Genomic DNA, 56,350 nt, shown 5'->3' on the forward strand with positions numbered 1-56,350 from the left:
CACCAACGCCAACCAGAGGCAGGACGACTGGCACTTCACCACCGACGAAGCCCGCAACCGCCTCCACCCCCTATACCCCAAACGTTAGAAGCAACAATCTACTAGACGAGGGATCCGCCGATCTTGGCGTGCCCCTTGAGCAGGTTGCGCGCGATGGTGCGGCGCTGGATCTCGTCGGTGCCCTCGTAGATGCGCAGCAGCCGAAGCTCCCGGTACCACCGCTCGATCGGCAGTTCCCTGGTGTAACCCATGCCGCCGTGGATCTGGAGCACCCGGTCCACGATCTCGTTCGCCTTGACCCCGCCGTACAGCTTGGCGATGGACTGCGCCTGCCGGGAGTCCATGCCCTGGTCGACCTGCCAGGCGGCGTGCAGCACCAACCACCGCAGCGCCTCGATCTCCACCGCGGAGTCGGCGATCATCCACTGGATGGCCTGCCGTTCCGCCAGCAGCTCGCCGAAGGTCACCCTGGTCCGCGCCTGCTCGATGGCCATCTCCACCAGCCGCTCGCACGAGCCGATCGCGCGCGCGGGCAACAGGTAGCGGCCCTGGCCGATCCACTGCATGGCCAGCTGGAAGCCCTTGCCGACCTCGCCGAGCACGCTCTCCTTCGGCACCCGCACGTCCTCGAAGACCAGCGCGGCCGGACCCCATTCGCCCATCGTGTCGATGGGCTCGGACTTCCAGCCCATGTCCCGGTCGACCAGGAAGCAGGTGACGCCGCCGTCGGCGCCCTTCTCCTTGTCGGTGACCGCGAAGACCATCGTGAAGTCGGCGTCGTTGCCCTGGGTGATGAAGGTCTTCTCGCCGTTGATGATCCAGTCCGAGCCGTCCTGGCGCGCCGAGGTGCGGATGGCCTTCGCGTCGGAGCCTGCGCCCGGCTCGGTGATCGCGAAGCACGAGATGCGCTCGCCGGAGATGGTCGGCAGCAGGTAGCGCTCCTTCTGCTCCTCGTTGCCGTGGAACAGGATGTTGTCCGCATAGCCGCCGAACCGGAACGGCACGAACGACCGGCCAAGCTCCGACTCGAGCAGCGCCGTCATCACCGCGCCAAGGCCCATGCCGCCGTACTCCTGCGGGGTGAGCACCCCGAAGAAACCGGCCTCCTTGGCCTTGAGCTGGAGCTCGCGCAGCTCGTCCCTGGTCAGCCCAGGCCGGCCGTTTCGTTCCCTGCGAAGCACTTCCGGCTCGAGCGGCGTGATCTCGCGGCGCACGAAGGTGCGCACCCAGTCGCGGATCTCGCGCTGGTCCTCATCCAGTGTGAAGTCCACTGTCCCCGTCCCCTCTCCGCGTTCAGCCGAACGCGTTCACACCGGTCAACGCGCGGCCGATGAGCAGTTTCTGGATCTGACTCGTGCCTTCGTAGAGCGTGGTGACTCTGGTGTCGCGCAGGTACTTGCCGACCGGGTACTCGTCGATGTAGCCGTACCCGCCGAAGACCTGGATGGCGTTGTTGGCCGCGCGCACGGCGGCCTCGCTGGCGTAGAGCTTGGCCATGGACGCCTCGGTGCCGAAGGGCTCGCCCCGGTCGGCGAGGTCGGCGACCCGCCAGGTGAGCAGCCGCGCGGCGTCGGTCTCCACGGCCATCTCGGCCAGAAGTTCCTGCACCAGCTGGAAACCGGCGATCGGCTTGCCGAACTGCTCGCGCTCCTTGGCGTACCGCAGGCTCGCCTCGAGCGCGCCGCGCGCGGCGCCGACGCAGCCGGCCGCGACGGACATCCGTCCCCGGTCGAGCGCGGCCATCGCGAGCCGGAAGCCCTGGCCCTGTTCACCGATGCGGGCCGAGTCGGGCACTCGCACACCGTCCAGGACCAGCTCGGCGGTGGCCTGGCCGCGCATGCCGAGCTTGCCGTGGATCTCCGTGGCCTCGAAGCCCGCGCTCGCGGTCGGCACCAGGAACGCGGTGATGCCCTTGGGGCCGGGACCGCCGGTGCGCGCGAAGATCAGCGCCACCTCGGCCCAGGTTCCGTTGGTGATGAAGATCTTCCGGCCGGTGATCACCCAGTCCGAGCCGACCCGTTCGGCCCGCGTGGCCAGCGAGGCCGCGTCCGAGCCGGTGCCGGGTTCGGTGAGCCCGAAGCAGGCCAGCGCCTCGCCAGCGCACAGCCGGGGCAGCCATTCCTTCTTCTGCTCCTCGGTGCCGTGCTTGGCGATCGTCTTGCCGACCAGGCCGAGCGACACCGAGATGATGCCGCGCACCGCGGAGTCGCCCTTGGCGATCTCCTCCAACACCAGGCAGTAGGCCAGGTTGTCGCCGCCGGAGCCGCCGTACTCCTCCGGCACGGTCAGCCCGAGGAAGCCCACCTCGCCGAGCGCGGGCACCAGCGATCTGTCGATCGCCTCGACCCGGTCCCATTCGGCCGCGTGCGGCACGATCCGGTCCTCGGTGAACCGGTTGGCCAGCTCGCGCAGCTGTCGGTGCTCGTCGGAGATGCGCAGGTCCACGCGCTCAACCCCTTGTGCGGTAGGGATGGGAAACCGAACGCCGTTAGGTTTTAATCTAGGCACGCCGCCGATCGCTGACAAGACCTCTCGATCGCCGACACCGCCGCCGAGCAGGGGAGGGGACGTGCCACGGCCGAGCACCCCGATCCTGAACGGGGCCCGCATCAGGGCCGCAGCGCTGGCCATCGTCGACCGCGACGGGCTGGACGGCCTGTCCATGCGCAAGCTCGCCGCCGAGCTCGGCGTGCGGGCGCCCTCGCTGTACGGGCATGTCGCGACGAAGGACGAACTGCTCGACGCGCTGGCCAACGACATCATGAGCCAGGTCGACGTGACCGGTTTCGAGGCGGGTGACTGGCGGCACGGGCTCGTCACCTGGGCGCGGTCCTACCGCGCCGCGCTCGCCGCGCACCCCAACATCGTGCCGTTCCTGGCCTACGGCCCGGCCAGGCGAGAGGCCTCCCTGCGGCGCGCGGACGCGGTGCACGGCGGCCTGGTCGGCGCGGGCTGGCCGCCGCGCTACGCGACGATGATCGGGGCGTCCACCAAGTACCTGGTGGTCGGGGCGGCGATGAGCTCGTTCTCCGGCGGGTTCGAGGACGACGTGCAGGTGTACGTGGACCGGTACCCGAACCTCAGCCAGGCGCACCGGTTGCGGCAGCACGCCGAGGAGATCGACCGGGACAGCTTCGAACTGGCCGTGCGGGCGTTCGTGGACGGGTTGACCAACCTGTACGACGACGTGATCGTCGGCGGCGCGAACGGGGCAGGGCGGAACACCTAGGCTGATCTCCGTGGCCGAGCATCTGGAACTCACCGTTCCCGGACCGCACGGGGATCGCACCGTGCGCGTGTCGAGTCCTGGCAAGATCTACTTCCCGGAGCGGGGCATCACCAAGCGGCAGGTGGTGGAGTACTACCTGGCGGTGGCGACGCCGCTGCTCGCCGTGCTGCGGGACCGCCCGACGACGCTGAAGCGCTTTCCGGACGGGGTAGCCGGCGAGCCGTTCTACGCCAAGCGGGTGCCCAAGGGCGCGCCCGAGTGGGTGGAGTCCGTGCGTATCACGTTTCCCTCGGGGCGCGCCGCGGACGAGGTCTGTCCGACCGAGCCCGCCGTGCTTGCGTGGGCGGCGAATCTCGGCACGTTCGACTTCCACCCGTGGCCGGTGCGGCGGCCAGACGTGGACCACCCCGACGAGCTGCGGGTGGACCTGGATCCCCAGCCGGGCACGGGATTCGGCGACGCGGTGCGGGTGGCCGGTGTGCTCCGCGAGGTGCTGGCCGAGGCCGGGCTGACCGGATATCCGAAGACCTCCGGCGGGCGCGGCGTGCACGTGCTGGTCCGGATCCGTCAGGAGTGGGACTTCGTGCAGGTGCGGCACGCCGTGATCGCGCTGGCCCGCGAGGTGGAGCGCCGCGCGCCGACCGAGGCGACCACGGCGTGGTGGAAGGAGGAACGCGGCGAGCGGGTCTTCCTCGACTTCAACCAGGCCGCGCGGGACCGGACCGTCGCGTCGGCGTGGTCGGTGCGCGGCACGCCGAGGGCGACCGTGTCGACCCCGGTCACCTGGGACCAACTGTCCACTGTGGACCCGGACGACTTCGACGTGCTGACCGTGCCGGACTGGCTGGCCGAACACGGCGACGCGCACGCGGAGATCGACGCGGAGGCGTTCGGGCTCGAGCGGCTGCTGGAGTGGTACGAGCGCGACGAGCGCGACCGGGGGCTGGGGGAGATGCCGTACCCGCCCGACTATCCGAAGATGCCTGGCGAGCCGCCGCGCGTCCAGCCGTCCAGGGCGAAGCAGGCCGACTGAGGCTACCTGGTGACCGAGAGACCGCGTGCCTCGACGGCCTGCGCGAGTTGGTCATCGAAGGTCATGATCGAGCTGGCCGTCACCTTGTCTGCGGCCAGCAGAACGCAGCAGTCGGGCATGCGAAGCCTCGTCTCGGCGCGGATGAGGGCGAGAGTGACCGCATCGGGGCCGAGGATCGGGACCACCAGGACGTCCAGGTCATGAGCGATGATCTGAATTGCCTGCTTGGATGTGCCGTTCATGGCGGGCCGTACCAGCACCTCTGACAGGTTCAGCGCGCTGACCGCGAAGTCGTTGTCGGCAGCCGCCGACAACATGTTCACCGAGCTGATGTGGTGCTGATCCTGCTTGTCCAGATAGGCGATCAGGACGTTGGCGTCCAGAACGATCACGCGAGCCACTCCGCGCGCAGTGCCTCCAGGTAGCCCGGCTCGTAGGTGCCGGTGAGGGCGCCGGCATTCGCGGCGATGACGGCACGTCGGTTCTCAACGTTGTGGTGCAGGGCCCGACGCCCCTCGATGATCAACAGGGCGAGGAGGCGGGTGGGCGGCTGATCCGGCCACCGGAGCGCCGCCTCATGCAGCGCTGCGGCGATCTCGTCCGTCTCTGTGATCGTGTGACGTGGCCGAGTGGTGGGCATGACCCAAGTGTTGCACATTATTTCGTAGGTGCAACACCGGGGGTGACGGTGGAGCAGTTGAGTAGTGTCGGTCACCTCGCGTCGGTATCCGGTTGGGTGAATCGGGCGACTCACCCATACTGGCTCTCGGCCTCGAACAGACCACGGCTCGCGCGCGCCCCATCGGGCTGCTGCGGCGACCGCACCAGCAGCCAGGAGCGTCAGCGTTGAACCCGGAGAACCCCGGCACCCCCGAGCAGCCCGGCACCCCAGCGGGCCAGGCCGGCCCGGAGGTGCACGCGAACCCCGGCGGTCCGGACAGTGGCGTTCCGGACGACCTCGCGCCCGTGGCCGTTCCGCAGGACCTCGCGCCCGTGATTCCCATCGACGAGATCCCCGGCGCGCAGATCCCGGTCACCGGGATTCCCGTCGCCGAGCTGCCCGCCGTCACCTCCTGGCCGCAGGCGCCCGGCCCGCAGGCGGCGGGGCAGCAGACGACGGGGCAGTTCCCGTCGTTCCAGCCGGCGCCCGACCAGACTGGGGTTGTCCCGCACGCGCCCGTGCCGGAATCCAGGTCCAACCGGAATCTGTGGATCGGGCTCGGCGCGGCCGGGCTGGTGGTCGTGCTGCTCTTCGTGGTGATCGCCGTCAGCCTCGCCAATCCGCCCAAGAACGAGAACCGGGCGGCCCCGGTGCGGCCGTCGCCGAGTTTCCTCCCGCCGGTGGCGACGAGGACGCCGGCCTTCACCACGCCCAGGATCGAGGAGCCGAAGACCGTCCCGGTCGGTCAGCAGGTGTCGCTGCGGACCGCCCTCGGCGACACCTACACGCTCAGCGTGTCCCCGCTCCAGCTGGACCTCCAGCGCACCTCCCCGTACGCGCCGCGCGCCAAGAACGGCTCGTACGCGTCGACGAGCATCCAGATGGTGGCCACGCAGACCAAGGCGACCAGCGTGATGGCCAACTCGATCAGCTTCAAGATCGTCTACGCCGACGGGACGGCCGTGCCGAGCACGCCCGGCCTCGACATGCCCGGCACGCCGCTGGTCACCGTCAGCCTCAGCGAGGGGCAGAAGGCCGCTGGCGACGTGTACTTCGACGTGGATCCCGCCCGGCTGGCCGGCGCGAAGATCGAGTTCGAGTACCTCGGCCGCGTCGCGGCGTTCTGGACCCTGTAGCCGACCCGCGCGGTCAGGCCGTGTGTTCGGCGCCGCCGATGCGGGGGAAGGGCGTGGTGGAGAAGACGACCTCCACCGCGACCTCGAAGTACTCCGCGATCCGCAGGGAGAGGAACAGGCTGGGGCTGTACTCGCCCCGCTCCAGGTAGCCCACCGTCTGGTAGTGCACCCCGAGCGCCTCGGCGAGTTGTCTCCGGGAGATCCCCCGTTCCGCACGCAACATCGCGATGCGGTTGTAGATCACCTCGCTCATGCTTACCGGATACCCTTTCTCCGACAGTGGTTTTCGCTGCGACCGCGCCGCGTCAGGTGACGCGCTGCATGGCCTTCTCGCGGCGCGCTGCCACGCTCGAACCTGACTCGCGACGGGCCATCCTACGCAACACGATCGGCGCGACGGTCAGGCCGAACGCGGCCCAGAGTCCCAGCACCCCCAGCGTTTCCAGGTGCCGCCACGAGTGGCCGATCTCGACGGCGGACAGGCCGTCGGGCAGCAGCGCCGACCGCATGCCGAGGCCGAGCCAGTAGATCGGCAACACCTGCGCGATCCCCTGCAACCACTCCGGCAGCGCGCTGGTCGGGTAGAAGATCCCCGAAATGCCGACCGCTCCCATGATCGGGAACATGATCAGCCCCATCATCCTGGGGTTGGAGAACATCGACCCGAGGATCGCGCCGAGCGGCAGGCACGCGGCCAGCCCGAGCGCGAGGACCCACGCGAAGGTCAGCCACGAGCCGACGCCGCCGGTCGCGATGCCGCTGAACAGGAACAGGCCGGGGATCAGCAGCGCGGCGATGTTCACCAGGGTCAGCCCGGACACCAGGACGACCTTGCCGACGAGGTAGCCGAGCATCCCGTCCGGCACGGCCTTGGCCCGCAGCAGCGTGCCGTCCTCCCGCTCGACGGTGAGCATCTGGGTCAGGTTCGTCAGCCCGCCCGACGCGATGCTCATGCCGAGGATGCTCGGCAGCGTCATGGAGCCGAGCGAGAAGCTCGTGCCCTCCACGGTCGAGCCCCGCATGAAGATCGTGACGGCCAGCAGGATCGCCGTGAAGAAGAAGAACGTCCACAGGTCCTGCGGGGTGCTGAGCATGTGCCGCAGCTCGATGATCCCGCGCGACCAGCCGGCCCGCATCGCGTTCGCCTTGCCGCTTCTCACCTGGTCGCTCCCTCGAACTTGCGCACGGCGGCCGTGCCCCGGCCCGCCTCGTGCTCGCGCACCATCGCCACGTAGGTGTCCTCCAACGAAGCCCGCCGCACCTCGAGATCGCCGATCGCCTCGCCGTACTGCCTGAACAGGTCGTGCACGAACTTGGTCGAGTCGAGCGTGGAGTGCACGAAGCGCTGCCCGTCGCGGGTCCACTTGATCTCGGCCTCGGTGGACATCCGGCGCGACAGCTCGTCGGCCGAGCCGTCCGCGATGATCGCCCCGCCCGCCAGGATCACGATGCGGTCGGCCAGCTTCTCCGCCTCGTCGAGGTCGTGCGTGGTGAGCAGGATGGTGGTGTCCTCGTCATCGGACAGCCGGTGCACCAGGTCGTGGAACTCGCGTCGCGCCTCGGGGTCGAACCCCACCGTCGGCTCGTCGAGGAACAGCAGTTCGGGACGGCCGACGATGCCGATCGCCACGTCGAGCCGCCGCCGCTGGCCGCCGGAGAGCCGCCCAACCCGCTTGTGCGCGTGCTCGGTCAGCCCGACGGCGGAGACCAGCTCGTCGGGGTCCCACGGACCCCTGGCCCCGCCCGTCGCGTAGGGCGTGTAGTAGGTGCCGAGGTGCGCGAGCAGCTCCCTGACCCGCCATTTTCCGTGGTCGCGCCAGGACTGGAGCACGACGCCGAGCCGGGCGCGCCACGCCTCGTCGCCCTGCGCCGGGTCGATGCCGAGCACGCTGACCTCGCCGGCCGAGCGCATCCGAAACCCTTCGAGGATCTCGATCGTGGTGGTCTTGCCTGCGCCGTTCGGGCCGAGCAGCCCGAGCACCTCGCCGCGCCGCGCCGCGAAGGTGACCCCGGTGAGCACGTCGGTGCTGCCGTACCGCATCTGGAGGTCGCGCACGTCGAGCACGGTGTCGTCCTCGGGCGGCCGAATGCGCCGGGTGGCGCTGTCCGGCTCCTCTATCACTGTCACAGAACTCTCTCCCCCTGTCGAAGCGTCGCGTCGAAAGATAGCAGATGTACTACATAACGCAACAGAGCTGCGGTGAGCGCCGACGGCCCGATCCTGTTTGTCCACTGTGGACTGTTTCGGTGCGGTGAAACGGATGGCAGGTCTTGGTGTCGAGGCAGATCTTCGCCTTACTATTGGGGAGGTCTGTCCACGGGCGGGAGCGGAGGACGCGATGTCGCATGGCTATCACGTGCGGTTCGTCGGCGGCCCGCTCGACGGGCGGGTCGAGTCGCGGCCGCAGCCACAGCCCGAGCCGATGCCCACGGTGACCCACGTGCACCTGCACGGCGGCCCCAAGATCGTGCATCACTACGATCTTCACTACGCGGTCGAGTACGGCTGCGAGTACCGGCTGCGCGACGAGGGCTGACCCTCGGGGTCGCGCGCGAACTCGTGTCCGCCCGCGAGATCCACTGTTCGAACGTCTGTGCTATTTTGGCTCGGTCGTGGCGGGCGACGGAACTGTCCATTGAGGACGGTTGGGTGTGGTGGTTTCGGGAGGGCAGATGGCGCAGCAACGTTCGTCGAAGCACAACTCGTTGTCACCACAGGATCTTGACCACTTGCGCGCGGAGCTCGCCGCCGGCCGCCCCTGCACCGTCTGGTTCACCCCCGCCGCCGTCGGGGTCGAGGCCGGCCGCTCGGCCAAGGTGGTCGCCTTCGACGAACCGGCCGAAGGGGACTTCATCCAGTTACGCCCGACCGGTTCGAAGGACGTGCTGTCGTTCTCGCCGGCCGAGCTGACGGTCGCCAAGCCGCCGCGCAAGCCCGCGACCAAGCCCGCCGCGCGCGCCGCCAAGCCAGAGGCCGCCAAGCCCGAGGTGGCCGAGGCCGCCGCACCGACCGTGGAGCCGTGGATGCCGGAGGTCGCGCCGACCGAGAGCAGGCCGGCCCGCGCGGCGAAGCCGGCCGAGCCGACGAGGCCAGCCGAGGCGAGGCCCACCGAGCCAAGGTCGGCGGAGCCCAAGTCGGGGGAGCAGGACGGCGCAAGGCGTCCGGCCCGCGCCGCCGCCGGCCGCAGGCCGAGGGTCGCCGAGGTGACGGTGACGCTGACCTCGACCGCCGAGGGGGAGTGGACCGCGGACGTGGTCTCCGGCAAGAAGCGGACGGTCCGCGCGGTGCCGGTCCCCGCTTCCGCCGTCGCCCAGGCGGCCAAGGCGTTGCACCCCGAGGTCGCCGAGGCGATTGAGACCGTGCTGGACGCGGCGCGGGAGCAGCACGCCGCGCGGGTCGCGCAGCTGCGTGCCGAGCTGGAGGCCGCGCAGCGGGCCCTTGACGAGCTGACGAGCTGACGAGCCGGCTGGACGTGCCGCTGGTCCTGAGGCGTGGTCTGGCTCTGGGGTGTGGTTGACGCGGTGCCCGAACTGCCCGGGTGGGACTCAATCACCTGTTGCTACCAGTAAATACGACCTGGTCAACGACCGGGTGACGCCGTTCCCCCGCGTAGCGGTATAGCGGGGAGTGCGGCGGGTCCTACCGTCAGTGGTTGTTGCTTGCTCCTAGCTCGGGAGGCTGCCATGTCGGTGGAGAGGTCCGTAGAGAGGTCCGTGGAGAACGTCCAAGCCGGCGGGTGCGGTTGCTGCTCGACCTGCACCGGTCCCGGATGTGGATGCTGTAGCGGCTGCTGACATAGCAGGCCGAGGGGCTCGGCGCTCGACGAGCGCCGAGCCTTGTTGTCACGGCGGGCAGACGGTCCCGTTCGTCGGCGACTTGCCGTCGATGAGGAAGTGCTGCGCGGCGGCCGTGGCGCAGCTGGACTGGCCGAGCGCGCCGTGTCCGCCGCCCTGCCAGCCAACGAGCACGCCGGCCGACAGCTGCTGCGCCGCGCGCTCGGTGCCCGACTGCGGGGTCACCGGGTCGCCCGCGGTGCTCACCACCAGCATCGGCGGGGTGTTGACTCCGGACGGCACCTGTGGCGGATTCGGCACCGACCACGGCCCGCACAGCAGCAGGCGTTGCGCGAACAGGCCGCCGAACAGCGGGTGCCGGTTCCGCCAGTCCTGCGCCAGCGCGGCCACCTGCTGCGGGGTGATCCTGGTCGCGTCGTCGTTGCAGCCTGTCACCAGGTCGGCGTCCAGCCTCGGCGGGTTCTGGTCGCCGTCGCCGAACAGCGGCTGCACCAGCGTCGCGAGCCCGGTGCCGTCCCCGGTCGCCGCCTTGGCGATCGCGTCGCCGAGCGCGGGCCAGCTGGCCCGGTCGCCGAGCCCGACCAGCACGGCGTTCAGCGCGGTGCCCGCGGTGAGCTGGGTGCCGTCCGAGGTCCGCAACGGCGCGCCGCGCAACTGGTCCAGCAGGGCGAGCAGCTTCTGCTTGGGGTCCGCGCCGAGCGGGCAGCCCCGTGCGGCGCAGTCGGTCGCGAACGCCTGGAACGCCGCTTCGGCGCCGACCGCGCGCGCCTCTGCCCTGCCCGAGGTGTCCAGGGTCGGATCGGGCGCGCCGTCCAGCACCATCCGGCCGACCTGGCCGGGGAACCGGCTCGCGTAGGTGGTCAGCACCTTGGCGCCGTCGCCCCTGCCGATCGCGTTGATGCGGCTCGCGCCGAGCCCGGTGCGCAGGTCCTCCAGGTCGGAGGAGGCCCGCCAGGTGTCCAGCGCGCCGAGCCGGATGTCGAGGTCGAGCACGCACTCCCGGCTCGCTTCTCCTGCCGCGGACTGGATGCCGTCGGTGTTGGCCTGGGCAGGGTCGAAGCCGATGATGGCGGTCCGCGACCTGCCGGGCACGCACTGCACGGCGTCGGACCCGCCGGTGCCCCTGCGGTCGATCCCGATCAGCGAGAACGTGTTGAGCACCTCGGGCGGCAACTTGGCCGCGAGCCGCGCCGCGTAGGTGGAGCCTGGCTCGCCGCCCGCGTCGTTGACGACCACCAGCGGGGTCGGGCCGCTGCCCACCTTGAGCACGCTGATCCTGGCGTGGCCACGGCCGGGCATGTTGGGCGCGTCCAGCGCCACCGACATGCGGGCGCACTCCAGCTTCACCGAGGCGGGCGGGGCGAGGTCGCCGAGGCGCGCACGGGTCGCGTCCGCGCAGTTCGACCAGGACATCTTGCCGCCCTGCGGGGTCTCCAGCGGGGGCAGCGGCAGCGGTCCCGTCGACGTCGTCGGGCTGCCGTAGCCCTGCCCGGTGCCGCTGAACGCGATCACCGGGCGGTTGGACGCCCCGGCGCTGCACGCGGTGACCAACCCCAACAGGAGCACCGGCAAGAGCAGCAGGTGGCGCCTACCGGCGACCCCGGAGTCGTGGGCGACCGGACGGCGCGGCACGGCTGTTCCCCGCTTTCTCGTCGGGAGCGCTCGCGCCGAGTGGGCAAGCTCTCCGCAGTGTCCAGGAAGAGTGTTCCGGAAGCCTCGCACGGCCAAGGTGAGGCCCCGGTGAGCGGGGATTTCGGTGGGTGGGACACCTCGGAAACGGGTGTGCGTTCCGGCGGGTGCGCGGGTGAGGATGGGCGAGGCCGCCTGGCGGGGACTCCGGGTGGCCTGGCCGAACGCGAGAGACGAGGTCGCTGATCGTGGTGATGGCGCACGTCGACAGGGTGCCCGGCGCGGTGCCGAGGGCGCGGCTGGCCGCGCTGGCCGGCAGGACGCTCGGCGCGATGCCGCCGCCCGCGTTGGTGCTGTTCGGCATCGTCAGCCTCCAGGTCGGCGCGGCGGTCGCCAAGCAGCTGTTCTCGCTGGCCGGCGCGGCCGGCACGGTCACGCTGCGGCTGGTCGGCGCGGCCGTGGTGCTGGTGCTGGTCTGGCGGCCTTCGCTCCGGCTGGACCGGCGGACCCTGCTGGTGGTGCTCGGCTTCGGCGCGGTGCTCGGCTGCATGAACCTCGCCTTCTACCAGGCGCTCGCGCGCATTCCGCTCGGCGCGGCCGTCACCATCGAGTTCCTCGGGCCGCTGGCCGTCGCCGTCGCGGGCTCGCGCCGCTGGCTGGACGGGCTGTGGGCGTTGCTGGCCGGCGGCGGAGTGGTGCTGCTGACCAGGTCGGACGGCGGGCTGGCATGGTCCGGCGTGCTGTTCGCGCTGGTCGCGGCCGTGTGCTGGGCCTGCTACATCATGCTCGGCGCGGCGCTGGGCAGCCGGACCGACGATGGCAAGGGGCTCGCGCTGTCGGCGGTGCTGGCCGGCCTGCTGGTGCTCCCGTTCGGCATCGCCGACGCCGGCACGACGCTGTTGCAGCCCGCCGTGCTGATCGCCGGCCTCGGCGTCGCGCTGCTGTCCTCGGTGATCCCGTACTCCTTGGAACTCGAGGCGTTGCGGCGGATCCCGCCGAGGGTGTTCGGCGTGCTGATGAGCCTGGAGCCCGCGGTGGCCGCGGTCGCCGGGCTGCTGGTGCTCGGCGAGTCGCTTCGGCCGGTGCAGTGGGTCGCGGTGTGCTGCGTGGTGATCGCGTCGGCCGGCGCGACCCGTGCCGCCCGGCCGGATGTCTGATGTCTGGTGCGGTGTCCAGCGCCGCGCGGCCACACATCGCGAACTACCGGGTCGGCCGCACCGGGTAGCGGATGATGGTGCGCATCTTCTCCGGTGCGGTGCGGTTGGGGTTGGACAGGTAGATCTCGTGGTGGCGGCCGGCGATGACCATCGCGTTGTCGGCGATGAAGGCGTGCAGCCGGTCGATCGTCGCGGGCTCCGTGCGGAAGGGGCCGACGTGCAGGATCTGGCTGCACCGGCCCTCCGCGTGGTTCGCCAGGCGCACGCCTTCGACCGGGAGTCCCGGCTTCTTGCTGGCCACGGCGGCGATGGTGTCCGCGACGAGCTCCGGCGTGACCTGCGGCGGTTGCATGATCATCATGGTCCAGCGCCAGTCGGCCCGGTCACCGTCCTGGGTGTAGCCGTGCGGCTCGGCCGTCCACCACAGGCCCTGGGACGGCATCACCGGGTACTCCAGGATGCCCGAGTTCTTGAGGGCGAACCGGATCCCGTAGGCCGCGCCGTAGAGCGCCTCGACCGCGGCCCGGTAGCCGTCGCTGTTCGGGTCGCCTGCGCCGTCGATCATCAGGAACGGCAGCTCGGGCACGTCGACCATGGCCGGTTCCGTCGTGGCCGAGTACACCGACCGGTGCACCTTCTTGAGGTCCTGCTTCGGCGCGGTCACACCGTCTCCTTCGGGAGGTCTGCGATCGGGATGCTGATCCTGGTCATCAGCTCGTCGGCGTCGGCCTCGCCGGGCGACACCAGGTACTCCTCGCGCACCGGGGGCACGGGACGCAGGCCGCGTTCGTGCACCCAGGCGAACAAGGCGTTGTAGGCCAACGGAAGTTCCGCGTATGGTCCGATGTGGACGGTCGCGACGACTGGCCCCTCGCCGAGGATCTCCACCGAGGTCTCCTCGGGCGGCGGCCCCGCGCCTATGTCGATGCCGACGGCGACGCTCATGCCGTCGGCGAGGTCCAGCGGGAACAGGCCGCGCAGCGGCGGCGTCCACGGGGTTCGGGCGCGGCCGGCGGCGGCCAGCAGCCTGCCGACGAGATCACCGGTGCGCGCGCCGAGGTCGGCGGGACCACACGTGGCCCGCAGCACCGCGAGGCGCAGCGCGGGCTCCCGCGCCAGCTCGACCTCGTGCCGGTGCTGGCGGTCGTCGGCGAGCCGGTCGAGCAGCCCGAGCCGGACCCGGTCGCGCTCGATCCTGGCGGCCAGCCGATCCCGCTCGCCGCGCAGGATGTCGGCCCGCTCCGCCCCCTGCGCGGCCAGCACGTCGGCGATCACCGGCAACGGAAGGTCGAGATCCCGCAGCAGCGCCACCGTGAGCGCGTCCCGCGCCTGGGTCCGCGCGTAGTGCCGGTAGCCCGTTGCCGGGTCGACGCGCGCCGGCCGCAGCAGGCCCGTCTCGTCGTAGTGGCGCAGCTGCTTCACGCTCAGCCGGCACAGCCGCGCGAAGCGGCCGATGGTCAGTAGTTCGTCCAGCACGGGTCCATCCTGGACCCTCCCACTGTCGGAGGGTCCAGGACAGGATCACCTGACGCGCTGCACCCTGGTCTCGTCCCACACCGGTTCGTCCACTTCGGACACCTCGCCGGTGGAGCGGAACAATAGGTAACGGTCGAACGACCTGGCGAACCAGCGGTCGTGCGTCACCGCGACCACCGTGCCGGTGAACTCCGACAGCGCGTCCTGGAGCGCCTCCGCCGAGGCGAGGTCGAGGTTGTCGGTCGGCTCGTCGAGCAGCAGCAGCGTCGCCCCGGACAGTTCGAGTAGCGCGATCTGGAACCGCGCCTGCTGCCCGCCGGACAGCGTCTCGAACCGCTGGTCGCCGCTGGCGGCAAGGCCGTACCGGCTCAGCACCGACATGGCCCGGCCGCGATCCATGCCGGACCGGTCGCCCTCGCCGTGCCACAGCACGTCGACCAGCGTCCTGCCGACCCACTCGGGATGCTGGTGCGTCTGCGCGAAAAGCCCCGGCACGACCCGCGAACCGAGCCGACAGACGCCGGTGTGCGACACGGTCGCCGCGTCCGGATCGCCGAGCAGCCGCAGGAAGTGGCTCTTGCCGGACCCGTTCGAGCCGAGCACGCACACCCGGTCGCCGAAGAAGATCTCCGTGTCGAACGGCCGCATCAGCCCGGTGAGCTCCAGCCGCTCGCAGGTGATCGCGCGGACCGCGGTCCGGCCGCCGCGCAGCCTCGGCCGCACCTCCTCGTCGCGCGGCATCTCCGGCGGCGGACCGGCCTCCTCGAACTTGAGCAGCCTGGTCTGCATCGCGCGGTACTTGGCCGCCATGACCTCGCTGATCGACGCCTGGATCTGGAGGGTGCGCACGAGCTCCCGCAGCCGGTTGTGCTCGTCGTCCCAGCGGCGGTGCAGCTCGGCCAGCCGAGCCAGCCTCGCCGCCCGCGCCGCGTGCCAGGTGCGGAAGCTGCCGCCGTGCAGCCACGCGGTGTGCGCCTCGACCGTCACCACCTGGGTGGCGGCCTCGGCGAGCAGCTCGCGGTCGTGGCTGACCAGCAGCACGGCCTTGCCGGTCTCGGACAGCCGCTGCTCGAGCCAGCGTTTGCCAGGCACGTCGAGGTAGTTGTCCGGCTCGTCCAGCAGCAGCACCTGTTCGCCGCCGCGCAGCAACGCCTCCAGCACCAGCCGTTTCTGCTCGCCGCCGGACATCGTGCGCACCTCGCGGTACTTCGCCCGGTCGAACGGCACACCGAGCGACGCGACGGTGACGGTGTCCCACAACACTTCCGCGGTGTAGCCGCCGGCCTCGCCCCAGGTCGCCAGCGCCTCGGCGTAACGCATCTGGGTCTTCTCGTCGTCGGACTCCATCAGCGCCAGCTCGACCGCGTCCAGCTCGGCGGCCGCGTCCCGCAGCGGCGCAGGAGCCACCGACAGCAGCAGGTCGCGCACCGTGCGGTCGTCCCGCACCGAGCCGACGAACTGCGGCATGACGCCGAGGCCGCCCTGCACGGACACGCTGCCGAGCGCGGGGGTCAGCTCGCCCGCCAGCAGGCGAAGCAGCGTCGTCTTGCCGGCGCCGTTCGCTCCGACCAGCGCGACGACGCCGTTGCCGCCGACGCGGAACGACACATCTCGGAACAGTTCGCGGCCGTCGGGCAGCACGTAGCTCAGCCCGTTCGCCTCAAGGAAGCCCACGAGCGCCGATGCTCCCTGGTCCGGCTCCAGGAAGCGAACCGATTACCCGATGGACGCGGCCCGGCAATCCGAGAGAGGCCGTTCGGCCGCCAGAAAAGGGACGAGGGGGCTACGTCAGGGTGCGGGCGTAGCGCACCTCGTGCAGCGTCATGACCGGGCTCTCGTCGACCTTGCTCGCGCCGTCGGCCGCCCAGCCCTGGCGCTCGTAGAACCGCCTGGCCCGCTCGTTGGAATCCAGCACCCACAGCGTGGCGCGGCGGAACCCCGCCCCGGCCAGCGCGGCGGCCCCGCCCGCGTCCAGCAGCGTGCCGAGCCCGCGCGCCGCCCAGTCCGGGTCGAGGTAGATCGCGTACAGCTCGCCGGTGCTCTCCTCGGCGTCCGCGTCGCGGCACGGCCCGACCGCGGCGAACCCCCGCACCTGGCCGGCCGCCTCGGCCACCAGGACGTGCTGCGTTGGCTCGGTGATCCGCTGCTCCCAGGAGGGCACGCGGCGGTCGACCGACAGCCCGGCGAGGTAGTCGTCCGGGACGGCGCCCCGGTAGGTGACCCGCCAGGACGCCACGTGGATGGTGGCGATGGCGCGGGCGTCCTCGGTCCGCGCGGCGCGCACCAGGGTCGAGAATTCGCCCGCCGCAACGGGATCTGTGCTCATCCGGGCAGACTAGCGGCGAATTTCCTTAGCTGCCAACGGAATTCGCGGACTGCCGGGACAGCGCCACGAGTCGGGACACCGCGCGCAGGTACTTCTTGCGGTAGCCGCCGCGCAGCATCTCCTCGGTGAACAGCTCCGAGAGCGGCCGGCCGGACACCGCGACCGGCACCGCCCGGTCGTACAGCCGGTCGCCGAACGCCACCAGCCGCAGCGCCACGTCCTGGTCCGGCGCGGCGTGCACGCCCCGCAGGTGCACCGAGGACACGCCGTCGACGAGCCGGCCGTAGCGGGACGGGTGCAGCGTGGCCAGGTGCGCGCACAGCTCGTCGAAGTCGTCCAGCGTGCTGCCGGGGAGCGCCGCGGCGCTGGCCGCCAGCTCCTCGTCCGTCATAGGGTCGGGGGCGTCGGGCAGCCCCCGGTGCCGGTAGTCGGGGCCGTCGACCCTGACCACGCCGAACTTCGCCGACAGCGACTGGATCTCGCGCAGGAAGCTGTCCGCCGCGAACCGGCCCTCGCCGAGCTTGTCCGGCAACGTGTTCGACGTCGCCGTCACGAACACGCCTGCCGCGGTCAGCTCGGACAGCAGCCGGGTCACCAGCATGGTGTCGCCGGGGTCGTCCAGCTCGAACTCGTCGATGGCCAGCAGCCGGTGGCCGGACAGCCTGGCGACCGTGTCGTGGAAGCCGAGCGCGCCGACCAGGTGGGTCAGCTCGACGAACGTCCCGTACGCCTTGGGGCCGGGCACCGCGTGCCAGATCGAGGCGAGCAGGTGCGTCTTGCCGACGCCGAAGCCGCCGTCCAGGTACAGGCCGGGCAGGTCGTGCGCGACCGGCTCGCCGCTGCTGAACAGGGACCGCAGCCAGCTCTTGCCGGCCATCGGCGCGGCGACCCGCTTGGCGAACTCCTGGCACGCGACCACGGCGGCGGCCTGGCTCGGCTCGTCGGGGCTTGGCACGTAGGTGTCGAACCGGACGCCGTCGAACATCGGCGGCGGCACCATCGCGTCGACCAGCTCATCGGCCCCGATCCGGGGATCGCGATCGACCAGGCGCGGGGCGGACATGAACGCAGCCTAACCGCGTGTTGGGATGTCACCGTGCACAGGTTGTGGCCGCAGGACCTCAATGAGACGACCGACACGTCCCTCGGCGATGCCGAGCTGGAACGCGCCTACGACTATCCGGCCGACCTCGACCGGCCGTGGGTCCAGGTGAACTTCGTGTCCAGCGCGGACGGCGCGGTCACGGTCGGCGGACGCTCGCAGGGACTGTCCAGCCCGGCGGACAAGAAGGTGTTCGCGCTCGGCCGCGACCTCGCCGACGTCGTGCTGGTCGGCGCCGGCACGGCCCAGCTGGAGGGCTATCGGGGCGTCAAGGCCAACGAGGTCCGTGCGGAGCGGCGGGCCAGGCTCGGGTTGGCGCCGGTGCCGCCGATCGCGGTGGTCACCGCGCGCGCCACCGTGAGTCCCGACTCGCCGTTGCTCACGGACACGCTGGTGCCGCCGATCATCCTGACCTGCGCGGCCGCGCCTCGGCAGCGCCGCGACGAGCTTGCCGAGGCGGGCGCCGAGGTCGTTGTCGTCGGCGACGAGGCGGTGGACCTGCGCGCGGCGCTCGCCGAGCTGAACCGGCGCGGGCTGCGCAGGGTCAACTGCGAGGGCGGCCCGACGCTGTTCGGCGGCCTGATCGCCGAGGATCTCGTCGACGAGCTGTGCCTGACCGTGGCACCGCTGCTGGCCGGCGGCGACGCCGGACGCATCGCCACGGGTCCGTTGCCGCCGGCGGCGCGGGAGCTGGTGCTCGCGTCGGTGCTGCACGCCGAGGGTTCGCTGCTGCTGCGCTACCGGCGGGCCGCCCGCTGACCGGCGGGCCTCAACCGCGCGACAGCGTGGCCCGCACCGGTTCGATGATCTCGTCGACGAGCCAGCGGGTGACACCGGGCGGGTAGGGGCTGCGCAGGCTCAGGACGATGTGCGTCATGCCGACCCTGGCGAGGTCGAGGACCGCCTGACGCGATCCTGGCGCGTCGTCTTGGGACACGATGACCTGCACCGAGCGGGTGATCTCCGCAGGGTCGCGGCCGATGGCCGCGCAGTGTCCGTCGAGCACGCGGCTGCGGTCGGCGACGCGTTGCACGTCGTTGTGCGGCGGCCCCGGGATGTTCCAGATGTCCGCGTGCTCGGCGACCAGCCGCAGCATCCTGGTGCCCCAGCCGCCGATCAGCAGCGGCGGCCCAGGGCGCTGCACCGGCTTCGGCTCGTTGCGGGTGCCCCGCAGGCGGTAGTAGCGGCCGTCGAAGTCGAACACGTCCTCGGTCCACATGCGCCGGAGGATGGTGATCGTCTCGGCCAGCCGCGCGATGCCCTCGGCCGGCGGCACCAGGGTCAGGCCGTACGCCTCGTACTCCTCGACGGCCGGGTTCGGGCCGGCGATGCCACCGGCGCCGGCCGGCTGGTGGGTGCCGCCGACGCCGAGGCCCATGACCAGCCGCCCGTCCGAGACGACGTCGACGGTGTTCGCGATCTTGCCGAGGACGGCAGGCTCGCGGATCCGGTTGCTGGTCACCAGCAGGCCGAGCCGCAGCCGCGTGGTCTGCGCGGCGAGTGCGCTGAGCAGCGTCCAGCCCTCGTGGATCTGGCCGTTTTTCGGTCCGGCCAACGGCATGAGGTGGTCCCACAGCCATGCGTCGTCGATCTCCGGCTCGGCGTCGGCCTCCTGCCACACCCGCAGGATGTCCTGGTAGCCGACGTGCATCGGCGTGGTCTTGATCCCGAAGCGGATCTGGTTGCTCATGGTCTCTGCACCTCTCGATCGAATATCGTCAGCATAGCTGACGATCTGAAGAGCTGATCATTAGTTCTGGGTACAGTCGTCGGCATGGCAGGGGAGACGCACGCGTCGCCGGGGCTGCTCGAGGCCCGGCTCGGCTACCTGCTCAAGCACGCCCATCTGCGGCTGGGCGAGGCCTCCGCGAAGGCGCTGGCGCCCTTCGGCATCGAGGGCCACCAACTCGCGGTCCTGGTCGTGCTCGCCGATGGGCACCCGTTGTCGCAGCTGGAGGCGGCCGGGCGGCTCGGCGTGGACCGCACGACGATGGTCGCGCTCGTGGACACGCTGGAGGACCGCGGCCTTGTCGAGCGGCGCCGCAGCGCGACGGACCGACGCAGGAACATCGTCGAGCTGACCGAGGCCGGCCGGGACTGCCTGCGCCGCGCGGAGGACGCGCGCCGGGACATGGAGCGCCGCTTCCTCGCCCCACTCGGCGAACACGAGGCCGAGCAGTTCGTGCGCGCCCTCCAGACCCTCGTCGCCGCGCCGGAGAACGACGGCGAATAAGAGCTCTAAGCCGCGCGCGGCGGGGCGCAACGAGGCAGGATGGCGCCGTGGCACTCCCGCTGACTCCGCCCGTGCAGCCAATGCTGGCCAACTCGGTCGACCGCATCCCGGCCGACAAGGACCTCGTCTTCGAACCGAAGTGGGACGGCTTCCGCTGCCTGGTCTTCCGCGACGGCGACGAGGTCGTGCTCCAGTCGCGCAGCGGAAAGCCGCTGAACCGCTACTTTCCCGAGGTCGTCGAGACGATGCGCGCCGCGCTGCCCGACCGGGTCGTGCTCGACGGCGAACTGGTGGTGGCCAAGGCGGGCCGCCTCGACTTCGACACCCTCTCCGACCGCATCCACCCCGCCGCCAGCCGGGTGGCGCTGCTGGCCGAGCAGACCCCGGCGAGCTACGTGGCCTTCGACCTGCTCGCGACCGGCGACCGGGCGCTGCTCGGCGAGCCGGCTGTCGCCCGCCGCGCCGCCCTGCTCGACCTGCTCACCGGCGTCGAGGACGTGCGGATCACGCCGGCCACGACCGATGTCGACCTGGCTATGGAGTGGTTCGAGCTGTTCGAGGGCGCCGGACTGGACGGCGTGATGGGCAAGCCCGCCAACGGCGTCTACACGCCGGGCAAGCGCACGATGATCAAGGTGAAGCACGCGCGTACCGCCGACTGCGTGGTCGCTGGCCTGCGCTGGCACCTCAACACCGAGCCGGGCACGACCGTCGGCTCGCTGCTGCTCGGCCTGCACGACGACGCCGGGGTGCTGCACCACGTCGGTGTGGTCGGCTCGTTCCCCACCGCGCGGCGCAGGGCGCTGGCCACCGAGCTGGCCCCGCTGATCGAGCAGGACCCCGAGGACCACCCCTGGCTCGGCGAGCACGCGCAGGACGGCCGCAGGCTGCCTGGCTCGGTGAACCGCTGGCGCGCGGGCGAACAGCCATGGGTGCCGCTGCGGTGCGAGCGCGTCGTCGAGGTCGCCTACACGCAGACCGAGGGGCAGGCCCCGGCCCGTTTCCGGCACAACCCGCAGTTCGGTCGGTGGCGGCCGGACCGCGAGCCCGAGTCGTGCCGCTATGACCAGCTCGACCAGCCCGCCCGCTACGACCTGGCGGCCGTGCTGCGCGGCGAGGTCCGGCCGGCGACCTGACCTCGCGGGCGGAAAGTGCCTGTGTCGAACCACTTTCCGCCCGCGACGGGGTCAGTTGGCGACGACCTCGGCGATCGCGTCGACGCCCTTGTCGATCTCCTCGCGGGTGATCACCAGCGGCGGGGCCACCCGCAGCGTGCTGTCCTGCGTCTCCTTGCAGAGCACGCCGCGCCGGGCCAGCGCCTCCGACGCGACCCGGCCGGCCGGGCCGCCGGGGGTGATCTCCACGCCAGCCCACAGCCCCCGTCCGCGCACCTCGGCCACGCCCCGGCCGATCAGCTCGCCGAGCCTGCCGTGCAGGTAGCCGCCGAGCTCGCGGGACCGCTCCTGGAACTCGCCGGTGGCCAGCAGCCGGACGACGGCCCTGCCGACCGCGCAGGCCAGCGGGTTTCCGCCGAAGGTCGAGCCGTGCTCGCCCGGCCGCAGCACGCCGAGCACGGCCTGGCTGCCGACCACGGCGGACACCGGCAGGATGCCGCCGCCGAGCGCCTTGCCCAGCGTGTACAGGTCCGCGCGCACGCCGTCGTGGTCCAGCGCGAGCAGGTCGCCGGTGCGGGCCAGCCCGGACTGGATCTCGTCGGCGATCAGCAGCACGTTGTTCTCGTCGCAGATCCGCCGCACCTCGGCCAGGTAGCCGGCCGGCGGGACGACCACGCCCGCCTCGCCCTGGATCGGCTCGATCAGCACCGCGGCGGTGCGGTCGGTGATCGCGCCGGCCAGCGCCTCGGCGTCGCCGAACTTCACCACGGCGAAGCCGGGCGTGAACGGCCCGAAGTCCGCGCGCGCCGACTCGTCGGTGGAGAACGAGACGATCGTGGTGGTGCGGCCGTGGAAGTTGGAGCCGGCCACGACGATCTCGGCCGTGCCCTCCGGCACGCCCTTGACCTGGTAGGCCCACTTGCGGGCGACCTTGATCGCGGACTCGACCGCCTCGGCGCCCGAGTTCATCGGCAGCACCATCTCGGTGCCGGTCAGCTCGGCCAGCTCGCGGCAGAACAGCCCGAGCTGGTCGTGGTGGAAGGCCCGGCTGGTCAGCGTGACCCTGCCGAGCTGCGCGACGGCGGCGGCGACCAGGTCGGGGTGGCGGTGGCCGAAGTTCAGCGCGGAGTACCCGGCGAGAAAGTCCAGGTAGCTGCGCCCCTCGACGTCGGTGACCCAGGCGCCCTCGGCATGCGCGATCACCACGGGCAGCGGGTGGTAGTTGTGCGTGCTCCACTGCTCGTCGAGCGCGACGAATCCCGCCGAGGCGGCGGGGCCGCCGCCTGCGCTGGTGCTGGCGGGGTGATCTGCGATGGCGGTCATACGCCAAGGCTAAGGGGCAGGTGACGACGATTTCATCCGTGACCCGTTGCGTAGAGTCGCAGTTTGTTGCGTGATTCACGCTTTGATCGGTCTTTTGTTGCGTAGAAGGCGGATCAGATCAACTGTGGTTACCCTCCGGTGATGGCGAAGAAGGCTGCCGAGGCCGGATCCGTGCGTGATGTGCTGCTCGCGCGCCTCGATGGAGTGGAACTCGACACGATCGACCCAGCCGGCACGCCGGTCGGCCCGACCTCCAAGGAGGAGGCGGCGGCCGATCTAGCGGTGCTCGCGCCCCGGCTCGACGAGCTCCAGGAGCGGCTGTACGCCGAGGCGGTCGGCGGCGGCCGGCGCCGCGTGCTGCTGGTGTTGCAGGGCATGGACACCTCGGGCAAGGGCGGCGTCATCAGGCACGTCGCCGGGCTGGTCAATCCGCAGGGCCTGCACATCGCGGCGTTCAAGAAGCCGACCGCCGCCGAGCTGCGGCACGACTTCCTGTGGCGGATCCGCCGGCAGGCGCCGGGGCCAGGGCTGATCGGGGTGTTCGACCGCTCGCACTACGAGGACGTGCTGGTCGCCAGGGTCGACCGGCTGGTGCCGGCGGCCGAGTGGCGGCGTCGGTACAAGCAGATCAACGAGTTCGAGGCCGAGCTGGCCGAGCAGGGCACGACGGTGATCAAGTGCTTTCTGCACATCTCGCCGGACCGGCAGGCGCGGCGGCTGCGGGAGCGGTTGGAGAACCCGGCCAAGCGGTGGAAGTACAACCCGGGCGACCTGAACGTGCGGGCGAAGTGGTCGAAGTACCAGCAGGCGTACGGCGACGCGCTGCGCACGTGTTCGGATCCCGTGTCACCGTGGTACGTCGTGCCGGCGGATCGCAAGTGGTACCGGAACTGGGCGGTGGCACGGTTGTTGTTGGAGGCGCTCGAGGAGATCGCGCCGCAGTTCCCTGAGCCCGACTACGACCCGAGGGGCGAGTTGGTGCGGCTGGTGGAGCGTGATCCGCTGAGCTGAACCCGAGTCGGGCCCGCGTGCCGGATGCCGGTTTGTGTTGCGCCGCATGCAATCTTTGTTGCGCCTCTTGTCAGGTGGCGATGGTCTAGGCCACTGTGACGGCAGGGGCGGTCGACAGCGGAGGTGCGTTCGGTGGGTGCCAGCGACGGTGTGGACCGGCGGCGGTTTCTCGGCCTGGTCGGTGCGGGTGTCGGAGCGGGGTTGTTGATGGGCGAGGGCATCGGGGCCGCCGAGAGCGGGAGTCTGCGGACGGGTGGTCACCGCGTCTACCTGGGCACCTACACCTCGGGAGCCGGCGCGGGCACCGGGGTCGGGCTCGCGAGCTACCAGCCGGCGACGGGGCAGCTGCGCTCGACCGGCGTGCTCGCCGGGGTGGCCAATCCCTCGTTCCTGACCCTCTCCGCCGACGGCCGGACGCTCTACGCCGTCGACGAGCAGACCGACGGGAGCGTCACGGCGCTCGCCGTGGACGCAGCGGGCGGGCTTCGCGTGCTGGGCACGCAGAGCAGCGGCGGGGCCGACCCCTGCCACCTCGCGGTGCACGCCGACGGGCGGCACCTGCTCAGCGCGAACTACTCCTCAGGGAGCGTCGCGGTGCACCCGATCCACCCGGACGGCAGCCTCGGCGCGCGGACGGATCTGGTGCAGCACAAGGGATCCGGGCCCGATCCCGACCGGCAGGCCGGGCCGCACGCGCACATGGTGTGCCCCGATCCCGGCGGCCGGTTCGTGCTCGCCGTCGACCTCGGCACCGACACCGTCTACAGCTACCGGCTCGACCCGTCGACCGGTCGGCTGAAGCCGAGGTCCACGGCCGCGCTGCGGCCGGGCGCCGGACCGCGTCACCTCGCCTTCCACACCTCCGGCCGGTTCGCCTACGTGGTCAATGAGCTGGACTCGACGATCGTGGTCTGCGCGTACGACCCGGCGACGGGCGTGCTGCGTCCCGGCAAGCCCCAGGCCACCGTGCCGGCCGGCGCGCCGGCGTCGCCGCGCAACTACCCGGCCGAGGTGCTGGTCGCCGGGGACGGGCGGTTCGTCTACGTGTCCAACCGGGGGCACGACAGCGTCGCGGTGTTCGCGGTGGAGGCGGGCGGCGGCACGCTGCGGCTGCTCGGCGCGACGCCGGTCGGCGGCAGCTTCCCGAGGCACATCAGCGTCGATCCGACCGGGCGGATCCTGTTCGCCGCCAACCAGAAGTCGAACACCGTGACGAGTTTCCTGGTTGACCGGCAGAGCGGCGCGCTGACCCCGTCCGGCACGCCGCTGTCGACGCCGATCCCGGTGTGCGTGCTGCCGGCCAAGGTCTGACGGTGTCGGGCTGACGGCGAAGGACTGGCAGTGCAGGGCTGGCGGCGAAGGCGCGACGGCAGGGGATGAAGGCGGCGGTCGCGTCGACACGGGTGGGTTAACCGCGCCGCGAACCCTGTCCGGCGATCGTCCACAGTGGTACTCAGGACTGTGGTTCCGCCACTGCGCCGGAGGTTGCCATGCCGTTCTGCCGTGCCGTTGTCGGTGTGCTCGCCGTGTTGGCCGTCCAGTTCGCCTGCGCGGTCGCGCCGGCTTCGGCGGCGCCGATCGCGCCGGAGTACGTCGCGCTCGGCGACTCCTACGCCGCGGGGCTCGGGGCCGGCGCCTACGATCCGGCCAGCGGGTCCTGCAAGCGCAGCGCGACGGCCCACCCGCAGCTGTGGGCCAGGGCGCACGGGATTCCCTCGTTCCGGTTCGCGGCCTGCACCGGGGCGTCCACAATGGACGTCGTGGCCGATCAGGTCGGCCAGCTGAGCCTGGAGACCGGGCTGGTCACGATCACCGTCGGCGGCACGGACGCCGGCTTCTCCGACGTGCTGGTCACCTGCACGCTCGGCGGCGACCAGCAGTGCGCCGACCGGGCGGCGACGGCGGTCTCGTTCGTCCGCACCGAGTTGCCCGGTCGGTTCGACCGGACCTACGCCGCCATCCGGGCGCGCGCGCCGCAGGCGAAGGTCGTGGTGCTCGGCTATCCACGGCTGTTCTCCTTCACGCCGTGCCTGCTCGGCCTGAGCCAGGCCAAGCGGAAGGTGCTCAACGACGGCGCGAACGTGCTGGCCGAGGTGACCTCGGACCGGGCGCGGGCCGCCGGGTTCACCTTCGTCGACGTGCGCGACGCCTTCGCCGGTCATGGCGTGTGTGCGCCGAATCCCTGGCTGCACGGCCTGTCCGTGCCGGTGAACGAGAGCTACCACCCCACCGCGAGCGGCCAGGTCGACGGCTACCTGCCGCTGCTGACGGCGGCGGCCTGGCCGTGAGCCGGGCCTGACGGGACACCCTGCCGGGCGGACGCGGCCGGACGCGGTGATCGTGCTCGGATCCGGGTTGATCGGGGATCGGGTGCCGCCGCTGCTGGCGAGTCGGCTCGACCGCGCGGTGCAGTGTGAGCGGCGCGCCGCCGCCGAGGGGCGCGATCTCGTCCTCGTCGTGTCCGGCGGGCAGGGCGCCGACGAGGACACCTCCGAGGCGGCGGCGATGCGCGCCTACCTGCTGGACAGGGGCGTGCCGGCGGAGCGGATCCTCTTGGAGGACAAGGCAACCACGACGGAGCAGAACCTCCGCTACGGCATGGACGTGCTGACCGGGCACGGTGTCGCCGGCCGCGTCCTCGCGGTCACCAACAACTACCACGTCTTCCGCACCGCCGTGCTGTCCCGGCGGCTTGGCCTGCGGCTCAACGTGATCGGCGCGCGCACCGCAGCCTACTTCGTGCCGAGCGCGTTCCTGCGCGAGTTCGTCGCGCTGCTCGCCCAGTACTGGCGCACCAACCTGGCCGTGTGCGTCCTCGTGGCGGCCGGCCCGCTGCTGCTCGCCGCCGCTTCCTGAGCGCGCACGCCCGGGCTAACGTGCGGTGGTGGCGGCCGTGTAGCGCTGGAACTCCCACGGGTCGTGTGCGGAGAACACCTCGACCTCGTCGCCGTGCCGAGCGACCAGCTCGCGCAGCCGCGCGTGGTTGGCCTGCCGCAGCGGGCGCTGCACCTCGGTCAGTTCCTCCAGGGCCTCCAGCCCGGTGATGGACCACCGGTCGACCGGGCCGAGCTGGCCGTGGTGGTAGTAGGCGTCCCCGGCGTGCAGCAGCCAGCGGTCGGTGTCGCGGACCGCGACGGCGCTGTGTCCGCTGGTGTGGCCGCCGAGCGGGACGAGCAGGATTTCTGGTGGCAGGCCGTCGAGTTCGATCGCGTCGAAGCCGAACCACGAGTCGTCCCTGCGGGTTTCGTAGGTCACCCAGTGCGGCCGGTGCGCCCACTGCGCCGGCCGGTACCGCGTGCGGTCCTCGGGGTGCGCGCCGGGGGCGGCCATCGCCGCCCGGTACTCCGCCGCGTGCACGTGCACGCGGGCGTTGGGGAAGTCCGGCAGGCCGCCGATGTGGTCGAGGTCGAGATGCGTGACCACGATGTCCGTGACGTCGTCGGGGGAGTGGCCGAGCGCGGCGATCTGGTGCGCCGCCGTCTCCTCGGCCGTCAGCACCGGTTGCGCGCGGCCGAGGAACGTCTCGCCGAGTGTCTCGTGTGGACGGTCGACGTCGTTGCGGCCAAGGCCGGTGTCGACCAGCACCAGGCCGCCGTCGGTCTCCAGGAGCAGGCAGTGGCAGACGGCGCGGGCGGGGGCCAGCGCGACGGGCGCGCCCTCGTCGGGTGCGACGTGCCGCAGCGAGCCGCAGTTGAGGTGGTGGATTCGCATATCTGGAAAACTAGACCGACCGGTCTATAGAGTCAACTGGACCGGTCGACATATTTTCGCGGAAGGCCGACGGCCCGAAACGTTCGCGGGCCGTCGGCGTCGCGCCAGGCGGATCAGCGGAGGCTGATCAGCGCAGGGCTGATCAGCGCAGGGCGGACCTGGCCTGCCAGGACGGCCAGTCGAAGGCCCAGTCGCAGCGCGCGTCGTCCTTGGCGGACAGCGCCACGCCGGACCCGGTCACCTCAACCGGATCGCCCACCTGCGCCTCGTCGAAGTACTGCTTCGCGTCGTCCGGCGACAGGGCGATCGCGCCGTGCGTGACGTTGCGCCTGCCCAGCTCCGCGGTGATCGCCGCGTTGCCGTACACCAGTCCGCCGTCGTCCGACATCCGGACGGCCCACGGCACCGACACGTTCCGGTAGCCGTACTTCGGGTCCGACAGCACCGCCGTGGCCTGCTTCTCCGTGACCACGAGCACGCCGCTCCTGGTCATCTGGCCGGGCTCGCCGTCGACGCCGAAGCTCGCCGGGAAGTCGTAGACCTGACGGCCGTCCCTGATCACCTCGAACCGGTGGGTCGACGCGTCGGCCCGCACGCTCGCCGCGCGGCCGATCGTGAACGTCGACGTGAGGTCGAGCGCCCCGAGCGCGCCGCCGCCAAGAGGCACGCGGTACAGCCGAGCCGTCACCGTCACCGTCATCCCCGGCTGCCAGTATTCGCGGGGCCGCCAGTGCACCTCGCGGTCGTCGAGCCAGGCCCACCCGCCCTCGGTTGGCGTGGACGTCCGCACGCTCAGTGCGCGTTCGGCCGCGGCCCGGTCCAGCACCGGCGCGCTGAAGCGCACGGCGATCGGCATCGCGACCCCGTAGGTGGCGCTGTCGACCACGTTGAACGAGGCGGTCACCGGGCCTGCGGCCGTCCGCACGGCGGGGGAGGAGGCGGCTGACGGGGTCGGCGGTGGCGTGCCCGTGGTGCCGAGGACGGCCGGAGTCGTCCGCGCGGCGTCGCGGCCCGGCAGGATCGATAGCTCGACCACCAGCACGGCCACGGTGCCGGCCGCCGCCAGCCCGATCACCCTGGCCTTGGGCCACCGGGCGGACCGCGCGTTCGGCGCGGCGTCCAGCAGCGTGCGCAGCGCGTCCGGCGACGGGGTCACGTCGTCGACGAGTCCGGTGAGCGCCTGCCGCAGCGCCCGCACGTCCCGCGTCTCGTCGGCTCGGTTCATCACTGGCTCGCCTTTCGAAGCAGCTGCGCAAGGGCGGCGACGCCCCGCGAACAGTTGGACTTGACGGCTCCGACGCTGATCTCCATGACCTCGGCGGTCTGCTCCTGGCTGAGGTCGGCGTAGTAGCGGAGCACCACGGCCTCGCGCTGCCGCAGCGGCAGGCCGGCCAACGCCTCGGCCAACATCTCGCGGTCGTCGGCGAACCCCGTGCGATCCGCCTCGACGGTCGGCGCGACCAGGCGGTGCTGGTGCTTCATCGCGACCACCCTGCGCCTGCCGACGGAACGCGCCTGGTTGACCACGGCCCTGCGCAAGGTATGCGAGGGTTGCGTCGGGCGAGCGGAGCCTCGACCTGGCGCCGAACACCGAGAGGAACGCGCTCTGCACGATGTCCTCGGCCGTCGTGCGGTCCCGGACGCACAGCACGGCCAGCCGCAGCAGTCCCTGGTAGTGCGCCAGGTACAGCTCGGTCAGGTACTCCTCGTCTTCCGTCGAGTCGTCCTCAGTCGAGCGCGCCTCGTCTCTTCGTCGTGCCCCGGGTTTCACCCGGCCAGCATCAAGGACCCCGCTTGTCACCGTCACACCACCCCGACGCGGAGCTGCCGCCCGGCGTTGCTTTCGCCGCCGCACCCGGTGCGCGGCCGGAGTCGGCGGGCGGCGAGAATGGCCGGGTGGAATCCAATGGCGGGTCGGTGAGCGCGCGGGCGATGATGCGCGCGTGCGATCCAGCGAGGCAGACGTGCTGAGAACAGTCACCGCCACCCGTTACGTCACACCACTTCGCGAGGGCGGCTCGCTGCCCGGCCTGGTGGAGGCCGACGACCTCGGCATGTACGTGCTGAAGTTCCACGGCGCGGGGCAGGGGCGCAAGGCCCTGGTCGCGGAGGTCGTCGTCGGCGAGCTGGCCAGGCGGCTCGGCTTCCGGGTGCCCGAGCTGGTGCTCGTCGAGGTCGACCCCGAGATGGGCAAGGCAGAGCCGGACGAGGAGGTCCAGGACCTGCTGTACCGCAGCGCCGGCCGCAACCTCGGGCTCGACTACCTGCCCGGTTCGCTCGGGTTCGACCCGCTGGCGCTGGACCCCGGCCCCGACCTGGCCGCGCGGCTGATGTGGCTGGACGCGTTGACGCTCAACGTCGACCGGAGCTGGCGCAACCCGAACCTGTTGGTGTGGCACGGGGATGTCTGGCTCATCGACCACGGCGCCGCGCTGTACTTCCACCACTCGTGGGGCGGCGGGCCCGCCAAGGCCGCGACGCACGGCTACGACGCGAGCGACCACGTGATGCTGCCGTTCGCCGGCGAGTTCGAGTCGGTGGACCGGGAGCTGACCGCGCTGGTCGGCCCGGACCTGCTGGCCGAGGTGCTCTGCCTGGTGCCGGACGAATGGCTCGCCGACGAGCCCGGCTTCGCCACGCCGGACGACGTGCGCGCGGCCTATGCCGAGTACTTCACCGCGCGGCTGGCCGCGCCGAGGCCGTGGGTTCGAGCGCTGGAGGAGACCCGTGCCGCACGTGTTTGAGTACGCCGTGCTGCGGGTGATCCCGAGGATCGAACGCGGCGAGTGCGTGAACGTCGGGGTGCTCGTCTACAGCGCGCCGCTGAACTTCCTGAAGGCCGCCGTGCACCTCGACGAGGCGCGGTTGCGCGCGCTCGACCCGACCGTCGACCTCGCCGCGGTCGAGGCCCAGCTGAGTTCGCTGCGCGCCGTCTGCGCGGGCGGCCCGGCGGCCGGCGCCGCGGGGACGACCACGATCGGGCGGCGTTTCCGCTGGTTGACCGCGCCGCGCAGCACCATCATCCAGGCGGCCCCCGCGCACACCGGCCTCACCGACGATCCCGAGCGCGAGCTGGCGCACCTGCTGCGCGTCCTGGTGCTGCCGCCCGGCGAGGTCGCCCGTCGGCCGTGAACCACCGGCCGGCCGGTGTCGTTCCGCCGTCGTCCGGTCGCCCTGCGTAAGGTGGTGTCCGGAAACTGGCCGATGGCCGGGCAACCCCACCCCGGCGCGGGACGTCCTGGGTGCAGAGGGTTGTTCGGCGTTGTTCGACGGACGAGTCCGCTGTGGACGGAGACGCCACGCGGGTGATCGGGGGTCGGAATGAATCGGAGCGTTGCCCCGGGGGCTGGCTACCAGCCGGGACCGGCGGGCGCTCGGCCTGCGCCGAGGCGCAGGAAAAGGCGGACCGGCAAGATCATCCTGGCCGTGCTCGTGGTGCTGCTGTTGCTGGTGGTCGGCGGCTGGATCTACCTGGACGCCAACCTCAAGCGCGTGTCGGCGCTCAACGACTATCCGGGTCGGCCTGCCGAGACGCCGGGCACGACCTGGCTGATGGTCGGCTCGGACGCGCGGGACGACCTGACCGAGGAGCAGAAGAAGCAACTGTCCACAGGGGACGCAGCCGGTGCCCGCACCGACACGATCATGTTGCTGCACATCCCTTCCGGGTCGGGCAAGGCCGAGCTGATCAGCGTGCCGCGCGACTCCTACGTGGCGATTCCCGGCAACGGCAAGAACAAGGTCAACGCGGCCTTCGCGTTCGGCGGTCCCACCCTGCTCGTGCAGACCGTCGAGCAGGCGACCGGCCTGCGGGTCGACCACTACGCGGAGATCGGCTTCGGCGGCTTCGCCGGGGTGGTCGACGCGATCGGCGGCGTGAACATGTGCCTCGACCAGCCGATGCAGGACGACAAGGCCGGGATTGACCTCAAGGCGGGCTGCCAGGACCTCGACGGCGCGCAGGCACTGGGCTTCGTGCGGTCGCGGAACTTCGCCAGGTCGGACTTCCAGCGGGTGGAGAACCAGCGGAAGTTCCTGTCGGCGCTGATGGACAAGGCCACCAGCTTCAGCGTGCTGGCCAACCCGTTCCGGGCGATCCCGCTGGTGTTCAAGGGAACCGGCACGATCACGGTCGCGGACGGTGACCACCTGCACAACCTGGCCGGCCTGGCGTTCGCGCTCGGCGGCGGGGTGGCGACGGCGACGGTGCCGGTCGGCGGCACGCCGACGCTGAACGTCGGTTCGGTGGTGGTGTGGGACGACGCCAAGGCGAAGCGGATGTTCGACGCCATTCGCCAGGACCAACCGATTCCGGCCGAGCTGCTCCAGCAGGGCGGCTGATCCGACTGGGCTATTCCAGCAGGGTGGCTCCGGCAGGGCGGCTGTTCCAGCAGGGCGGCTGATCCGCTGATCCGGCTGGTCGCCGGCCCGCCGCACGAAAGGTCCACAGTGGACTGATCGCGCGAAGGGCCGGCCCGCGCGGTCAGTCGCCGGCCGGGGCGCTCTCGTCGTCGGTCGACTCAGCTGCCGCGTCCGTGTCGTGGTTCAGCAGCAGGTCGGCCTCGAGCTCGCGCAGCAGGTCGTCGTAAATCGGTGTCGGTGTCACGTGTTTCCCCCATGTGGTGATGCGGGTCGTGTGGTTCGCTGCCGAGTACCCCCGTGCCGGGCAACCGAGCCAGCTTACAGCGAGCCACCCGAATGGCTTACTGGATTCGATCAACGGCCCGAAATGTCACTGAGAGTTGCCCGTGCGTGACATGTGGATGATCACCGCAGCTGGTCGGAAGACTATGTGTCGCAGCCACATGGGCCTGGCGCGCCGCCGCTCCTAGCGTGTGCGGCCATGGAAAGTGTTGTCCCTCACAGCGGTCCGGAGGACGTCGGTCTCGCCGGCAGAACCGCGCTGGTCACCGGCGCTGCCAGCGGCATCGGGCGAGCGTGCGCGATCGCGCTTGCCGACGCCGGCGCGAAGGTGCACGTCGTCGATCGGGACGCGGCCGGGGCCGTCGAGGTGGCGAAGCTGGTCGGCGGCACGCCGCACGTCGTCGACCTCGCCGACGCCGACCTCGTCGACTCGCTGCCGCGCGACGTCGACGTGCTGGTCAACAACGCGGGACTCCAGCACGTCGCGCCGATCGACGAGTTCCCGCCGGAGCGCTTCGCGCTGATCCAGCAGGTCATGGTCACCGCGCCGTTTCTGCTGATGCGGCACTGCCTGCCGCACATGTACGCCGCCGGCTGGGGTCGGCTGGTCAACATCTCCAGCGTGCACGGCCTGCGCGCCAGCCCGTACAAGGCCGCCTACGTCGCCGCCAAGCACGCGCTGGAGGGCCTCAGCAAGGTCGCCGCCATCGAGGGCGCGCCGCACGGCGTGACCAGCAACTGCGTCTGCCCTGGCTACGTGCGAACCCCGTTGGTCGAGGCCCAGGTCGCCGACCAGGCCGAGGCGCACGGCATCGGCCTCGCCCAGGTCGTCGACGAGGTCTTTCTGCGCCGCACGGCCATAAAACGGCTCATCGAGCCCGACGAGGTCGCCGCCACGGTCCGCTGGCTCTGCGGCGACCACTCCGGCTACGTCACCGGGGCCTCGCTCCCGATCGACGGCGGCTGGACCGCGCAGTGACCCAGCACCTCCCGAACGTTCGGCCCAACCCGTTAATCCCAGCGAAGTGGTGACTGTCATGTCGAAGGACAACAACACGGCCAGGTCGGAGAACCCCGCCAGAGGCAACGGATCGGGCCCGCCTGGCCGGACGATCCTGCGGGTGGTCGGCGCGAGCCTGATCGGCACGACCATCGAGTGGTACGACTTCTTCCTGTACACCTCGGCGGCGGCCCTGGTGTTCAACAAGCTGTTCTTTCCCAACGCCGATCCGCTCACCGGCACGCTGCTGTCCTTCGCCACCTACGCGATCGGCTTCCTGGCCCGGCCGCTCGGCGGGTTGGTGTTCGGCCACTTCGGCGACCGCGTCGGCCGCAAGAAGCTGCTGGTGTTCAGCCTGCTGCTGATGGGCGGCTCGACGTTCGCGATGGGCCTGCTGCCCACCTACGCCACCGCGGGTGTCGCGGCGCCGTTGCTGCTCACGGCCCTGCGACTGGTGCAGGGCTTCGCGCTCGGCGGCGAGTGGGGCGGCGCGGTGCTGATCGTCTCCGAACACGGTGACCCGGCGCGGCGCGGATTCTGGGCGTCCTGGCCGCAGTGCGGCGCGCCGGGCGGGAACCTGCTGGCCACGGCGGTGCTCGCGGTGCTGTCCGGAGTGCAGTCCGACGCGACCTTCTTCTCCTGGGGCTGGCGGATTCCGTTCCTGCTGTCCGGCCTGCTGGTCGCCGTCGGGCTGTGGATCCGGCTGGCCGTCTCGGAGTCGCCGGTGTTCCTCGCGGCGGCGCGCGGTGCGGAGCGCTCCGGGGAACGCGCGCCGATCGTCCGCGTGCTGCGCGACCACTGGCGCGAGGTGCTGGTCGCGATGGGCGCGCGGATGGCGGAGAACGTCTCCTACTACGTGATCACCGCGTTCATCCTGGTGTACCTCACCGGCCCGCTGCACCTGGCCAAGTCCGTTGGCCTGCAAGCGGTGCTGATCGGCTCGGCGGTGCACTTCGTGACGATCCCGTTGTGGGGCGCGCTGTCCGACCGGCTGGGCAGGCGCGTGGTCTACCTGTTCGGCGCGGTCGGCGTCGGCGTCTGGGGCTTCGTGTTCTTCCAGCTGCTGAACACGAAGTCCTACTGGCTGATCGTGCTCGCGGCGACCGTCGGTCTGGTGCTGCACGGCGCGATGTACGGGCCGCAGGCGGCGTTCTTCTCCGAGCTGTTCGGCACCAGGGTGCGGTACTCCGGGGCGTCCATCGGCTACCAGCTCGCGTCGATCCTGGCTGGCGGGCTCGCGCCGCTCATCGCCACCGCGCTGCTCAAGGCGTACGGCGGCACCCTGCCGGTTTCCCTGTACGTGGCCGGCATGTGCGTGCTGACGGTGGTCGCCGTGTCGCTGTCGCGGGAGACCAGGGGCACCTCGCTGACCGAGACGCGGGTTCCGGCACCGGCGCAGCCGACCACGGTCTGACCGGCCGCGACACGCGCATCGCCTCGCCGATGACGAACGCATCGGCGAGGCGATGACCCCCAGTAATCTCGGTGGCACTCAGGACATCGTCAGTTCGCGGCCCAGTGGTCGCGCAGCAGGGCGGCAAGCTCGCCGCCGTGCTCCTCGGGGAAGAACAGCTTCCCTCCCTCGATCTCGATGACCTTCGTGACGCCGGGAATCGTGTCGCGCAACCAGTAGGCCCAGTCCAGCGCGAAGAAATCGTCGGCGGTGCCCCACACGACGAGCGTCGGCACGGCCAGTTCGCGCAGCGCGGGCTCGGCGGCGAGCAGGTCCTCGGCCGTTACCGAGATGAGGAACCGCTCGAAGTGCCGGGCCCGCTCCGGCGTGCCGAGCACCGGTTCGAGGTAGCCGGTGATCGTCTCGTCGCTGACCAGCTCGGGGTGTTCGTAGGTGTTGGCGAAGATGGTCGCCCGTGCGGCCGCCGGCTTGACCAGCGTGGACGCGCGGGCCGAGATGTCGCCTCGCTGCGCGGCGGCGAGGGTCGGCTTGAACTCCTCCGGCGGCAGGTTGTCGTGGGTGTCGCAGTTGGTCAGCGCGAAGGTGCGCAGCCGCTCGGGGTGTCGTGCGGCGAAGACCTGCGCGACGGCGCCGCCGGTGTCGTTGGCGACCAGATCGATGTCGTGCAGGTCGAGAGCGGCGCAGAAGTCCTCGATCGCCTCGGCGAGCGCGGGCAGCGAGTAGTCCTCGCGCGGCGGGGAACCGCCGTGCAGGGGCAGGTCGAGCGCGATGCTGTGGCCGTCCAGCTCGGCGATGACGTTGCGCCACAACCCGCCGTTGACGCCGACGCCGTGCACGAACAGGGCGGTGCGGCCGGTCTCGGTGCCCGCCGAGGTGTAGGCGATCTCGCCGGACCTGGTGGTGACCGTGTGCCGCATACAGGCTCCCTCGAATACATACCGACTGACGGTCTACAATCTGTGCGGACCCTATAATGTGTACCGACAGTCGGTATGTCAACACCTCGCTCACCCGACCGACGTGAACACCGACAGTCGGTATGTCATCCGACTCGCATCGCCCCACCTCGCCTAGATTGCTGCCCATGAACAAGAAGGCCGAGCGCGGCCGGCTCACCCGCGACCAGCTCGTGGCGACCGCCACCGAGCTGTTCGCCGAGCGCGGTTACGAGGACACCTCCATCGAGGCCGTCCTGCACGAGGCCAACGTGAGCCGAGGCGCGCTCTACCACCACTTCGCCGGCAAGGAGGGCCTGTTCGAGGCGGTCCTCGAGGCGGTCGAGACGCGGGTGGACAGCCAGCTCGTCGCCGCCGTCGCCGGCCAATCCGACCCCGTCGAGGCGCTGCGCGGCGGCTGCCTCGCCTGGATCGGGTTCGTCGGCGACCATGTGGTCCGCCAGATCGTGCTCATCGACGCGCCGGCCGTGCTGGGCTGGGAGCGCTGGCGCGAGGTCGACCAGCAGCACGGGCTCGGCATGATCAGGGCGGCCCTGCGGGCCACCCGGCGGCTGCCGGCCGAACTCGTCGACCCCTTCGCGCACATGCTGCTCGCCTCGCTCGGCGAGATCGCGCTGCTCATCGCGAGGTCCCCGGACCCCGACGCGGCGCTCGACAACGGCGTGGCCGCCATCGAGGAACTGCTGCGCCGCGTGCTGCGCTGAGGCGCAGAGCCCCTGCTGCGCGCGCTGAGGTTCAGCTCCTGCGGTGACTCGGCTCCTGCGGTGACTCGGCTCCCTCCGGCGATTCAGCCCTTGCGGCGCGTCACCAGGAGCCTGGTGGTCAGGACGAGGACCACGCAGCAGAAGACCAGCGCGGCGTTGCTGCCGAGCAGACTGGCGCGATCGCCCGCGTACCACTTCGGGTCGAGCAGGCCGGCGACCGCGATGGCGGCGAACAGGACGGCGATGGCCACCAGGGACAGCGTCGAGGACCCGCGCAGCCGCCGAGGCGTCAGCCGGTCGAGCACCGTTCCGCCATAGCCGAGGAAGGACGTCGCGGCCGGCGAACGCGTGCCGGGCCTTCGGGTCGCGGCAGCGGCCCTGCGCCGTCGTCGCAGCGACCACCAGCGCAGGGCGAGGACAACGACCAGCGCGAGCACGACCACGCCGTCGCCGGCGATGTCGAGCTGGAGCGACCGGTGCCCGGTCGCGAAGTTGACGATCCCGCTGAGTGCGGCGCAGCCGACCAGATAGGGCAGCATCGCCAGTCCCCAGGGCAGCTGGAAGAGCCTGCGACCGCCGGTCGGCGCCTGAGGCGGCCGGGGCGGCTGGGTGACGCCGTACGGATACGGCGCGGGCTGGACGGGTGCGGGGTTGCCGACATGGAAGTGCACGCCGCCGTTGATCGTCCCCGCCTGCACGGTGGGACCGTTGACCGTGCCGGACACGTCGTTGTGCACGCCGCCGGCCGGTCCACGCCGACCGGCCGCGCGCTGCGGACTCGGTGAGTCAGGCTGTCCCACTGGCTGCCCCCTGCGGCCTTGGTGAGCAGTGATCATAACGACGCGGGGGGCGCGTGCTGCCAGGTTCGCTGCTGGTTTCCGCTGCTGGTTCCCTGGGCGTGATGACAGCATGACCGAATGGACCAGGCGACCGGCGCGCTCCGTCAACTGCTCGAACTGCTGGCGCGCGACGCGGCGGGCGACCAGCTCGCGGAGGTGGCCTCGGCGGCCGGCGCAGCGGGAGCGGACGCGCGGGACCTCGCCGAGATCGACGCGGCGACCGCGCTCGCGCTGCGCATCAGGAGAACGCTGACCGCGCACCGGCGCAGGGAGGCCGAGCTGACCGCGCTGTTCGACACCGCGGGCGACCTGGCCGGCCTGCGTGACCCGGACGCGGTGCTGCGCTCGATCGTGCACCGGGCCAGGATGCTGCTCGGCGTCGCGGTGGCCTACCTGAGCCTCAACGACGAGACCGAGGGCGACACGTACATGCGGGTCACCGACGGCTCGACCTCCGCGCTGTTCCAGCAGCTGCGGCTGGGCATGGGCGAGGGGCTCGGCGGGCTCGTCGCGCAGACCGCGCGGCCCTACTCCAGCGCGGACTACCTGACCGACCCGAGGTTCCGGCACACCGGGCCCATCGACACGGCCGTCCTCGACGAGGGCCTGGTCGGCATTCTCGGCGTCCCGCTCACGCTCGGGAACCGGGTGATCGGCGTGCTCTACGCGGCGGACCGCTCGCCCCGCGAGTTCTCGCCGGACGAGGTGGCGCTGCTGGCGTCGCTCGCCGACCACGCGGCCATCGCCATCGACACCGCGCACCTGCTCGAGGAGACCCGCCGCGCGCTGCTGGAACGCAACGCGGCCACCGAGACGATCCGCGCGCACAACGACGCCATGCGCCGCGCCGAGGAGGCGCACGACCGGCTCACCGACCTGGTGCTGCGCGGCGGCGACGTGCCCGAGGTGGCCGCCGCCGTCGCCCAGGTGCTCGGCGGCGGGATCCTGGTGCACGACAACGAGGGCGCCGAGCTGGCCAGCAGCGGGTGCGAGTCGGTGGTTCCGCCGGCGGAGGCGGTGGCCGCGTCGCGGGCGACCGGCCGGGCGGTCTCCTCCAGCGGGCACTGGGTGTGCGCGGTGCTGGCGGGCCCCGAGCTGCTCGGCAGCATCGTGCTGGTCGCCCGGCCCGAGCTGGCCGACGCCGACCGCAGGCTGTTCGAGCGGGCGAGCGTGGTGACCGCGCTGCTGCTGCTGTTACGCAGGTCGGTCGCCGAGGCCGAGAACAAGGTGCGCGGCGAGCTCGTCACCGACCTGCTGGCCGCCCCGGACCGCGACCTTGCCGGGCTGGTGGTGCGGGGCAGGCGGCTCGGCGTCGACCTGGCTGCCGCGCACGCGGTGCTGGTCGCCGACGGCGACGGCGCGCCGAGGGACCGGGTCGCCGCGGTCGCCGCGCGGCACGCCTCGGCGGTCGGCGGGCTCTCCGGCGGGCACCGCGAGCACGTCGTTCTGCTGGTGCCCGGCGCGGACGCTGGCGCGGCGGCCAGGGAGGCCGCGCGGGTGCTCCGCGACGGCGTTGGCAGGCCCGTGACGGTCGGCGCGGCCGGGCCGGCGGCCGGGCCGACCGGGCTCGCCGCCGCGCACGGCGAGGCGCTGCGCTGCCTGCGCGCGCTGCGGGAGCTGGACCGGCGCGGCTCCGCCGGCACGCTCGCCGACCTCGGCTTCGTCGGCGTGCTGCTCGGCGACCGGGCGGACCTGGCGGGCTACGTCGGCGCGACGCTCGGGCCGGTGCTCGACTACGACCGGCGGCGGGGCACCGAGCTGGTCGCCACGCTCGCCGCGTACTTCGAGTGCGGCACGAACCTGAGCCGTACCAAGGACATCCTGCACGTGCACGTGAACACCGTGGTGCAGCGCCTCGACCGGATCGGCACGCTGCTCGGGCCAGGTTGGGCGGACCCGGGCCGCGCGCTGGAGATCCAGCTCGCGCTGCGGTTGCACCGCGTCGCCGATCCGGCCGGCGTCGCGGGGCAGGAGCACCGGGACGGCCCGTGACGGCGTGGCGCCGGAGCTCGGATCAGGAGCGCCAAGTCGTTGCTGATCAAGGGAAGTAGCCGTAGTTGATCGCGGATGGCACCCCGACGTGTGATTTTGTCGTCGGCCGGGTCGGTTGGGCCACGTGACGGAGGCGGTTACCGCTCCGCCTTACCCCGGATGGGTGATATGGTCCCGCTGCCCGGAGGCGGTCGCGTCGGCCGGGACGGTGTCGGCACGCGGTTCGACGCCGGGCAGTCGGCTCGACGGGGGACCTGTGTACCACTGGGATGACGAGGTGACTGGGGCTGACCTGCCCGTCCTCGGTGACCCGGCGCAGGTCGGTTGCGCACGCCTGGCCAGCATGTCATCCGGCCGAGTGAAGCGCGCGGTGCCGCCGTTGACGGCCAAGCCGTTCAGCTCGACCCTGCGTCCGCTCAGCGCGCGCTCGACGGCGCGGCCGAGCCGGCGCTGAGCATCACTCTGTGTGGCCTGGGTCACAAAGTTCGCCCTGGTAGGGGATGGACTGGTCTGGCAACGCAGGTGACGCTTTCCGCGTGACGCCGCAGCCAAGCATCGTCGCTCCCGACGCGGAGCTTGCCTTCTACCAACGCATACGGCACCTGGCGCAACGAGCGGAACGCACGGCACACGATCGCTTCAACATCGTGGGCCCGCCGCCCTCCCAGGAGCACCTGGACATCCTCGCGGAGATGAGGACCCTGACCGAGGGCCATCTCGCCGCGATGGAGAGAATTCCGGGCCACCAACCGAGCCAGCCGCGCGACGCGTTGCCCCAGCCGCGCCGCGACGCCGACTGTCGATCGAGATGAGCCCGCCGGACACTCGGTGACCGGCCGGTCCCGCCCAGCCCTCAGTTGGTGTTGAAGAAGATCATCGGATTGTCGCTGCCGGTGTGAATCGGGGTGACAAGGCCGAGAGACTCCTTGTGCCGAGCCAGTTCCCGGTTGACGTCGGGGGACCTCGGCGCCGACGCGGTGAAGTAGCCGATGCCTCGGTCGCGCAGCCATCGGGTCACCACCGCGCCCTCGTGGAACGGCAGCGCGATGGCGTGGTGGAACACGTCGTGCACGCTCACCGGCGTGCCCGGCGCGAGCGTCGGCATGATCGCGGACAGGTACCAGCGCGCGAAGCCCGCGGTGTGCGCCGCGTCCATGAACAGGTAGTCGATGTCGGGCGGCAGCCTCGCGCCATCGCGCACGTCGCCGTGCACGAACGTCCACCGCCCCTCGGCGAGCTCGGCCGGCACGTTGTGCCGCGCGTGGTCCACCAGGTCGTAGGAGTGGAGCTGCCCGACACCGTTGTCCCGCAACGCGCGCAGGATCCACGTCGTCGACCACCCGTGCAGCGCGCCGATCTCGACGACGGTCCCTGGCCGGTACTCCCGCAGCAGCAGGTAGGTGACCTCCGCCTCGATGTCGTCGAGCTGCGCGCGCATGCCCTGGTCGTGCAGCGCGAGCTGTTCCGCTCTGACCTGGAGCAGGTCGGTGCGGTACTTGTCGTACAACTCACGAATGAACTCCGTGGTGAGGTCCTGCACGTGAACTCCCCTTGCGCGGCGACGAACCGTGCGCCGGTGCGCGGCGGACGGCGGTCGCGGAACGTTGGTGTCGGCCGTTTTTCTCGACACCGTGCGGGAATCACGTTATTGATCACGCCGCGCGGGCACGTCCCGCTGCGGAGCCATTGTCGGTGCGGTACCCGGGTAGCCGTCGGGGCATACCGAGGTACCGCGACGGTGGCCGGGGGATACCCCGGTAGCACGAGTGCCCCGCGCCGGGCAGGCGCGGGGCACTCGGTTCGCCGGCAGGCTCAGTCGTCGTCCTTGGGCTGCTGCGCGGTCTGGCCTGGGTCACCGGCGTTTCCCGAGGAGCGCAGGGAATGCCGCGCGGCCGGCATCGGCGAGTCAGCGCCGCGGACGCTCGCCCAGATCGCCCGGTTGAACGTCTGCTCGTCGATCGCGTCCTCGACGGTGAGGTTCTGCGCCGCCGACAGCGCGGCCAGCGGCGAGGCCGCCGTGTTCCGCTCGTTCAACGGGGTCGACGGCGTCCGCGCCGTGTACGGCCTGGTGTCCGGCCGCCAGGTGAACGGCCGGGCCAACGGCGCGGCGTAGGCGTCGAACTGCGTCATCGGCCCGATCCCGACCAGCAGCTCGATCGTGCGCAGCATCGAGGCCGTGCTGTAGAAGGTCGAGTCGACCCGCCCGGTGCGGGTGTACGGGCTGATCACCTCGGCGAGCGTGCGGTGCGCGTCGACGTGGTCCGCGCCGTTCTGCGCGTCGTCCTCGGTGACGAAGATGGCCGTGCTCGACCAGAACGCCGAGTGCGAGACGGCGTCGACCAGCCGGCCGAGTGCCAGGTCGTTGTCCGCGACGTACGCCGTCGGCGTCGGCGCGCCCTTGTACGTGCCGGCCGTGTGGTCGTTGGGCAGCCGCAGGAACTCCACCGAGGGCAAGTTCCCGTTGTCCTGGTAGCCCTGGAACTCCTTCAGCCACTCGTCGATCCTCGGCGTGCCGCAGCTCGCCACCGCGGTGAACGTACCGGCGCTGTCCGGGCAGTTCAGGTCGAAGCCCCGGTAAGCGTGGTCGGTGTTCGCGTCGAGCAGCGGATCCGCCGCCGTGTAACCGTTCGCGCCGCCGTTGACGTAGAAACCGTAGTTGCGGAAGGAGATGCCCGCGCCTGCGAGGCGGTCCCAGATGTAGGCGTTGGCCGGGTCGCGGTTCGGTGCGATGGCCGGTTCGCCGCTCTCCGAGGGGTACGGGTGGTTGCGGCCGGAGTAGTTGGCCGGCCAACCCTGTTCGGCGTACGGGTTGGAGTTGGCCGCCACCGACCAGTTCCAGCCCTGCGCGCTGACCTCGGCGTCGGCGTAGAAGTTGTCCAGCGTCACGTACTGCCGCGCCAGCGCCCGCGCGTTGGGCGCCGACTCGTCGCCGAACAGGTTCAGCGCAGGGCTGCCGTCGCCCCTGCCGAGGGAACCGAACTCCTGGTCGTAGGTGCGGTTCTCCTTGACCACGTAGATGACGTGCCTGATCGGGCTGGACTGGCCGGGATGCTGGGGTACCACCGCGGACGCGTCCTGCGCCGCGTGCCGCTCGCCGTGCTCGTCGAAGCCGTCGTTGTCGCGGACCTGGTCGGTCCAGTCCCTCAGCCGCGCCCGGTCGTCGGGACGCGGGATCACCGACAGCGTGCCGACCATCATCGAACCGACGTACTGGCTCGGCGAGGTCGGTGCAGGACTCTCCGGGTTCGGGTGGCCGGGGCCGTCGTTGGGGCCGGCGCCGAGGCCCTTGGCGTTGGTGACGAACAACAACGCGCCGACCGGGACGACGGCGGTCGGGTACCAGGCGGTCGGCACCAGGCCGCGCACGGACCCGGAGTCGATGTCGACGACGGCGATGTCGTTGTTGCCGGAGTTCGCCACGTACAGGGTGCGCTGGTCGGTCGACAGCGCCACCGCGTCCGGGTTGCTGCCGACGGGCGCACCACGGTATGGCGCAAGGGAAATCGTGCGCACCACCCGGCCTGCCGCAGTGTCCAGCACGCTGACCTCGTCGCTGTCGCCGTTCGCGACGTAGAGGCGCCTGCCCGCGCCGTCCAGCACCGCCCTGTTGGGATGGGTGCCGACGGTGACCTGCCCGACGGGCCTGAGCGAGCCGCCGCCGATGTCCAGCACGCTCACCGTGTTCGAGCCCTGCTCGGTCACCCACGCCCTCGTGCCGTCGGGGCTCGGCACCACCGAGTAGGGCGCGTGCCCAACGCCGGTGGTCTGCTGCTGGCCGCTGCGCAGGTCGATCGACGTCACGGCGTCCGCGAGCCGGTCGGCGACCAGCAGCCGCCCGCCGTCCGGAGTCAGCGCGATGCCCGCAGGGTAGGGGTTGAGCGCCTTGCCGGACTCCGACCTGGTCGGCAGCGGGATGGGCGCCGTCTCGGTGAGTCCAGCGTCGCCGACCGCGTAGGTGCGGATCTTGTTGTTGCCGCCGGCACTCGCGTACAGCGTCCGGCCGTCGCGGCTGAACGCGAGGCCGACGAACAGGGCCTGCGGGCTGGCGTACTGGATGGTCTGGACTACCGCGCCGGAGCCGGTGTCCACCAGTTGCAGCGCCTGCGTGCCCTGGCCGTCGTTGGTGACGGCCAGCCAGCGGCCGTCCGGCGAGGCGACCGCGTTCAGCGGCAGGTCGCTCAGGTTGGTCTGGTGGCCGGCCGGGGTCACCCGGAAGCCGATCGGGGTGATCGCGCCGTCGTCGGGCAGCGGCCCTGCCTCGGTTCTCTGCCCCGCCGACGCCATTCCCGCTGTGCCGAGCGCGAGCGTCAGCACCGTTGTCATCAGAACACGTCGGCTGCGAAACCGGATCCTCACGAGGTTCCTCCTCGGCTTGGGCACGTCGTGTCAGCACAGCATCACCGCCCAAGGTGAATCCCCGATGTCCGCCAGACGAGCACTGTCCGGCGCGTTCGCTCAGCCGACCGGCGCCACCGCAAGCAACTCGCGGATCTCGCGCACCGCGGCCCTGCCGGCGCGGCTCGCGCCGATCGTGCTGGCCGACGGCCCGTACCCGACCAGGTGCAGCCTCGGCTCGTTCGCCGCGCGGGTGCCGATGACGCGGATTCCGCCGCCGGGCTCGCGCAGGCCGAGCGGGGCCAGATGGTCGACGGCGGCCCGGAACCCCGTGCACCACAGGATCACGTCGGCGGAGACCGTTCGGCCGTCGTCCCACGCGACGCCGTCGGGGGTGATGCGGTCGAACATCGGCAGCCGCGCCAACACGCCGCGCGCCATCGCGTCCCGCACCTCGGGGGTCAGCTGAAGTCCGGTCACGCTGACCACGCTCGCCGGCGGCTTGCCCTCCCGAACCCGCCGCTCCACCATCGCGACGGCGGCGCGGCCGATCTCGTGGCTGAACGGGCCTTCGCGGAACACCGGCGGCCTGCGGGTGACCCAGGTCGTGTCGGCCACCTCGGCGATCTCGGTGAGCAGCTGCACGGCGGACGTGCCGCCGCCGACCACCACGACCCGTCGCCCGGCGAACTCCTCGGGCCCCCGGTAGTCGGCGGTGTGCAGCTGCCGGCCGCGAAATCCGGCCATGCCTGGGTAGTAGGGCCAGAACGGGCGCGTCCACGTGCCGGTCGCGTTGACGACCGCCCTGGCGGACCACGTGCCGGCCGAACTCTCCACGACGAGCCTGCCGTCGCCGCCGTCGCGAACCGCCGTGACGGCGGCCGGCCGGTGCACCGGCAGCTCGAACTCCCGTTCGTAGGCGGCGAAGTAGGCGCTCACCACGTCGGAAGCCGACCTGGACACGTCGGTGACGCCGAGCGGCCGGCCGGGCAGCTCGTTGAGGCCGTGCACCTTGCTCAGCGTCAGCGAGGGCCAGCGGTGCCGCCACGCCCCGCCGGGGCCGTCGTCGCCGTCCAGCACGACATAGCCGGACCCGGCCGCGAAGCCCGCGCGGCGCAGGAAGTACGCGCTGGACAGGCCGGCCTGGCCCGCCCCGATGACCACGACGTCGGTGCTGTCCACACCGAATGGAACCACGGTGTCCGGTTCGGGCTTCCGCTGGGTGACGACCGTCTCCTACCGGTCATCACCACGCCGGTGCAGGGCGCAGGTCGTGTCGCAGTGCGCATGATGAAACCCCGCCCCGGTCGGTGACCGGGACGGGGTTTCGGGGGTGTTGACCTAGGTGTTGACCGACTAGCCGCGCGAGGCCGCGCGGCGGCGGGCGACGAACACCGCGCCGCCGCCGAGCACGACGAGCGCGCCGGCGACGAGCGCGACGACCTGCACGTTGGCGCCGGTGTTGGCGAGCTGGTCACCGTTGCCGCTGGCGGTCGCCGTCCCGGTGGTCGACGGGGTCGCGCCGCTCGACGGGGTCGCGCTGGAGGACGGGGTGGTCGGCGTGGGCTGGCCGGTCACCTTGTCCAGGATCAGCGTCGCGTTGTTCGGGTGCTCGAAGTCGAACATGTTGTCCAACTTGCCTGCGAGCTCGTCGAACGAGTGGTCGCCGATGTCGCCGGTCTTCCAGTTGTCCTCGATGAAGCGCAGCGTCGAGGTCTGGTCGGTGACGGTGTGGTCGACGAAGTTGCTCTTCGCGTAGGGCGAGATCACCAGCAGCGGCAGGCGCGGGCCGTAGCCGCACCGGTCCAGGTAGCCGCCGGCCTCCTTGCCGTCGCCGCAGACACCCGGCGCGGTGAGGGCGTCCTCGTTCTTGTCGTGCGAGGAGTTCTTGATCGGTCCGGGCACGTGGTCGTACCAGCCGTCGGAGTCGTCGTACTCGATGACGACCGCGGTCGAGGCCCAGTCCTTGGACTTCTGGAGCTTGTTGATCGTGTCGACGACGAACTGCTGCTCGTCCAGCGGGTCCGAGTAGCCGGCGTGGCCGTCCTGGTACTTGGCGGCCTTCAGGTAGCTCACCGCGGGCAGGTTGTCGTTCTGGAGCGCGGTGTCGAAGTCGCTGATGTCGTACTGGTGGTTGGCCTGGTCGTCGTGACCGATGGCCGAGGCCGAGGACGGCGCCACGTGGTGCTGGTTGGACGTCGACTTGTAGTACTCGAACGGCTGGTGGTGCGGGCTGTAGTCGCTGACGTTGGCGCCCAACAGGTTCTTGTGGGCGCTGCCGCAGACCGCGGTGCCGTCGGCCTTGGTGCTGGTCGGCTTGAAGCCGCCCTGGAAGAAGCCCCAGCTGACCTTCTTCTCCGACAGCAGGTCACCGATGTTCTTACCCTGCATGGCCAGCAGGCTGCCGGCCTTGGTGGGGTTGGAGCAGTCGTCGAAGGCCGGGTCCGGGTCGTCGATGACGGTGCCGACGCCCTTGGCGTCAGGGGAGACCACGACGCCCGCCGGGTCGGACGGCTTGCCGGTCTTGTCCTGCGCGACCGCGCCGTGCGTCTGGCCCGAGATCAGGTTGATCGCGCCGGGGGTGGACGGCCCGAAGGTCGTGCCGAAGCTGTTGTCGCTCATGGCGAACCGCTGGGCGTAGTTCCACATGCCCGTGGTGGTGTTGCCGTCGTAGTAGTCCATCACCAGGCCGTTGCGGCCGTACAGCCCGCCGGTGCAGGTGGGGACGTCGGTGTGCTCGACGAACTGGTCCATCTTGCCGCCGTTGAACGCCTTCTGCTCATCGCCGTACTCGTGGTCCTGGTCGCACGTGAACGCCTTGTCCGGGCCGAGCCGCTGGGGCTGCACGGAGTTCGGGTTGTGCGTCAACAGGTCCTGGGTCAGGCCGTTGACCTTCGGCGTGTCCGCCTTGGCGTTGAAGGTCTGCCCGTCGGTGTTGGCGGCCTTCGGGTAGGTGCCGAAGTAGTGGTCGAAGGAGACGTTCTCCTGGAAGATCACCACCAGGTGCTGGATCGGCGTCGCGGTGGCCGCGGCGGCGGGACCCGCCGTGCCGATGGCCATAAGGCCGACCAACCCGGTTGCGGCAAGGGCAGCGGCCCCCCGACGGGCCGGCCGCAGCCACGCCCGTCCGCCACTGTGTGAGCCTGTGCGCACAGCTGTCCTCCTGGACATCAAAACGACTGGTAGGGCGATCGCCACGGGCGGAGCGCCGGGGCAACACTGTGCCGGCTTGAGGGCAAGCGGACAACCCTTTGGTGTACAACGGGTGAACTCCGCGCCAATGGAATATGGCGCGACTGCCGATCTGTCTGATCCGCGACGAGACGTCCGATTTGTCTCGCTGAAACGTGATGATGGCGGGCCCGGGACCCGGGCCCGCCATCCGGGTGGATCAGTCCTTCAGGCCCCACGTCCAGATTCCGCGACCGTGCGTGGCGAGCGCGAGATACCTGCCGTCGGGAGACACCGTCAGTTGCTGCCCCGACGCGCTCGGTAGCTTGCTGCCGAGCCGGAACCAGAGACCCGGCAACCACGCGGAGCTGAGGAACACGCCGCCGTCGGTGGCCGCGACGAGCAACCCGTGCCACTGCACCACCGACGTCGTCGGCAGGTCCGGCAGGTTGCCGGTGCTGTCCGACCACGACGCGCCGCCGTCAGCCGACTCGAACACGTGTCCCCTGCCTGCGCCGGGCACCCACGTGTCGGTGTAGCCGCCGAAGGAGACGAACAGGTGCCCGTCCCGGTACGGGTCGAGCGAGATCGACGTGATGTACCTCGACGGCAGGTTCGCGCCGGGCAGTCGGTGCCAGGAACCGCCGAAGTTCGTGTCGATGCCCGAGTGGTAGACCCCGGTCGGGTCGCGGAGCCGCCAGGCGGCGTAGACCGTGTCGCCCTTCGCCACCACGGCGGTCACCTGTGCGCCGGTGTCATGCACGTTTTTCCAGTCACACGCGGTCGGGCCGCACGTGCTGTTCCAGCCCTTGCCCTGGTTGTCCCACACGTACCGGCCGCCGGCCACCCAGTGGTCGGTGTTGTTGATGTCGGCCGAGTACGGCGCGATGAACAGGGTGCTGGGATCGCACGGGTTGGCCACGGTGCCCGGTACCGGGTCGTCGCACGACGGCGTGTCCGTGGTGTAGGACGGCGTGGCGTTGTCGGACTTGCCGCCGTTCTCGGTGCGCGCCATGGCCAGGTGCACGTACTCGTTGACCGCCCTGTTGCCGTTGCGCGGGTCGACGATCACCTGGCCGCCGTCGCCGCCGAACGGCGAGACCTGTTCCTTCGCGCCAGGCAGCAGCAGCGAGACTCCGTTGTCCTGGAGCCCGCCCCACACCGCGTCGCCGCCGGCGACCTTGCCGATGCCGACCGAGTAGTACTGGAGCGTGTGCAGGCCCTTGTTGTGGTTGTCCCACTTGACGACCCCGCGCAGCGAGGTCGGCCGCGAGTAGACGCCGCCGTCGTTGCCGAAGTACGCGGTGCCGTCGCTGGTGACGGTCACGGCGTGCTGGTCGGCGTGCGTGGTGCCAGGGCAGGTGATCTTGGCCGGGTCGGCGTTCCAGCACGGCAGGCTGAAGTTCCAGTACGGGCCGATGACCTGCCAGCTGGCGCCCCTGTCCGAGGTCTCGTAGACGTCCTCGAGGCCGAGGTACACGTGGTTCGGGTCGACCGGGTCGGCCGTCACGTACTGGTCGTACCAGCCCTGGCATCCGCCGCAGCCCTGCGCGCCGGCCGCCACCAGTGACGGCGTGCTCGCGATCCTCGTCCACGGGCCGGACGGGACGCCGGAGTCCGCGCGGTACACACCGCTCAGCGTGCCGCTGTTTGCCGAGCTCTGCACGACCGCGAACAGCGCGGAAGCGTTGGCGTTCCAGGTGAACGTGGTCCGACCGATGTCCCCGTTGGCGAGGTCGCCGGTCGCCGTCACCTGCTGGTAGGTGCCGGCCCCGCCGCCCGTGGTGGACAGGTAGAAGCCGTTCTGGCTGCCGGCGCGCAGACCGCCGTTGACGATGACGGTCGCCACCGTGCCGCCGTTGCTGCCCGGCAGCACCCGCACGTCCGTCGCGAACGAGGCTGCCGCTCCCGCTGCCGGCGCGAGCACCGTGGTCCACGGGGTCGTGAGGTCGCCGAGGTCGTGCCGCAGCAGGCCCTGGTTGGTCGCCGCGTACACGTGGCCCGCGCCGTCCAACGCGATCCTGGCGCTACGTAGGCCGAAGTAGGATTGGCCGACCTGCTGCCAGGTGCGGCCCCGGTCGGTGGAGTGGTAGATGGCGTTGCCGGCCAGGCTGTCCGCGCTGAAGTCGGACTCGCCGGTGCCGACCCACACGCTGTGGTCGGCAGGGTCGACGGCGATCGCGCCGATCGCGAGGCTGGGCATGCTGTCCCACAACGGCTGCCAGTCGTTGCCGCCGTTGTCGGAACGCCACACGCCGCCGTCCGCCGCGCCGACGTACACCGTGCGCGCACCGTCGCTGGCGAGCGCGCTCACCCGGCCCGCGACGTAGCCAGAACCGCCGGTCGAGTTGGACCAGTTGGGATCGCGGTAGTCCAGGGCGTCGCTGTTGTACGGCTGGTTGGTGAGTTCCTTCCACGGGCCGGGGATGTTCGGCAGCCGCTGGCCCTGCTGCTGGCCGCTGTAGTACGCCTGCGGCACGGCCTCGACGCCCGGCGCGTTGCGGATCTCGGTGTACTGCGCGGCGGCGTCCATCAGGTCCGGCGTCTCGTCGCCGGAGTCGTGGCTGTTGCCGTTGGTGGTGTCCAGCGCGCGCACGTGGTGCTTGGTGAGGTGGTTGACGATGCCGGCCGGGCCGTGCGGCGCTGCCGATGGCGCGGCGGCGGCCGGATTCGTGCCGAGCGCGGCGGTCACAAGCGCCGCGACGGCGACCGCGGGCAGTGTTCTACTGCGCCAGGATAATTGTGTTGCCATGAGCCTTCCCGTCCTTCGGTACTGCCCCCCGGCAGTTCGCAGGCCGAGGCTAGCCAGCGGACTGGCTCCGTCGGGACGGTGGAAAGCCTTGAAAATCAACAGTATTGGCGTTCGGCGGGCACCGAAAGCGGTCCAGCCGCATGATCAGGACGATGCGGGCGAATCGCCGGGTCCAGGTCAGCCTGAGCAGGGCTGGGATCGGCTCTCAGCCCGAGCAGGGCTGGGATCGGCTCTCAGCCCGAGCAGGGCAGTGTGGCGCCGAGCGAGGTGACCCGGTAGTTGCGGTCGATCGTCACGAGCCGGTTGTCCGACCACACGCCGATCGCGCCGCAGGCACTGGCGACGGGACCGTAGATCCAGCTGCCGTCGACGACCCGGTTGCCCTGCACGACGTAGTGCCCGCCGCCGTTGTTGACCCGGATCGTCTCGCTGCCGCCGAGCAGCAGGTTGTCCTGGACCACCGCGTCCTTGGACCCGTCGGAGATGAACACCGGCGCGGTCTGCCCGGACATGGGCACATCGCGCTGGTCGAGCGTGTTGTGCCGAATCACGACATCGACGCCGCCCTGGTAGCCCTGCACCCCGTCGGAGTGCGCCTCCGGTGTGCCGCACAGGTGCACGAAGGAGTCCTGGATCAGCACGTGGTCGCCGGCCACACCGTACCCGTCGCCGTGACCGTGGATGTAGACGCGGGTCGCGGTGAACCTGGCCTCGCCGACACCGGTTTCCAGGTTGCAGCCGGAGTCGGCGCCCACCGTGGAGTCCGTGATGGTGTACGGGTGCTGCCCCTGGGTGTTGGTGACGAAGCCGTCGATCTGGCTGTTGCGGATCACCACGTTGTCCGCGAGCACGTTGAGGTTCCCGGTGACGTGCCGTGCGTCGATCACCTGGCCCGGTGTCGAGGCGTTGAGATCGCCGTCCACCACCGCCAGTTTCGTGCCAGGCGGCACGCCGGTGCACTCGGTGGTCGGATAGGCGGGCGCGGCGGGGCAGGACCGACCGCCGGACTGCGGGGGCGGGGGAGCGGCCGGGGTCGTCGTCTTCACCGGTGGGGGCGCCGGTGCGGACGGCGTGGTGGTCGTCGTGGCCGGGGGCGGCGTGGTGGTCGTCGGCTCCGCCGTTGTCGTGGCGGGTTCGGCCGACGACGAGGGCGGGGCGGCGCTCGTGCCGTCGTGGCAGGAGGCGAGCAGCGCGCAGACGCCGAACATCGCTCCGGCAACACTTATTCTTGCTCGACGGGAAATCACGGGTCCAGCGGACATGAGTTCCTTCCGGGGGGCACCGTCTGGCGGCCCCGACACCGCCGGGACGCGGTCGGCAGTTCGATCGTCCGCAACCTACTCGCGAAGTGTGGAAGGTCGCATGGCCATAAAGCTCCGTTACGGTCCGGATCCGCTGTGGCCCCAACGGACAACGCGGCCGGTACCGACGGTTTCCTTTTTGGCCTGTGGTGTAACGACCTCGGCCGGGCGAGCGAAGGACGGTGTGCGGCGACGCGTCGGCCGGCGAATGTCGATGCGCTGACCCGGCCGTCCAACCGGGCCGTCATGATCCCTGGGAAGGTGGGCCGATGGCCGGCGCGACATCCGATCCCGTTGCCAGCAAGTCGCCGTCGCTGATCGCCGGGGCGGCTCCGCCGGTCGGCGTCGGGCTGCCGGTCTACAACGGCGAGCCCTACCTGGCCGCGTCGCTGCGTTCCCTGCTCGGCCAGTCCGATGCGGACTTCGAGCTGGTCATCGCGGACAACTGCTCCACGGACGGCACCGAGGAGATCTGCCGGGAGGCCGCGCGCGCCGATCAGCGGGTGCGCTACCTGCGCCGCGACCGCAACATCGGCGTGGTCGCCAACCACAACCAGGTCGTGCACGAGACCAGGGGCGAGTTCTTCTCCTGGGCCGCGTCGGACGACGAGTACCGGCCGGACCGGCTCGCCAAGCTCTCCGACGCGCTGCGGACGCACCCGGACGCGTCGGTGGCCATCTCGGCCGCCGAGGAGATCGACGAGACCGGCCGCGTGCTCTCCTTGTGGCGCAACACGATCCGCACCGATCACGCCGACCCCGCCGTCCGGATGCGCGCCAAGCTCGCCGACCCGGACGAGAACCTCCAGATGTACGGGCTCATTCGCCGTTCGGCGCTGCTGCGCACCGGCCTACACGCCCAGATCAAGGGCAGCGACCGAATCCTGATCGTGGAGCTGGCGCTCAACGGCCACTTCGTCGTCGTCGACGAGCCGTTGCTGCGGCACCGCAACCACACCCGCCGCAACAGCGAGGTCACCGACTCGCGCAGCTTCCGCGTCTCCGAGGGACAGCGCAGGCGCATCACGCTGCCCAACGTCGAGGAGGGCGGACTGCTGCTCCGCGCCGTTCGCAACGCGCCGCTGCGCGGCAGGGACCGGCTGCGGGCCTACCGCGCCCTGTCGCCGTGGCTGCGCCGCAACGCCGTGCCGATGGCCCGCAACGTCGCCAGGGCCGGCATCGAGTCCGCCCGAGGCATCGGCCAGTCCAAGGGCCCCTAACACGATGACTGTCCGACGGAGTGACGCCCAGCCGATGCCTCGCGGCGTTGTCGTCGCCCCGCATGGCTCCGCCATGAGGGGCTCCTCCACCTTGCGAGGCACCACCTGGACGCCACTCCCAGTCGAACGCCATCGTGTTAGGAGCCCTAAATGACGGCCGAGGCGTCGGGTGAACTCGCCGGCAGGTTCCGTCGCGGCCTGTGGCTCAGCCTGCTGAACACCATGATCTCGCGGCTGGTGACCTTCGCCCTCGGCGTGTTGCTCGCCAGGCTGCTCACCCCGGACCAGTTCGGCGCCTACGCGACGGCGCTGGTCGTGCAGATGTTCCTGTTGGTGCTCAACGACCTCGGCGTCGGCGCGTCCCTGATCCGCCGGGTCGGCGCGGTCGAGCGGATGCTGCCGACCGCGTGGACGATGTCCGTCGGCGGCGGAGCGGTGTGCGCCGTCGTCGCCGCGCTCGGCTCCGGCGCGTTCGCCTCGGCGCTGGGCAGCCCGCAGTCGGCCGGCGTCATCCAGTTGATGTCGCTGAACATTCTCATCAACGGCTTCGCCTCCGTGCCTGCCTCGCTGCTCAAGCGAGAGCTACAGCAAGGCAAACGGCTGATCGCGGACTCCATCGGCCTGGTCGTGAACGTCGCGCTGACGACGTCGCTGGCCCTGTCCGGCGCGGGCCCGTGGTCGCTGGCCATCGGGCACATCACCGCCGGCACGCTGGTGGCCGTGCTGCTGATGGCCTTCACGAAGTGCTGGCCCCGGTTCGGGTTCGACCGGGCCTTCGGCCGCGAGGTGGCCAGCGTCGGTGCGGCGATGGCCGGCTCGTCCGTGTTGCTGATCGCCCTCCAGAGCGCCCCGCAGGCGGTCACCGGACGCCTGCTCGGCGCGACCGCGATCGGCTACTTCTTCATCGCCAACAACGTGGCGAACTGGCCGATCCAGATCGTCTCGACCACGCTTGAACGGGTCGCCCTCGCGACGTTCTCCCGCACCAGGGACAGCGGCGGCGACCTCAGCGAGACAGCGGCGGCGATGTTCGGGCTCGTTGCGGGAACCGTGCTGATCGCCGGCACGTCGCTCGCGGTGCTGGCGACGCCGATCCTCGGCACGGTGTACGGAAAGACCTGGCTGCCGGCCGCGTCGATGCTCGCCGGGCTCGCGTTGGCCAACGTCGCCAGGATCATCGCCGAACTGGTCTTCAACCTGCTCGTGGCGGCCAACTCCATGCTGATCTCGCTGCTGCCGCAGCTCGCGTGGCTCGTGGTGTTGGTGCCAGCCAGTGTGGTCGGCGCGCGGCTGTGGGGTTTCGAGGGGATTGGCTGGGCGCAGGCGGCGGTCGGGTTCGCCTGGGCCATCCCGATGAACCTGTGGTGCGCGCGCAGGGCGGGTGTCCGGGTGGGACGCGTGCTGCGCGCCATGGTCACCCCCGCGGTGATCGCCGTGCTGCTCGGCGTCGTGCTGCTCGCGTTGCACGCAGCGTCGTCCAGCCGGCTGCTCACCCTCGCCATCGGCGCGCCGATAACCGCTGCGGCCCTTGCCGCGGGCTACTGGCGGATGCGGGCCACGGTCGCCGGCGGTTTCGGCGGCGGCGCGGCCACGCAGGTCGAGGCGAACGTCGGGCAGGCCTAGGAACTTGGCAAGGCCTGGGAACTTGGTGCCGGAGCAGGACTTGCTGCCGGAGCGTCCCTCGACGGGGGCGCGAGGTGTTTCGCCGGTTCGAAGGCGATCACTCCGCTGCGCGCATCGCGCAGCAGCGCGCCACACGCGCCGACGGTCAGGAACGCGAGGCCCGTCACCATCGAGTAGGCCAGCAGGTCGAAGGTCGCCGACGCCACCATGATCACCGCGAGGCTGGCCAGGAGGCTGACGCACAGGTCGCGCACGATCGGATCGTCGGTGAGCGCCCGCACCCGCAGCACCGCGTATGCGCCGCTGAGCAGCACCAACGCGAACGCCGCGACGCCGAGCACGCCGTTCTCGATCAGCGTCATCAGGTACTGGTTGTCCACCCAGTCGTACTTCTCCGGCAGGAACGTGCCGACACCCCGGCCAAGCCACAGATGTCGGGAGATCTCGATCGCGGCTGGCGCGTAGTCCTTGGTGCGGTGCTGGATGCTCACGTCGTTGTTGAGGTTGGCGAACAGGCTGTAGAGCGTGCCGACCAGCCCGGGGATCGCCAGCCGCATTGCACCGAGGAAGGCGACGGCGATCAACACCATGCGGCGCCGGCGCTGCCAGGACCAGAACGGGAACAACACCATGCCGGCGACGGCGATGCCGAGGATCGCTGAGCGGGACAGGGAGAACATCAGGCCGGAGGCCAACACCACCACCGCCAGCCACCACCAGAGCTGCCGCTCGCGCAGGCGCCTGGCGCGGAAGCCGTAGTGCATGGCGAGCGGCAGCGCGAACGCGCACACCACGCCGTACTCGATCGGATGGCCCGCGGTTCCGGCCGGGCGCTTGAAGATCGACCGGTCCAGCACCGCGCCGTGATCGGACACCGACCGCAGGCCGGGCAGCGTCAGGTATACGGTCAGGTCGAAACTGGCCAGGAACTGGAGCGCGCCGACCGTCGCCATGAACGCCGCGCCGACCACCATGAGCCGGAACAACCGGTCCACCCTGGCGAATCCTCGCACGCCGTCACAGGCGACCAGGCCGACCGCGATCGCGGCGAACAACGTGATGAGCGTGCGGTCGGTCGCCTTCAGCTCGTCGCCGGGCAGCCCGGCCGTGGTCGCCGAGCCGTAGGTCGCCAGCTGCGTCGCCGCGTAGAGGAACATCGCCGAGCGGGCGAGACTGCGTCCCTTGGCGACGCCGAGCGTCGTCACCAGCTGCGCGCAGAACCACAGCACGCCGAGCGCGAGCCCGAACAGCATGGTCGGCGAGAGGTCCAGCGGCACGCCCTTGAGCACCAGCTTCGCCGGCAGGATCATCAGGATCAGCGCGTAGGCGCAGGCCAACGTCCCGCCGTCGACCCTGCGGCGAACCTTTGTGCGGCGGACCCTGTCCCGGTGCCGAGCCGGCGCGACCGCGATGTCCACCACAGGTCAGCTCGACGCGCGGTGCAGGCTCGACGAGTTCCGCTGCCGCGCCAAGGAGCCGCCCGGTTCCTCCAACTCCAGCAGCGCAAGGGGATCCGCCGTCGCGCTGTCCTCAGCCCCGGCGCCGGTCTCCGCGTCGTCGCCGCCCTCGGTGCGGCGACGGCGCCGCACCGAGTAGCTCTCCAGGCCGTAGGCGACGGTCAGGCAGGCCGCGATGCCGAGCACCAGCGCGGCGCCGGCGCCGCGCATCTTCCCCGAGACCTGCTTGACGGGCTGCGTCGGCGTGATCACCTCGCTGACCGTGATGAACGTCTGTTTCGGCGCCTGCAACGTCGTCTGCCTGGTGTCGAGTTCCTGGCGCGCGCGGGCCAGCACCTTCTCGACCATCTTCCGCGCGTTGTCCGGCGACTTGCTGTCCGCCTTGACCGCGATGAACGGTCCGTCCACCTGCCCGTTGCTCACCGAGTAGCTGTCGCCGGAGCCCGCGGTGGTCAGTTCCTGCATGACCGCGGGACTGTTCAGGTTCTGGATCAACATCGTCGCGCTGATCTTCAGGCCGTCGTCGAAGCCCAGCAACGGGTTCAACGTCCGCTTCTGTAGCGGATCGGACTCGACGACCGAACCGCCCGGCGGCGTGGTCAGCAGCAGCAGCCCGGTCGAGTCGTAGTAGGCGGGGGTCGTCGCGAAGACGAAACCGGCAGCGCCGAGCGCCACGACGAACACCGGCACCGCCACGTACCACCTGCGCACGAGGACGAGCAGCGTCTTCCAGAAGTCCATCGCCGTCCCTCGGACCTCTCTGTGTGGGAGAACCGCGCCGCTGCGGGGAAACTCAGCCGCGTCGCCGCACGAACGTGCGCATACCTACGCATCGTGCGGAGCATCGAGGCGTTACACCAGCGGCCATCCGGGGGAACGGCACGGTGGGGCGGGACCCGCCCCACCCGGTGCGGTGTCCGAGCACCGCACCACCGCCTACCGCTTCCTGCGCCGCGCCGCGAGGTCGGCGACGGCCGGCGGCACCCAGCGCTTGAGACTCTGGCGCAGGCTGCCCCGCCACTGCTCGCCGGGCCGCTGCCGGAACAGCGTGGTGTGGTCGTCGGTCGCCTCCTGGTCGGGGCGCCCGTTCGTGTAGTAGTACAGGGCCATCGAGCGCCGCGCCCGTTCTGGCGGGCACGCCAACGGGTCCGGCAGCCCGTGGTTCGCGTCGTCGGTCGTGCAGAACAACAGGAACCGGTTGAAGACGGGCGCCACGCGGCGCACGCAGTGCGTCATCTCGCGGTCCCACAGTTCGAGCTGGCCGCCCCAGCTGTCCTGCCAGTCCTTGTTCAGGTACAGGATGCCGTTGAGCCTGCGGTCCAGGTTCAGCCGCTTCGTCTTGTTGAAGTCGGCGTGCATCTTCAGGTAGCCGCCGGCGCGGGTCTGGTGCAGGCCGCCGCCGTCGAAGTGCGGATCCGGGATGAGCCCGTCGATCCCGGTGAGCCGCTCGACGAAGTCCACGAACACCTGGCCGTTGAACTCCGCGAGCAGCTGCCTGGTCGCCGGCCCCATCAGCTCGGTGTCGGCCAGCGCGAGCTTCACCTCCCGCGCGCTGTCGAACTGCTGCCAGTGTCCGCCCTGTGGCTCGGGGAACTCCTCGAGGATCGGTTCGAGCACCTCGGCCGGCAGGAAGTCGTCGATCACCACATGGGGGAACGGCTCGGCCGCCAGATACTGCGCACGGAGACTGTCGGCCCGTTGGAACAGGTCCTCCCGCCGAAAGGCGAACTGCTGCACGTCGTGCAAGGTGATCTCCTCGATGCCGTGCGGACGACTGACGATCAGCGTCCGCCTGTTCCGGTTTGTCCGAGCGACCGTGCGGGATCGACGGTCGGCCGGCGCGGTTTGAGTCGCAGCGCAGGACGTTCCAGCAGCCGCCAGCTCACGGCGGCGAGCGGCAGCGCGACCGCGGTCGTGGCGAGCAACAGCAGCGCCGGCGCGCGCACGCCGAGCTGGACGAGCACCTGCTGCACAGGGAAGGCGAGCAGGTAGGTGCCGTAGGACA

General features: G+C 71.2%; 55 protein-coding genes (1 of these 55 cut by a window edge). 24 read left to right on the top strand and 31 right to left on the bottom strand.

What is annotated here, in order from left to right:
* Nucleotides 1-101 precede the first annotated feature (101 nt).
* On the bottom strand, nt 102-1,271 hold the full coding sequence (locus F0L68_RS18035) for an acyl-CoA dehydrogenase family protein (protein WP_149850769.1): 1,170 nt from the start codon (nt 1,269-1,271) through the stop codon (nt 102-104).
* Nucleotides 1,272-1,293: 22 nt separating this feature from the next.
* The gene (locus F0L68_RS18040) at nt 1,294-2,445 is read right to left on the bottom strand and encodes an acyl-CoA dehydrogenase family protein (protein WP_149850770.1); all 1,152 of its coding nucleotides are present in this window, start codon (nt 2,443-2,445) and stop codon (nt 1,294-1,296) included.
* A 124-nt stretch (nt 2,446-2,569) separates the two neighbouring features.
* Between F0L68_RS18040 and F0L68_RS18045 the strand changes: the two genes are divergently transcribed.
* Both F0L68_RS18045 and ligD read left to right on the top strand, forming a co-directional pair.
* On the top strand, nt 2,570-3,229 hold the full coding sequence (locus F0L68_RS18045) for a TetR family transcriptional regulator (RefSeq protein WP_149850771.1): 660 nt from the start codon (nt 2,570-2,572) through the stop codon (nt 3,227-3,229).
* A gap of 10 nt (nt 3,230-3,239) precedes the next feature.
* Nucleotides 3,240-4,262, top strand: a complete 1,023-nt coding sequence (gene ligD, locus F0L68_RS18050) for a non-homologous end-joining DNA ligase (protein ID WP_149850772.1) — start codon at nt 3,240-3,242, stop codon at nt 4,260-4,262.
* Nucleotides 4,263-4,264: 2 nt separating this feature from the next.
* Here ligD and F0L68_RS18055 read toward each other — a convergent pair whose 3' ends face one another.
* On the bottom strand, nt 4,265-4,654 hold the full coding sequence (locus F0L68_RS18055; protein ID WP_188316648.1) for a type II toxin-antitoxin system VapC family toxin: 390 nt from the start codon (nt 4,652-4,654) through the stop codon (nt 4,265-4,267).
* Nucleotides 4,651-4,902, bottom strand: coding sequence for a hypothetical protein (locus tag F0L68_RS18060; protein ID WP_149850774.1), 252 nt, complete (start codon nt 4,900-4,902; stop codon nt 4,651-4,653). Before F0L68_RS18060 ends, F0L68_RS18055 begins: the two co-directional genes overlap by 4 nt.
* Nucleotides 4,903-5,108: 206 nt before the next feature.
* Here F0L68_RS18060 and F0L68_RS18065 point away from each other — a divergent pair, with 206 nt between their 5' ends.
* Nucleotides 5,109-6,059 (top strand): hypothetical protein, encoded by a 951-nt coding sequence (locus F0L68_RS18065; RefSeq protein ID WP_149850775.1) that lies wholly within the window; start codon nt 5,109-5,111, stop codon nt 6,057-6,059.
* A 13-nt stretch (nt 6,060-6,072) separates the two neighbouring features.
* Here F0L68_RS18065 and F0L68_RS18070 read toward each other — a convergent pair whose 3' ends face one another.
* From F0L68_RS18070 to F0L68_RS18080, 3 genes are read right to left on the bottom strand one after another with little or no spacing between them, the layout of a single operon-like run.
* A complete protein-coding gene (locus tag F0L68_RS18070) occupies nt 6,073-6,312 on the bottom strand; it encodes a helix-turn-helix transcriptional regulator (protein ID WP_149850776.1) in 240 nt (79 codons plus the stop codon).
* A 52-nt stretch (nt 6,313-6,364) separates the two neighbouring features.
* A complete protein-coding gene (locus tag F0L68_RS18075) occupies nt 6,365-7,195 on the bottom strand; it encodes an ABC transporter permease (RefSeq protein ID WP_149850833.1) in 831 nt (276 codons plus the stop codon).
* Between the two features lie 20 nt (nt 7,196-7,215).
* Nucleotides 7,216-8,100, bottom strand: coding sequence for an ABC transporter ATP-binding protein (locus F0L68_RS18080; RefSeq protein ID WP_188316653.1), 885 nt, complete (start codon nt 8,098-8,100; stop codon nt 7,216-7,218).
* A 298-nt stretch (nt 8,101-8,398) separates the two neighbouring features.
* Here F0L68_RS18080 and F0L68_RS18085 point away from each other — a divergent pair, with 298 nt between their 5' ends.
* Nucleotides 8,399-8,596 (top strand): DUF8847 domain-containing protein, encoded by a 198-nt coding sequence (locus tag F0L68_RS18085; RefSeq protein ID WP_149850777.1) that lies wholly within the window; start codon nt 8,399-8,401, stop codon nt 8,594-8,596.
* Nucleotides 8,597-8,732: 136 nt separating this feature from the next.
* Nucleotides 8,733-9,518, top strand: coding sequence for a DUF6319 family protein (locus F0L68_RS18090; protein ID WP_149850778.1), 786 nt, complete (start codon nt 8,733-8,735; stop codon nt 9,516-9,518).
* A 384-nt stretch (nt 9,519-9,902) separates the two neighbouring features.
* Here F0L68_RS18090 and F0L68_RS18095 read toward each other — a convergent pair whose 3' ends face one another.
* Nucleotides 9,903-11,486: an alpha/beta hydrolase gene (locus tag F0L68_RS18095; protein ID WP_223198895.1), complete on the bottom strand. Its 1,584-nt coding sequence runs from the start codon at nt 11,484-11,486 to the stop codon at nt 9,903-9,905.
* Between the two features lie 251 nt (nt 11,487-11,737).
* Here F0L68_RS18095 and F0L68_RS18100 point away from each other — a divergent pair, with 251 nt between their 5' ends.
* Entirely contained in the window at nt 11,738-12,640 is a 903-nt protein-coding gene (locus F0L68_RS18100) for an EamA family transporter (RefSeq protein ID WP_149850836.1), read from the top strand.
* Nucleotides 12,641-12,683: 43 nt separating this feature from the next.
* Here F0L68_RS18100 and F0L68_RS18105 read toward each other — a convergent pair whose 3' ends face one another.
* The 5 genes from F0L68_RS18105 to zapE form a co-directional block, all read right to left on the bottom strand.
* Nucleotides 12,684-13,304: a GyrI-like domain-containing protein gene (locus F0L68_RS18105; protein ID WP_223198896.1), complete on the bottom strand. Its 621-nt coding sequence runs from the start codon at nt 13,302-13,304 to the stop codon at nt 12,684-12,686.
* Nucleotides 13,301-14,116 (bottom strand): MerR family transcriptional regulator, encoded by an 816-nt coding sequence (locus F0L68_RS18110; RefSeq protein ID WP_149850779.1) that lies wholly within the window; start codon nt 14,114-14,116, stop codon nt 13,301-13,303. The genes F0L68_RS18105 and F0L68_RS18110 overlap by 4 nt, the downstream gene beginning before the upstream one ends.
* A 45-nt stretch (nt 14,117-14,161) precedes the next feature.
* Nucleotides 14,162-15,790, bottom strand: coding sequence for an ABC-F family ATP-binding cassette domain-containing protein (locus tag F0L68_RS18115; RefSeq protein WP_149850780.1), 1,629 nt, complete (start codon nt 15,788-15,790; stop codon nt 14,162-14,164).
* 109 nt (nt 15,791-15,899) lie between these two features.
* On the bottom strand, nt 15,900-16,442 hold the full coding sequence (locus F0L68_RS18120) for a GNAT family N-acetyltransferase (protein ID WP_149850781.1): 543 nt from the start codon (nt 16,440-16,442) through the stop codon (nt 15,900-15,902).
* Nucleotides 16,443-16,467: 25 nt separating this feature from the next.
* Entirely contained in the window at nt 16,468-17,505 is a 1,038-nt protein-coding gene (gene zapE, locus F0L68_RS18125) for a cell division protein ZapE (protein ID WP_149850782.1), read from the bottom strand.
* A 33-nt stretch (nt 17,506-17,538) separates the two neighbouring features.
* Here zapE and F0L68_RS18130 point away from each other — a divergent pair, with 33 nt between their 5' ends.
* The gene (locus tag F0L68_RS18130) at nt 17,539-18,303 is read left to right on the top strand and encodes a pyrimidine reductase family protein (RefSeq protein ID WP_149850783.1); all 765 of its coding nucleotides are present in this window, start codon (nt 17,539-17,541) and stop codon (nt 18,301-18,303) included.
* 10 nt (nt 18,304-18,313) lie between these two features.
* Here F0L68_RS18130 and F0L68_RS18135 read toward each other — a convergent pair whose 3' ends face one another.
* Nucleotides 18,314-19,234, bottom strand: a complete 921-nt coding sequence (locus F0L68_RS18135) for an LLM class flavin-dependent oxidoreductase (RefSeq protein WP_223198897.1) — start codon at nt 19,232-19,234, stop codon at nt 18,314-18,316.
* Nucleotides 19,235-19,318: 84 nt separating this feature from the next.
* On the opposite strand from F0L68_RS18135, the gene F0L68_RS18140 reads away from it, so the two are divergent.
* Together F0L68_RS18140 and F0L68_RS18145 are read left to right on the top strand one after the other, a co-directional pair.
* The gene (locus F0L68_RS18140) at nt 19,319-19,777 is read left to right on the top strand and encodes a MarR family winged helix-turn-helix transcriptional regulator (RefSeq protein WP_149850784.1); all 459 of its coding nucleotides are present in this window, start codon (nt 19,319-19,321) and stop codon (nt 19,775-19,777) included.
* Nucleotides 19,778-19,824: 47 nt separating this feature from the next.
* Nucleotides 19,825-20,913 carry an ATP-dependent DNA ligase gene (locus F0L68_RS18145; protein ID WP_149850785.1) on the top strand — a complete coding sequence of 363 codons (1,089 nt, stop codon included), beginning with the start codon at nt 19,825-19,827 and terminating at the stop codon, nt 20,911-20,913.
* Between the two features lie 51 nt (nt 20,914-20,964).
* On the opposite strand, the gene rocD is transcribed toward F0L68_RS18145, so the two are convergent.
* Nucleotides 20,965-22,215, bottom strand: a complete 1,251-nt coding sequence (gene rocD, locus F0L68_RS18150; protein ID WP_149850786.1) for an ornithine--oxo-acid transaminase — start codon at nt 22,213-22,215, stop codon at nt 20,965-20,967.
* Nucleotides 22,216-22,356: 141 nt separating this feature from the next.
* Here rocD and F0L68_RS18155 point away from each other — a divergent pair, with 141 nt between their 5' ends.
* From F0L68_RS18155 to F0L68_RS18170, 4 genes are all read left to right on the top strand, one after another.
* The gene (locus tag F0L68_RS18155; RefSeq protein ID WP_149850787.1) at nt 22,357-23,226 is read left to right on the top strand and encodes a PPK2 family polyphosphate kinase; all 870 of its coding nucleotides are present in this window, start codon (nt 22,357-22,359) and stop codon (nt 23,224-23,226) included.
* A gap of 132 nt (nt 23,227-23,358) precedes the next feature.
* Nucleotides 23,359-24,537: a lactonase family protein gene (locus tag F0L68_RS18160; protein ID WP_223198898.1), complete on the top strand. Its 1,179-nt coding sequence runs from the start codon at nt 23,359-23,361 to the stop codon at nt 24,535-24,537.
* Between the two features lie 179 nt (nt 24,538-24,716).
* Nucleotides 24,717-25,514, top strand: a complete 798-nt coding sequence (locus F0L68_RS18165; RefSeq protein WP_149850788.1) for an SGNH/GDSL hydrolase family protein — start codon at nt 24,717-24,719, stop codon at nt 25,512-25,514.
* Nucleotides 25,515-25,560: 46 nt separating this feature from the next.
* Nucleotides 25,561-26,082, top strand: coding sequence for a YdcF family protein (locus tag F0L68_RS18170; RefSeq protein WP_240542985.1), 522 nt, complete (start codon nt 25,561-25,563; stop codon nt 26,080-26,082).
* A gap of 15 nt (nt 26,083-26,097) precedes the next feature.
* On the opposite strand, the gene F0L68_RS18175 is transcribed toward F0L68_RS18170, so the two are convergent.
* The 3 genes from F0L68_RS18175 to F0L68_RS43565 form a co-directional block, all read right to left on the bottom strand.
* On the bottom strand, nt 26,098-26,937 hold the full coding sequence (locus F0L68_RS18175) for an MBL fold metallo-hydrolase (protein ID WP_149850790.1): 840 nt from the start codon (nt 26,935-26,937) through the stop codon (nt 26,098-26,100).
* Between the two features lie 142 nt (nt 26,938-27,079).
* The gene (locus tag F0L68_RS18180; RefSeq protein ID WP_188316649.1) at nt 27,080-28,162 is read right to left on the bottom strand and encodes a L,D-transpeptidase; all 1,083 of its coding nucleotides are present in this window, start codon (nt 28,160-28,162) and stop codon (nt 27,080-27,082) included.
* Nucleotides 28,162-28,476, bottom strand: a complete 315-nt coding sequence (locus tag F0L68_RS43565; protein ID WP_223198910.1) for a sigma-70 family RNA polymerase sigma factor — start codon at nt 28,474-28,476, stop codon at nt 28,162-28,164. The genes F0L68_RS18180 and F0L68_RS43565 overlap by 1 nt, the downstream gene beginning before the upstream one ends.
* Nucleotides 28,477-28,880: 404 nt before the next feature.
* Here F0L68_RS43565 and F0L68_RS18195 point away from each other — a divergent pair, with 404 nt between their 5' ends.
* The 3 genes from F0L68_RS18195 (at nt 28,881) to F0L68_RS18205 (ending at nt 31,278) form a co-directional block, all read left to right on the top strand.
* Nucleotides 28,881-29,681, top strand: a complete 801-nt coding sequence (locus F0L68_RS18195) for a HipA family kinase (RefSeq protein ID WP_223198899.1) — start codon at nt 28,881-28,883, stop codon at nt 29,679-29,681.
* Nucleotides 29,665-30,069 (top strand): DUF3037 domain-containing protein, encoded by a 405-nt coding sequence (locus F0L68_RS18200; RefSeq protein ID WP_223198900.1) that lies wholly within the window; start codon nt 29,665-29,667, stop codon nt 30,067-30,069. The genes F0L68_RS18195 and F0L68_RS18200 overlap by 17 nt, the downstream gene beginning before the upstream one ends.
* A gap of 189 nt (nt 30,070-30,258) precedes the next feature.
* Nucleotides 30,259-31,278, top strand: coding sequence for an LCP family protein (locus F0L68_RS18205; RefSeq protein ID WP_149850794.1), 1,020 nt, complete (start codon nt 30,259-30,261; stop codon nt 31,276-31,278).
* Between the two features lie 142 nt (nt 31,279-31,420).
* Here the strand turns inward: F0L68_RS18205 and F0L68_RS44565 are convergent, their stop codons facing one another.
* Nucleotides 31,421-31,543: a hypothetical protein gene (locus F0L68_RS44565; RefSeq protein ID WP_276313862.1), complete on the bottom strand. Its 123-nt coding sequence runs from the start codon at nt 31,541-31,543 to the stop codon at nt 31,421-31,423.
* Nucleotides 31,544-31,780: 237 nt separating this feature from the next.
* Between F0L68_RS44565 and F0L68_RS18210 the strand changes: the two genes are divergently transcribed.
* Entirely contained in the window at nt 31,781-32,560 is a 780-nt protein-coding gene (locus F0L68_RS18210) for a 3-hydroxybutyrate dehydrogenase (RefSeq protein ID WP_149850795.1), read from the top strand.
* Nucleotides 32,561-32,618: 58 nt separating this feature from the next.
* The gene (locus F0L68_RS18215) at nt 32,619-33,995 is read left to right on the top strand and encodes an MFS transporter (RefSeq protein ID WP_149850796.1); all 1,377 of its coding nucleotides are present in this window, start codon (nt 32,619-32,621) and stop codon (nt 33,993-33,995) included.
* Between the two features lie 89 nt (nt 33,996-34,084).
* Here F0L68_RS18215 and F0L68_RS18220 read toward each other — a convergent pair whose 3' ends face one another.
* Entirely contained in the window at nt 34,085-34,912 is an 828-nt protein-coding gene (locus F0L68_RS18220; RefSeq protein WP_149850797.1) for an alpha/beta fold hydrolase, read from the bottom strand.
* A 167-nt stretch (nt 34,913-35,079) separates the two neighbouring features.
* Between F0L68_RS18220 and F0L68_RS18225 the strand changes: the two genes are divergently transcribed.
* Entirely contained in the window at nt 35,080-35,655 is a 576-nt protein-coding gene (locus tag F0L68_RS18225) for a TetR/AcrR family transcriptional regulator (RefSeq protein WP_149850798.1), read from the top strand.
* An 83-nt stretch (nt 35,656-35,738) separates the two neighbouring features.
* Here F0L68_RS18225 and F0L68_RS18230 read toward each other — a convergent pair whose 3' ends face one another.
* Entirely contained in the window at nt 35,739-36,455 is a 717-nt protein-coding gene (locus tag F0L68_RS18230; protein ID WP_149850799.1) for a hypothetical protein, read from the bottom strand.
* Nucleotides 36,456-36,572: 117 nt separating this feature from the next.
* Between F0L68_RS18230 and F0L68_RS18235 the strand changes: the two genes are divergently transcribed.
* The 3 genes from F0L68_RS18235 to F0L68_RS18240 all read left to right on the top strand — a co-directional run bounded on the left by F0L68_RS18235 (nt 36,573) and on the right by F0L68_RS18240 (nt 39,298).
* Nucleotides 36,573-38,486, top strand: coding sequence for a helix-turn-helix domain-containing protein (locus tag F0L68_RS18235; protein WP_149850800.1), 1,914 nt, complete (start codon nt 36,573-36,575; stop codon nt 38,484-38,486).
* A gap of 277 nt (nt 38,487-38,763) precedes the next feature.
* Nucleotides 38,764-38,940, top strand: coding sequence for a hypothetical protein (locus F0L68_RS42430; protein ID WP_188316651.1), 177 nt, complete (start codon nt 38,764-38,766; stop codon nt 38,938-38,940).
* A gap of 82 nt (nt 38,941-39,022) precedes the next feature.
* On the top strand, nt 39,023-39,298 hold the full coding sequence (locus F0L68_RS18240; protein WP_149850801.1) for a hypothetical protein: 276 nt from the start codon (nt 39,023-39,025) through the stop codon (nt 39,296-39,298).
* Nucleotides 39,299-39,339: 41 nt separating this feature from the next.
* Here F0L68_RS18240 and F0L68_RS18245 read toward each other — a convergent pair whose 3' ends face one another.
* From F0L68_RS18245 to F0L68_RS18270, 6 genes are all read right to left on the bottom strand, one after another.
* Nucleotides 39,340-40,026, bottom strand: a complete 687-nt coding sequence (locus F0L68_RS18245) for a class I SAM-dependent methyltransferase (protein ID WP_149850802.1) — start codon at nt 40,024-40,026, stop codon at nt 39,340-39,342.
* 272 nt (nt 40,027-40,298) lie between these two features.
* Entirely contained in the window at nt 40,299-42,809 is a 2,511-nt protein-coding gene (locus F0L68_RS18250) for a bifunctional YncE family protein/alkaline phosphatase family protein (protein WP_223198901.1), read from the bottom strand.
* Between the two features lie 132 nt (nt 42,810-42,941).
* Nucleotides 42,942-44,003 (bottom strand): NAD(P)-binding domain-containing protein, encoded by a 1,062-nt coding sequence (locus F0L68_RS18255; RefSeq protein WP_149850803.1) that lies wholly within the window; start codon nt 44,001-44,003, stop codon nt 42,942-42,944.
* Between the two features lie 174 nt (nt 44,004-44,177).
* Nucleotides 44,178-45,881 carry an alkaline phosphatase family protein gene (locus tag F0L68_RS18260; RefSeq protein WP_223198902.1) on the bottom strand — a complete coding sequence of 568 codons (1,704 nt, stop codon included), beginning with the start codon at nt 45,879-45,881 and terminating at the stop codon, nt 44,178-44,180.
* A 331-nt stretch (nt 45,882-46,212) separates the two neighbouring features.
* Nucleotides 46,213-48,744, bottom strand: a complete 2,532-nt coding sequence (locus tag F0L68_RS42435; protein ID WP_188316652.1) for a beta propeller repeat protein — start codon at nt 48,742-48,744, stop codon at nt 46,213-46,215.
* 233 nt (nt 48,745-48,977) lie between these two features.
* Nucleotides 48,978-49,952, bottom strand: coding sequence for a hypothetical protein (locus tag F0L68_RS18270; protein WP_149850805.1), 975 nt, complete (start codon nt 49,950-49,952; stop codon nt 48,978-48,980).
* Nucleotides 49,953-50,314: 362 nt separating this feature from the next.
* On the opposite strand from F0L68_RS18270, the gene F0L68_RS18275 reads away from it, so the two are divergent.
* Both F0L68_RS18275 and F0L68_RS18280 read left to right on the top strand, forming a co-directional pair.
* Nucleotides 50,315-51,265 (top strand): glycosyltransferase family 2 protein, encoded by a 951-nt coding sequence (locus F0L68_RS18275; protein WP_149850806.1) that lies wholly within the window; start codon nt 50,315-50,317, stop codon nt 51,263-51,265.
* Between the two features lie 150 nt (nt 51,266-51,415).
* Nucleotides 51,416-52,888 (top strand): oligosaccharide flippase family protein, encoded by a 1,473-nt coding sequence (locus F0L68_RS18280; RefSeq protein WP_149850807.1) that lies wholly within the window; start codon nt 51,416-51,418, stop codon nt 52,886-52,888.
* Here F0L68_RS18280 and F0L68_RS18285 read toward each other — a convergent pair.
* The 4 genes from F0L68_RS18285 to F0L68_RS18300 form a co-directional block, all read right to left on the bottom strand.
* Nucleotides 52,885-54,306 (bottom strand): O-antigen ligase family protein, encoded by a 1,422-nt coding sequence (locus F0L68_RS18285; RefSeq protein ID WP_223198903.1) that lies wholly within the window; start codon nt 54,304-54,306, stop codon nt 52,885-52,887. The two genes, F0L68_RS18280 and F0L68_RS18285, sit on opposite strands and share 4 nt — an antisense overlap.
* Before the next feature lie 6 nt (nt 54,307-54,312).
* Nucleotides 54,313-55,086 (bottom strand): YveK family protein, encoded by a 774-nt coding sequence (locus tag F0L68_RS18290; protein ID WP_149850808.1) that lies wholly within the window; start codon nt 55,084-55,086, stop codon nt 54,313-54,315.
* Nucleotides 55,087-55,281: 195 nt separating this feature from the next.
* Nucleotides 55,282-56,082 (bottom strand): 2OG-Fe(II) oxygenase, encoded by an 801-nt coding sequence (locus F0L68_RS18295; RefSeq protein ID WP_223198911.1) that lies wholly within the window; start codon nt 56,080-56,082, stop codon nt 55,282-55,284.
* A 44-nt stretch (nt 56,083-56,126) separates the two neighbouring features.
* Nucleotides 56,127-56,350, bottom strand: the 3' end of a protein-coding gene (locus F0L68_RS18300) for an acyltransferase family protein (protein WP_149850810.1). The gene runs 862 nt beyond the window's last position; 224 of the gene's 1,086 nt are visible here — the last part of the coding sequence; the start codon falls outside the window, past its right edge; it ends in the stop codon at nt 56,127-56,129.

Source organism: Solihabitans fulvus (assembly GCF_008386585.1).
Lineage (GTDB): Bacteria > Actinomycetota > Actinomycetes > Mycobacteriales > Pseudonocardiaceae > Solihabitans > Solihabitans fulvus.

Bases quoted from the DNA above. Each gene is read 5' to 3' on its own strand.
- F0L68_RS18090 (WP_149850778.1), top strand. From the start codon at position 8,733: ATGGCGCAGCAACGTTCGTCGAAGCACAACTCGTTGTCACCACAGGAT.
- F0L68_RS18280 (WP_149850807.1), top strand. From the start codon at position 51,416: ATGACGGCCGAGGCGTCGGGTGAACTCGCCGGCAGGTTCCGTCGCGGC.
- F0L68_RS18270 (WP_149850805.1), bottom strand. From the start codon at position 49,952: ATGTTCGGCGTCTGCGCGCTGCTCGCCTCCTGCCACGACGGCACGAGC.
- F0L68_RS18235 (WP_149850800.1), top strand. From the start codon at position 36,573: ATGGACCAGGCGACCGGCGCGCTCCGTCAACTGCTCGAACTGCTGGCG.
- F0L68_RS18140 (WP_149850784.1), top strand. From the start codon at position 19,319: ATGGCAGGGGAGACGCACGCGTCGCCGGGGCTGCTCGAGGCCCGGCTC.
- F0L68_RS18215 (WP_149850796.1), top strand. From the start codon at position 32,619: ATGTCGAAGGACAACAACACGGCCAGGTCGGAGAACCCCGCCAGAGGC.
- F0L68_RS18205 (WP_149850794.1), top strand. From the start codon at position 30,259: ATGAATCGGAGCGTTGCCCCGGGGGCTGGCTACCAGCCGGGACCGGCG.
- F0L68_RS18100 (WP_149850836.1), top strand. From the start codon at position 11,738: ATGGCGCACGTCGACAGGGTGCCCGGCGCGGTGCCGAGGGCGCGGCTG.
- F0L68_RS18275 (WP_149850806.1), top strand. From the start codon at position 50,315: ATGGCCGGCGCGACATCCGATCCCGTTGCCAGCAAGTCGCCGTCGCTG.
- F0L68_RS18085 (WP_149850777.1), top strand. From the start codon at position 8,399: ATGTCGCATGGCTATCACGTGCGGTTCGTCGGCGGCCCGCTCGACGGG.
- F0L68_RS18250 (WP_223198901.1), bottom strand. From the start codon at position 42,809: ATGACAACGGTGCTGACGCTCGCGCTCGGCACAGCGGGAATGGCGTCG.
- F0L68_RS18210 (WP_149850795.1), top strand. From the start codon at position 31,781: ATGGAAAGTGTTGTCCCTCACAGCGGTCCGGAGGACGTCGGTCTCGCC.
- F0L68_RS18290 (WP_149850808.1), bottom strand. From the start codon at position 55,086: ATGGACTTCTGGAAGACGCTGCTCGTCCTCGTGCGCAGGTGGTACGTG.
- F0L68_RS18135 (WP_223198897.1), bottom strand. From the start codon at position 19,234: ATGAGCAACCAGATCCGCTTCGGGATCAAGACCACGCCGATGCACGTC.
- F0L68_RS18155 (WP_149850787.1), top strand. From the start codon at position 22,357: ATGGCGAAGAAGGCTGCCGAGGCCGGATCCGTGCGTGATGTGCTGCTC.
- F0L68_RS18225 (WP_149850798.1), top strand. From the start codon at position 35,080: ATGAACAAGAAGGCCGAGCGCGGCCGGCTCACCCGCGACCAGCTCGTG.
- F0L68_RS18075 (WP_149850833.1), bottom strand. From the start codon at position 7,195: ATGCGGGCCGGCTGGTCGCGCGGGATCATCGAGCTGCGGCACATGCTC.
- zapE (WP_149850782.1), bottom strand. From the start codon at position 17,505: ATGTCCGCCCCGCGCCTGGTCGATCGCGATCCCCGGATCGGGGCCGAT.
- F0L68_RS18060 (WP_149850774.1), bottom strand. From the start codon at position 4,902: ATGCCCACCACTCGGCCACGTCACACGATCACAGAGACGGACGAGATC.
- rocD (WP_149850786.1), bottom strand. From the start codon at position 22,215: ATGACCGCCATCGCAGATCACCCCGCCAGCACCAGCGCAGGCGGCGGC.
- F0L68_RS18260 (WP_223198902.1), bottom strand. From the start codon at position 45,881: ATGGCCATCGGCACGGCGGGTCCCGCCGCCGCGGCCACCGCGACGCCG.
- F0L68_RS18080 (WP_188316653.1), bottom strand. From the start codon at position 8,100: ATGCGGTACGGCAGCACCGACGTGCTCACCGGGGTCACCTTCGCGGCG.
- F0L68_RS18175 (WP_149850790.1), bottom strand. From the start codon at position 26,937: ATGCGAATCCACCACCTCAACTGCGGCTCGCTGCGGCACGTCGCACCC.
- F0L68_RS18220 (WP_149850797.1), bottom strand. From the start codon at position 34,912: ATGCGGCACACGGTCACCACCAGGTCCGGCGAGATCGCCTACACCTCG.
- F0L68_RS18165 (WP_149850788.1), top strand. From the start codon at position 24,717: ATGCCGTTCTGCCGTGCCGTTGTCGGTGTGCTCGCCGTGTTGGCCGTC.
- F0L68_RS18180 (WP_188316649.1), bottom strand. From the start codon at position 28,162: ATGAACCGAGCCGACGAGACGCGGGACGTGCGGGCGCTGCGGCAGGCG.
- F0L68_RS18120 (WP_149850781.1), bottom strand. From the start codon at position 16,442: ATGAGCACAGATCCCGTTGCGGCGGGCGAATTCTCGACCCTGGTGCGC.
- F0L68_RS42435 (WP_188316652.1), bottom strand. From the start codon at position 48,744: ATGGCAACACAATTATCCTGGCGCAGTAGAACACTGCCCGCGGTCGCC.
- F0L68_RS18070 (WP_149850776.1), bottom strand. From the start codon at position 6,312: ATGAGCGAGGTGATCTACAACCGCATCGCGATGTTGCGTGCGGAACGG.